At 56.1% G+C, this 57,671-nt stretch carries 50 protein-coding genes and 1 riboswitch (2 of these 51 only partly in view); of the genes, 18 read left to right on the top strand and 32 right to left on the bottom strand.

The window, feature by feature from the left end:
- On the top strand, positions 1-1,942 hold the 3' portion of the coding sequence (locus G438_RS0109065; protein WP_026461039.1) for a type I restriction endonuclease subunit R. The gene continues 1,148 nt to the left of window position 1, outside the view; the window shows 1,942 of its 3,090 coding nt (coding positions 1,149-3,090); the start codon falls outside the window, past its left edge; its stop codon occupies positions 1,940-1,942.
- 258 nt (positions 1,943-2,200) lie between these two features.
- Here G438_RS0109065 and G438_RS0109070 read toward each other — a convergent pair whose 3' ends face one another.
- Together G438_RS0109070 and G438_RS0109075 are read right to left on the bottom strand one after the other, a co-directional pair.
- On the bottom strand, positions 2,201-3,850 hold the full coding sequence (locus G438_RS0109070; protein ID WP_026461040.1) for a variant leucine-rich repeat-containing protein: 1,650 nt from the start codon (positions 3,848-3,850) through the stop codon (positions 2,201-2,203).
- 237 nt (positions 3,851-4,087) lie between these two features.
- Positions 4,088-5,812, bottom strand: coding sequence for a variant leucine-rich repeat-containing protein (locus G438_RS0109075; RefSeq protein WP_026461041.1), 1,725 nt, complete (start codon positions 5,810-5,812; stop codon positions 4,088-4,090).
- Between the two features lie 335 nt (positions 5,813-6,147).
- On the opposite strand from G438_RS0109075, the gene G438_RS0109080 reads away from it, so the two are divergent.
- The 4 genes from G438_RS0109080 to G438_RS0109095 are packed head-to-tail and all read left to right on the top strand — an operon-like array spanning position 6,148 to position 10,511.
- Positions 6,148-7,719 (top strand): anchored repeat ABC transporter, substrate-binding protein, encoded by a 1,572-nt coding sequence (locus G438_RS0109080; protein WP_026461042.1) that lies wholly within the window; start codon positions 6,148-6,150, stop codon positions 7,717-7,719.
- Positions 7,720-7,730: 11 nt separating this feature from the next.
- A complete protein-coding gene (locus tag G438_RS12105) occupies positions 7,731-8,921 on the top strand; it encodes a choice-of-anchor M domain-containing protein (RefSeq protein WP_051259456.1) in 1,191 nt (396 codons plus the stop codon).
- Positions 8,914-9,654, top strand: a complete 741-nt coding sequence (locus tag G438_RS0109090) for an anchored repeat-type ABC transporter ATP-binding subunit (RefSeq protein ID WP_034285761.1) — start codon at positions 8,914-8,916, stop codon at positions 9,652-9,654. Before G438_RS12105 ends, G438_RS0109090 begins: the two co-directional genes overlap by 8 nt.
- Positions 9,654-10,511: an anchored repeat-type ABC transporter permease subunit gene (locus G438_RS0109095; RefSeq protein WP_026461044.1), complete on the top strand. Its 858-nt coding sequence runs from the start codon at positions 9,654-9,656 to the stop codon at positions 10,509-10,511. Before G438_RS0109090 ends, G438_RS0109095 begins: the two co-directional genes overlap by 1 nt.
- A 59-nt stretch (positions 10,512-10,570) precedes the next feature.
- Here the strand turns inward: G438_RS0109095 and G438_RS11630 are convergent, their stop codons facing one another.
- From G438_RS11630 to G438_RS0109125, 6 genes are all read right to left on the bottom strand, one after another.
- Complete coding sequence (locus tag G438_RS11630) at positions 10,571-12,298, bottom strand: ABC transporter ATP-binding protein (RefSeq protein ID WP_051259457.1); 1,728 nt, start codon at positions 12,296-12,298, stop codon at positions 10,571-10,573.
- Complete coding sequence (locus G438_RS0109105; protein WP_026461045.1) at positions 12,295-14,028, bottom strand: ABC transporter ATP-binding protein; 1,734 nt, start codon at positions 14,026-14,028, stop codon at positions 12,295-12,297. Before G438_RS0109105 ends, G438_RS11630 begins: the two co-directional genes overlap by 4 nt.
- Positions 14,025-14,786, bottom strand: coding sequence for an energy-coupling factor transporter transmembrane component T (locus tag G438_RS0109110; protein ID WP_165569248.1), 762 nt, complete (start codon positions 14,784-14,786; stop codon positions 14,025-14,027). Before G438_RS0109110 ends, G438_RS0109105 begins: the two co-directional genes overlap by 4 nt.
- 38 nt (positions 14,787-14,824) lie before the next feature.
- Positions 14,825-16,618 (bottom strand): ABC transporter ATP-binding protein, encoded by a 1,794-nt coding sequence (locus G438_RS11635; protein WP_084403223.1) that lies wholly within the window; start codon positions 16,616-16,618, stop codon positions 14,825-14,827.
- Positions 16,564-17,145: an ECF transporter S component gene (locus tag G438_RS0109120; RefSeq protein ID WP_026461047.1), complete on the bottom strand. Its 582-nt coding sequence runs from the start codon at positions 17,143-17,145 to the stop codon at positions 16,564-16,566. Before G438_RS0109120 ends, G438_RS11635 begins: the two co-directional genes overlap by 55 nt.
- A gap of 99 nt (positions 17,146-17,244) precedes the next feature.
- A complete protein-coding gene (locus G438_RS0109125; protein WP_026461048.1) occupies positions 17,245-17,535 on the bottom strand; it encodes a putative quinol monooxygenase in 291 nt (96 codons plus the stop codon).
- A 125-nt stretch (positions 17,536-17,660) separates the two neighbouring features.
- On the opposite strand from G438_RS0109125, the gene G438_RS0109130 reads away from it, so the two are divergent.
- From G438_RS0109130 to G438_RS12110, 3 genes are read left to right on the top strand one after another with little or no spacing between them, the layout of a single operon-like run.
- Positions 17,661-19,049, top strand: coding sequence for a ferredoxin reductase family protein (locus G438_RS0109130; RefSeq protein WP_051259459.1), 1,389 nt, complete (start codon positions 17,661-17,663; stop codon positions 19,047-19,049).
- 9 nt (positions 19,050-19,058) lie between these two features.
- Positions 19,059-19,610 carry an FMN-binding protein gene (locus G438_RS11640; RefSeq protein WP_051259460.1) on the top strand — a complete coding sequence of 184 codons (552 nt, stop codon included), beginning with the start codon at positions 19,059-19,061 and terminating at the stop codon, positions 19,608-19,610.
- Positions 19,607-20,449, top strand: a complete 843-nt coding sequence (locus tag G438_RS12110; protein WP_051259461.1) for an FAD:protein FMN transferase — start codon at positions 19,607-19,609, stop codon at positions 20,447-20,449. The genes G438_RS11640 and G438_RS12110 overlap by 4 nt, the downstream gene beginning before the upstream one ends.
- A gap of 246 nt (positions 20,450-20,695) precedes the next feature.
- Here G438_RS12110 and der read toward each other — a convergent pair whose 3' ends face one another.
- A complete protein-coding gene (der, locus tag G438_RS0109145) occupies positions 20,696-22,168 on the bottom strand; it encodes a ribosome biogenesis GTPase Der (protein ID WP_034286024.1) in 1,473 nt (490 codons plus the stop codon).
- Positions 22,169-22,397: 229 nt separating this feature from the next.
- Here der and G438_RS0109150 point away from each other — a divergent pair, with 229 nt between their 5' ends.
- Both G438_RS0109150 and G438_RS0109155 read left to right on the top strand, forming a co-directional pair.
- A complete protein-coding gene (locus G438_RS0109150) occupies positions 22,398-23,864 on the top strand; it encodes a glycoside hydrolase family 32 protein (protein ID WP_026461051.1) in 1,467 nt (488 codons plus the stop codon).
- A 137-nt stretch (positions 23,865-24,001) separates the two neighbouring features.
- On the top strand, positions 24,002-25,975 hold the full coding sequence (locus G438_RS0109155; protein WP_051259462.1) for a sucrose-specific PTS transporter subunit IIBC: 1,974 nt from the start codon (positions 24,002-24,004) through the stop codon (positions 25,973-25,975).
- Between the two features lie 92 nt (positions 25,976-26,067).
- Here the strand turns inward: G438_RS0109155 and G438_RS0109160 are convergent, their stop codons facing one another.
- Both G438_RS0109160 and G438_RS0109165 read right to left on the bottom strand, forming a co-directional pair.
- Complete coding sequence (locus G438_RS0109160) at positions 26,068-27,102, bottom strand: LacI family DNA-binding transcriptional regulator (protein ID WP_026461053.1); 1,035 nt, start codon at positions 27,100-27,102, stop codon at positions 26,068-26,070.
- On the bottom strand, positions 27,099-28,670 hold the full coding sequence (locus tag G438_RS0109165; RefSeq protein ID WP_026461054.1) for a UDP-N-acetylmuramoyl-L-alanyl-D-glutamate--2,6-diaminopimelate ligase: 1,572 nt from the start codon (positions 28,668-28,670) through the stop codon (positions 27,099-27,101). The genes G438_RS0109160 and G438_RS0109165 overlap by 4 nt, the downstream gene beginning before the upstream one ends.
- A 78-nt stretch (positions 28,671-28,748) precedes the next feature.
- Here G438_RS0109165 and pepN point away from each other — a divergent pair, with 78 nt between their 5' ends.
- The 7 genes from pepN (at position 28,749) to G438_RS0109200 (ending at position 35,184) form a co-directional block, all read left to right on the top strand.
- The gene (gene pepN / locus G438_RS0109170) at positions 28,749-31,322 is read left to right on the top strand and encodes an aminopeptidase N (protein ID WP_026461055.1); all 2,574 of its coding nucleotides are present in this window, start codon (positions 28,749-28,751) and stop codon (positions 31,320-31,322) included.
- Positions 31,319-32,161, top strand: coding sequence for a DUF881 domain-containing protein (locus G438_RS0109175; RefSeq protein WP_026461056.1), 843 nt, complete (start codon positions 31,319-31,321; stop codon positions 32,159-32,161). The genes pepN and G438_RS0109175 overlap by 4 nt, the downstream gene beginning before the upstream one ends.
- Before the next feature lies 1 nt (position 32,162).
- Positions 32,163-32,495: a small basic family protein gene (locus G438_RS0109180; protein ID WP_026461057.1), complete on the top strand. Its 333-nt coding sequence runs from the start codon at positions 32,163-32,165 to the stop codon at positions 32,493-32,495.
- Position 32,496: 1 nt separating this feature from the next.
- Positions 32,497-33,246: a DUF881 domain-containing protein gene (locus G438_RS0109185; RefSeq protein ID WP_026461058.1), complete on the top strand. Its 750-nt coding sequence runs from the start codon at positions 32,497-32,499 to the stop codon at positions 33,244-33,246.
- Between the two features lie 87 nt (positions 33,247-33,333).
- Entirely contained in the window at positions 33,334-33,765 is a 432-nt protein-coding gene (locus G438_RS0109190) for an FHA domain-containing protein (RefSeq protein WP_026461059.1), read from the top strand.
- Positions 33,762-34,511, top strand: a complete 750-nt coding sequence (ftsR, locus tag G438_RS0109195; RefSeq protein ID WP_026461060.1) for a transcriptional regulator FtsR — start codon at positions 33,762-33,764, stop codon at positions 34,509-34,511. Before G438_RS0109190 ends, ftsR begins: the two co-directional genes overlap by 4 nt.
- A gap of 115 nt (positions 34,512-34,626) precedes the next feature.
- The gene (locus G438_RS0109200; RefSeq protein WP_276201444.1) at positions 34,627-35,184 is read left to right on the top strand and encodes a MerR family transcriptional regulator; all 558 of its coding nucleotides are present in this window, start codon (positions 34,627-34,629) and stop codon (positions 35,182-35,184) included.
- Here the strand turns inward: G438_RS0109200 and G438_RS0109205 are convergent.
- Together G438_RS0109205 and G438_RS0109210 are read right to left on the bottom strand one after the other, a co-directional pair.
- A complete protein-coding gene (locus tag G438_RS0109205) occupies positions 35,181-36,698 on the bottom strand; it encodes an Hsp70 family protein (RefSeq protein WP_026461062.1) in 1,518 nt (505 codons plus the stop codon). The two genes, G438_RS0109200 and G438_RS0109205, sit on opposite strands and share 4 nt — an antisense overlap.
- A gap of 137 nt (positions 36,699-36,835) precedes the next feature.
- Entirely contained in the window at positions 36,836-37,633 is a 798-nt protein-coding gene (locus G438_RS0109210; RefSeq protein WP_051259463.1) for a phosphatase PAP2 family protein, read from the bottom strand.
- A 111-nt stretch (positions 37,634-37,744) separates the two neighbouring features.
- Here G438_RS0109210 and G438_RS0109215 point away from each other — a divergent pair, with 111 nt between their 5' ends.
- Positions 37,745-38,110, top strand: a complete 366-nt coding sequence (locus G438_RS0109215) for an RNA polymerase-binding protein RbpA (protein WP_026461064.1) — start codon at positions 37,745-37,747, stop codon at positions 38,108-38,110.
- On the opposite strand, the gene lnt is transcribed toward G438_RS0109215, so the two are convergent.
- From lnt to pyrF, 19 genes are all read right to left on the bottom strand, one after another.
- Positions 38,043-39,656, bottom strand: a complete 1,614-nt coding sequence (lnt, locus tag G438_RS11650; protein ID WP_051259464.1) for an apolipoprotein N-acyltransferase — start codon at positions 39,654-39,656, stop codon at positions 38,043-38,045. The genes G438_RS0109215 and lnt overlap by 68 nt on opposite strands.
- Entirely contained in the window at positions 39,641-42,406 is a 2,766-nt protein-coding gene (locus G438_RS0109225; protein ID WP_026461065.1) for a DEAD/DEAH box helicase, read from the bottom strand. Before G438_RS0109225 ends, lnt begins: the two co-directional genes overlap by 16 nt.
- A complete protein-coding gene (locus G438_RS12115) occupies positions 42,403-43,341 on the bottom strand; it encodes a helix-turn-helix transcriptional regulator (protein WP_051259465.1) in 939 nt (312 codons plus the stop codon). The genes G438_RS0109225 and G438_RS12115 overlap by 4 nt, the downstream gene beginning before the upstream one ends.
- On the bottom strand, positions 43,334-44,254 hold the full coding sequence (locus tag G438_RS0109235; RefSeq protein ID WP_026461066.1) for a helix-turn-helix transcriptional regulator: 921 nt from the start codon (positions 44,252-44,254) through the stop codon (positions 43,334-43,336). The genes G438_RS12115 and G438_RS0109235 overlap by 8 nt, the downstream gene beginning before the upstream one ends.
- Before the next feature lie 95 nt (positions 44,255-44,349).
- A complete protein-coding gene (gene hisG / locus G438_RS0109240) occupies positions 44,350-45,195 on the bottom strand; it encodes an ATP phosphoribosyltransferase (protein WP_026461067.1) in 846 nt (281 codons plus the stop codon).
- A 22-nt stretch (positions 45,196-45,217) separates the two neighbouring features.
- The gene (locus G438_RS0109245) at positions 45,218-45,481 is read right to left on the bottom strand and encodes a phosphoribosyl-ATP diphosphatase (protein ID WP_026461068.1); all 264 of its coding nucleotides are present in this window, start codon (positions 45,479-45,481) and stop codon (positions 45,218-45,220) included.
- A gap of 213 nt (positions 45,482-45,694) precedes the next feature.
- Complete coding sequence (locus tag G438_RS0109250; RefSeq protein WP_026461069.1) at positions 45,695-46,714, bottom strand: ABC transporter substrate-binding protein; 1,020 nt, start codon at positions 46,712-46,714, stop codon at positions 45,695-45,697.
- Complete coding sequence (locus tag G438_RS0109255) at positions 46,711-47,502, bottom strand: ABC transporter permease (RefSeq protein ID WP_026461070.1); 792 nt, start codon at positions 47,500-47,502, stop codon at positions 46,711-46,713. The genes G438_RS0109250 and G438_RS0109255 overlap by 4 nt, the downstream gene beginning before the upstream one ends.
- A gap of 69 nt (positions 47,503-47,571) precedes the next feature.
- Positions 47,572-47,694, bottom strand: a riboswitch (FMN riboswitch).
- Between the two features lie 114 nt (positions 47,695-47,808).
- Positions 47,809-48,471 carry a ribulose-phosphate 3-epimerase gene (gene rpe, locus G438_RS0109260; RefSeq protein ID WP_026461071.1) on the bottom strand — a complete coding sequence of 221 codons (663 nt, stop codon included), beginning with the start codon at positions 48,469-48,471 and terminating at the stop codon, positions 47,809-47,811.
- 55 nt (positions 48,472-48,526) lie between these two features.
- On the bottom strand, positions 48,527-49,963 hold the full coding sequence (locus G438_RS0109265) for a transcription antitermination factor NusB (RefSeq protein WP_026461072.1): 1,437 nt from the start codon (positions 49,961-49,963) through the stop codon (positions 48,527-48,529).
- Positions 49,963-50,901 carry a methionyl-tRNA formyltransferase gene (gene fmt, locus G438_RS0109270; protein WP_026461073.1) on the bottom strand — a complete coding sequence of 313 codons (939 nt, stop codon included), beginning with the start codon at positions 50,899-50,901 and terminating at the stop codon, positions 49,963-49,965. Before fmt ends, G438_RS0109265 begins: the two co-directional genes overlap by 1 nt.
- 24 nt (positions 50,902-50,925) lie before the next feature.
- Positions 50,926-52,875: a primosomal protein N' family DNA-binding protein gene (locus tag G438_RS0109275; protein WP_026461074.1), complete on the bottom strand. Its 1,950-nt coding sequence runs from the start codon at positions 52,873-52,875 to the stop codon at positions 50,926-50,928.
- Positions 52,876-52,920: 45 nt separating this feature from the next.
- Positions 52,921-53,466 (bottom strand): vitamin K epoxide reductase family protein, encoded by a 546-nt coding sequence (locus G438_RS0109280; protein ID WP_084403251.1) that lies wholly within the window; start codon positions 53,464-53,466, stop codon positions 52,921-52,923.
- Between the two features lie 59 nt (positions 53,467-53,525).
- Positions 53,526-54,716, bottom strand: coding sequence for a methionine adenosyltransferase (metK, locus tag G438_RS0109285; RefSeq protein ID WP_026461076.1), 1,191 nt, complete (start codon positions 54,714-54,716; stop codon positions 53,526-53,528).
- Complete coding sequence (gene coaBC / locus G438_RS0109290) at positions 54,713-55,990, bottom strand: bifunctional phosphopantothenoylcysteine decarboxylase/phosphopantothenate--cysteine ligase CoaBC (protein ID WP_026461077.1); 1,278 nt, start codon at positions 55,988-55,990, stop codon at positions 54,713-54,715. Before coaBC ends, metK begins: the two co-directional genes overlap by 4 nt.
- A gap of 16 nt (positions 55,991-56,006) precedes the next feature.
- Positions 56,007-56,273 carry a DNA-directed RNA polymerase subunit omega gene (gene rpoZ, locus G438_RS0109295; protein WP_026461078.1) on the bottom strand — a complete coding sequence of 89 codons (267 nt, stop codon included), beginning with the start codon at positions 56,271-56,273 and terminating at the stop codon, positions 56,007-56,009.
- Between the two features lie 59 nt (positions 56,274-56,332).
- A complete protein-coding gene (gene gmk / locus G438_RS0109300; RefSeq protein WP_026461079.1) occupies positions 56,333-56,890 on the bottom strand; it encodes a guanylate kinase in 558 nt (185 codons plus the stop codon).
- A 26-nt stretch (positions 56,891-56,916) separates the two neighbouring features.
- The gene (mihF, locus tag G438_RS0109305) at positions 56,917-57,228 is read right to left on the bottom strand and encodes an integration host factor, actinobacterial type (RefSeq protein WP_026461080.1); all 312 of its coding nucleotides are present in this window, start codon (positions 57,226-57,228) and stop codon (positions 56,917-56,919) included.
- Between the two features lie 96 nt (positions 57,229-57,324).
- Positions 57,325-57,671, bottom strand: the 3' portion of a protein-coding gene (pyrF, locus tag G438_RS0109310) for an orotidine-5'-phosphate decarboxylase (RefSeq protein WP_026461081.1). It continues 496 nt past the right edge of the window; only the last 347 of its 843 coding nucleotides appear in the window; its start codon lies off the right edge, out of view — the gene reads right to left on this strand; it ends in the stop codon at positions 57,325-57,327.

Genomic DNA, 57,671 nt, shown 5'->3' on the forward strand with positions numbered 1-57,671 from the left:
TGCCTCCACTGCGATTCTCAAGTCCCAACTTGAAGATCCAACTAAACGCATCATCATTACGACGATCCAAAAACTGTCGAATTTCGTTGCGGGCAACAAAAACCACCCCGTTTTCGGGCAGCATGTCGTCATCATCTTCGACGAATGCCACCGCAGCCAATTCGGTGACATGCATGCTGCCATCACTAAGAGCTTCAAGAAGTACCACATCTTCGGATTTACTGGCACTCCAATATTCGCCGATAACAGCGGTGGGGGACGGCCCGGTATGCGGACCACTGAACAGCTCTTTGGCGACAAACTCCACACATACACAATCGTTGACGCCATTACTGACCGGAACGTCTTGCCATTTCGTATCGACTACATCAACACCATGAAAACAGGCACCGTCGAAGACCAGCAAGTCCACGGCATTGACACGGAAACCGCCTTTCTTCACCCAGAACACATCCGGCAAGTAACGGCCTATATCCTTCAACACTTCGACCAGAAAACAAAACGTTCGTCCAGTTACGAACACAAGGTCGTCACCAATATTGAAGAAAATATACGCCCGAAGAAAGACACAAGAGAAAACACCGAACGACGGCGAGTGCGCGGATTCAACGCTATCTTCGCCACTGCCTCGATTGATGCCGCTAAACGTTACTACAACCAATTTGCCCTTCAACAACGCGACCTTCCCGAAGCCCAACGCCTCAAGGTAGCCCTTATTTACTCTTATGGAGCCAACGAAGACCTTGACGCTGCAGGGCTGCTTCCCGAAGAAAACTTCGATGCCTTGGCCTTAGAGCCAGACTCACGAAACTTCTTGGAAGATGCCATTAGTGACTACAATGCGCTATTTGGTACCTCCTACGACACCAGCGGCGACGGTTTTCACAATTACTACAAAGACCTGTCGATGCGATTGAAAAACCGCGAAGTTGACCTGGTGATCGTCGTCAATATGTTCCTCACCGGTTTTGACGCCACGACACTGAACACCCTATTCGTTGACAAAAACCTACGTGCACATGGCCTAATCCAGGCCTATTCACGTACCAACCGCATTCTGAACTCTGTGAAAACCTACGGCAATATCGTTTGTTTTAGAAATCTTGAGGATGCCACTAATCAAGCGTTAGAACTCTTCGGTAACAAGGATGCCCGTAGCGTCGTACTGTTAAAGCCGTACAGCGAATACTACGCCGAATACCTTGACCTGGTTGATCAACTTCGGGCAACAGTGACACCGGGGGAGAGGATCGTCGGAGAGAGCGCTGAACGTGACTTCATCGTGCTGTTTGGCAAAATCCTTCGCCTGAATAATATCCTCACATCCTTCGACGAATTCGCGTATGCGGCCAAACTTGGCCCCGGCGAATTTGAAGACTATAAGGGCATCTACAACGATCTGCGTGAGGAATATACAGTTCGCACCAACGCCGACAAAGCCTCGATAGCCGAAAATCTTGTCTTCGAAATCGAATTGATTAAGCAGGTTGAAGTTAACGTCGACTTCATTCTGATGCTGGTCGAAAACTACCGGAAGACCCATGGAAATGGGGAAGATAAGGAAATTCGCGCCCAGATCAGTCGGGCACTCCGTGCAAGCCCAACATTGCGTGACAAACGTGACCTAGTGGAGGAATTCGTTGACTCAGTATCAATCACAGGTGACCTCCACGACCAGTGGCAGGCGTTCATCGCGCACCGTCAAGAGGCTGAGCTTAGCGCCATCGTCACTGAAGAAAACTTGAATGTGGAAGAGATCGGTGCGTTTATCGCACGCGCTTTCCGTGAAGGTGAGATACCTTCGACAGGAACAATGATCAATAAAGTGCTGCCTCCGATGAACTACTTCACGCCTGATGCTGCGCGCGCACAAATGAAACAACGTGTTGTCGAACGCCTCAGTGCCTTCCTCAACCGCTTCATGGGGCTAGGCTCTCATTAACGCCCACTCACCAGGTTGAACACGCGAAGCTGACCGACAACAACTCAGCTGACAACGCTAGGGAGTGTGCGCCTCGTGTTGCCTTATGCACCTTGCCTTCACCTGTGCTCAGATTGCAGACGCTGGGGGAGTACGCATAATGCCGCTACCTTTGTCGCTTGTGCAATTTCTTTACATTGCCGATGCTAGGGGTACGCATGATGCCACCCGACGTGCGCCGCCCTGGTCGCAATACGCGCAGGGCGGCACGGGCCGTTGTCATCCTTTCGCGACGTACACTAGTGGATCTACGCTAGTAGGATGAACGACCAACACCTTTGGTGCTTTGATTTCGACGTGGTGAGCGTCGGTAAATTTCTGTATCTGCTCGCCGTTACTCAAGTCAAAGATACCTTCGGCCGTAATAATCGCGCTTTCATCGGCAGTGAGTTCGCCCGCATACGATGCGCACCCATAACTGGAGTCAAATGACAGTCTTTCTTGGCCCTTCAGTTCCACACCCTTGACTTCCAAAATCTCGCAGTCGGAACCCTTTGCTTCTTGAATCGCGCCAGCCCACGAGGCGTCACCATCCTGTAGCCACTTGCGGTACTGATCAATGGTGAACATATTGCCAACATTAAGGGGCAAGACTGCCTGTGACTTTGCAAGGTCAAGGTTAGTCATGCGTTCGACCTCAACACCGTCTTTGTTGATCCACGCGACGTTGGCGGCGCCATTTTCGCTGCCTTCGAGGAAGATTCCCCAGCCATCTTTGGCACCCATCCATGCGGCTTCGGTCAGTTGATCAGGCAATGACACCTTCGCCATCGTCCCAGTGGCAAGATTAAGGACGCCGTGGACTGAACGGTCAGAATCGGTGACGAGCACATACGACACACCGTCAATCTGCATTGGTCCTTCCAGGCGGTACTCTTGCGCATCAATGTCGAGCGTCCACTGCGGTTCGGTATCGTCAGGGGATGCCCATCCTTGGAAGCCGTTCTCAAAGGTTGTTACCACGGCCATATCTGCAGCAACGAAAACAGAAATAGCATCGCGATACGGCCACGGCGCCAGAACTTCGTCACCTGTTTTGACGTCAAATAAGAATTCCGGTGCGGTGACGAAACCATGCCAAATGCCAAGGCTGGCGTAATACATGTCTTCTGTCGCACGGCTCCAATTCTGAACGGGTTCGCCATCAACGACACTGTAGGACTCCACCCACCGCTCATCGTTCTTGTGTCCGAGGAGAACGAAATCATCCCCCTGAGCCGCAATCTGCAGGATATCAATGTCAGTATCGACCAGCGTCGCACCGTTTTTCCATTGCGGACTGGGTTCAATGACAAAGGGGTCTGCCTGCGCCTTACTGCCACCAAATTTCATCCACACGCCAACAATGGCAGCAACCACCACCAAAGCGACAACAACGACGGTGGCGATAATTGCGATAAGCGCGCCGTTCCGTTTACGCTGTGGGGCTGCAAGAGGTACGTGCGATGTCCCAAAGCTGCCAGGGGCAGAAACACCTTGGCCAGTTCCGTACGGCGCACCACCTGGGGGCGCAGAGGTTCCATAAGGCGATCCCGCTGGCACACCGGTCACCTGAGGCGCAGGCCCATTGGAAGCGGGCACCGCCTGTGCTGTGGGCGCTGGCCCATAAGGGGCAGGCACAGCTTGAGATGCGGGCGCAGCTTGCTGGTGTTCGCCCATTGACGAGGCGCGTGCCGCCAAAGCAGATTGAGTGGCAGGATGCGGGCTGCCAGATAGCCAATTGAGCAACGCCGGTGATGCTAAAGGATGCGCTGCAATCAGCGGGTGAAGGTCGGTTCGACGAAAAGCAATCGCTTCAAGAACCTGTGGTGGTGTTGTAGGGTTCGCGGCCTGTTGGACGTCAGCGTCAAAGGGCGGGTTCTGTGCCATGCGCCTAGCATAGACGACACCGAAGAGGCAGCCCAGCCTCGTCAAGGTACGAGAACACCACTGCGAGACAGAATCCGCGCACAATAAGGCACAAAAGGGGCCAGCGGGCGTCCTTTGAACATCCTGCTGGCCCCTTCGTGTCGTTTGCGTCGCGGCTAGCACAACGTTTCGTTGCGCTAGCCGCGACCGGTGTGATGTGCGTGCCCCGTAGGCGGTACACCATCACGCCATCGTGCACTATTTCGCTGGCACGTACACCTTGTACATTCCGTCTTCAACCTCAACGACCAGAGCCTTACTTGACTTCATGTCGGCATAGTACGCTTCTGCTCCATAGTCGTCGATGCGGGCACCGGTCTTGGCGTCGAAAATACCGTAGGAGCCAATGAGCGTCGCGTGGTCCTCAGTCAGATAGAAAAATGGTGAGTCGCACGACACGTCAAATTCGTCGATGTCGAGTTTGACGCCATCAACTGTGATCTCATCGCAGGACTCACTCACAGTTGAGGTCGCATCAGCAAAGGACGTGTCGCCATTTTCAATCCATGCTTTGGCCTCAGTAAAGTTCACGAAGCCGTGCGTCAACAGTGGCATCGACGTGAATATTGCCTCCGTGTCAACGTTTTCTGAACGATCGAACTCTTTACCTGACTGGTCAACCCACACGATCGTGGTGCCGGAGCTGTCATCTTCCAAAGCAATGCCAAAAGCGTCGGTGACGGCAAAATTGAAATCCAGCACCGTTGGTTCGTCAATGTCGATCTGCGAAGCCTCCCCGTTGGACAGGTTAACAATCATCTCCTGGGTGCTATTTTCACTACTGATCAACGTCGCATGGGTGACGCCATCGAAGTTGGCGACCATACCCACATACAAATCATCGTTGTTATCGTCGACGCTCCATGCTGCAGTGGAAGCGTCGACACTGTTCCACCCTTGGATGCCTTCCTCGTAGGTGTTGACAACGACAACGCCTCCGTAAATATAAAGGTCTTCAGCATCCGTCTGTGCCCACGGCGCTGGTGCACCGTCACCTGTTTGTAGATCGAAGAGGGTAGAGTTCACCACCAGGCGGTCCTGCCAAAAACCGGCTCCATAGCCGTTGTAATCATCCAGTTCAGCAGTCCACCGTACATTTGCACCGCCATCAGCTATTTCGTACAGAGTCACGGTCGCTGGTGTCGGTTCATAATCAATCAGTGCCACCAGATTATCCGAGGCCGCCACAAGGGAAGATGTGTTGACAGAACCGATTTCGGTGCCGCCAGCACTCCACTCATTGACAGGTGTCACTGCTGTGAACGAAGCGTCAGAACCACCGACAGAAAAGCTGCCCCGCAACAGCATCCACAGACCTGTGGCGATAAGAGCAACAACCAGGAACGCCGCAACACTAAGCGTCACAATAACTGGAGTCGAGATGCTACGTTTGCTACCCGGTGTGCCCGCGCTTGCGTCCCCATAGGTGCTGACAGGCGTGGTCGGCTGACCAGATGCCGCAGAAGTAAACGAAGCTGGGAAGCCTGCGGCTGGGTTCTGCCCAGGTGCGAACGGCGCTGGTTGGGCGGGTGAGTTCTGCCCAGGTACGAAAGGCGCCGGTTGGGCACTTGACGAGGCGGCCTCGGCAATGTGCGTTGGTATTGCATCAGCCGGGGCTGGGGCGGCGGTGGGCGGCTCAGGTACGGGCACGTCGCCAGGCTGAGCAGCGGAAGGGAGGGACGCCTCGGCAGGCACGCCGGAAGGTATTGCGGTAGGCGCAGTGCGGGCGGCAAGGGCGGCTTGTACGTGCGGGTCCCGGCTTTGAGATAGCCACTGAAGAAGCTGAACGGGCGCCGCGGGATGGGCCGCAATCACTGCATGAAGATCCGGGCGAGCAAATGCGATCTGCTCCAATTCAGCGGGCGGTGTCGTGGGATTGTGAACAGCCGCCACATGGGAATCAAAAGGTCCTTGTGTTGACATGCCTTAAGTCAAACACTCGCAACCACCCCAATGTTCATCGTTTCACATTGTGAAGAACAACGGTTGGTCACAAAGCCTCGATGCGCTTGCAGTGGAGAAAACACACTCTTCAAATACTGCATGTTGGTAACTAAAGGACCGGTGCCTCGCAGGCTCATATCGCTGGGAATAATCGCCCATCTGGTCGCATGCGAGGCACCGGATGGGCGATTTGCGCGGTAACCACGTCATAGTGTCTAATTGTTACTGCGAACGATTCCCATTAGCTAGAAGAGGCTTGTGTCTTGGCATCCCCCCACGCCACGCCGCGTCCAAGGCGCAGTGTCACGACATTACTGGCCGCAGTAGCAGCATTGTCACTTGCCGCCTGCACATACCCCACCGCGAATGCCCACAACACAACGGGCCACAGCAAACTCAACGTCATCACCACCACCGGTATTCTTGCTGATTTCGTGCGCCAGATTGCCCAAGACAGGGTGACGATCCGGCAACTCATCCCCAATGGCGCTGACCCCCACACCTATGAACCCAGCTTAAGGGCAGTGCGCGACATTGCGTACGCCGACCTGGCACTAAGCAACTACATGCTGCTCGAAGAGCACGCCACCATACGCACCCTGGACGCCAATCTTCCCGCAAACGTGCCGTCAATCTCGGTCGCTGAAGAGGCCGCCAAACACGGAGCCACCCTTATTCCGCTAGTGGAAGACCGCAGCCTCGACACTGTATGGCTAGGTATGCGCGTCCACGGTGACGGTGCCCAACACGGCGCCACCCGCGCCTCGACCATTGACCTGTACGCAACCAGCGTCGAAGGTCCCGGACACGCATCGTCCTACATCACCACATCCTTTGGACAGCCCGAAGTTGCCTTCGCCTCCCTCGACGGCTTCGATCCTCAAGGCGGATACGCAACCGATACGGCCATACTGCCAGCAGCGGCACACCAGCATATGAGTTGGGCCTTCACCGAACCCGGTATCTACCGCATTCACTTTGAGGCGCGCCTACGCCCAACAAGCGCAGCCCAACCAGTTGCCCTCTCAGGTGCCACAGCCGTCTTCGCCGTTGGAATCTCAGGTGAAGAAATTGCTGCGCAGGAAGGTCGCACGATACTGTCTGCCGGGCACGCCGATATCACAGCCAATCTGGATAACTCATCGGTGATGTTGGCCGTAGACGCGAAAAACACCACCCAAGGTACCCAAGGCGCCGCAGCGCACGCAGGCAGTGATTTTCTTGACCTTGACCGCGTCATCATTGAGGTTCCTACACGTACACTGACCGCCCTTCCTGGCGCATCAGGCTTCCGCTTTATCGGTCAACCAGGTAGTAACGTTTACCTGCTACCACAGGCCGTGCTCGGCAAACACGTCCACGGAGAAATCGACCCTCACCTGTGGCATAACGTCCGTAATGCAGCTGCCTACGTCAAAGTAATCACAGATGCGCTGATCAGTGTTGACCCCGAAGGTGAGGCACACTATCGAAGCAATGCGGCGGCCTACCTTGAAGAATTAGACAATCTGGACGCCGAAGTTGCTCAGATTATCAACACGATCCCCAGATCACGCAGACAGCTGGTCACCACCTCTGATGCTTACGGCTACCTCGCCGCAGCCTACGACCTCAGCGTCGCCGGTTTTGTCGCACCCAACCCTGCGGTTGAACCTTCCGTAGCCGACCGCATCACCCTTAACGCCACCATCGCCAATCTCAATATCCCCGCCGTTTTTCTTGAACCGGCAGCGATGCGGCAACGTTCCGTCCTAAAAACCATTGCCGAAGACCTTGGCGTTGCCACCTGTGAACTGCGCGGCGAAAGCCTTGACGCACAAGCACCCACCTATGTCGACATGATGCGAGCCAATGCTCATTCCCTAGCCACCTGTTTAAACCCATGAAAGACCAGTTAATGTCCACCCGCCCACGCCTTTACACTCGTAGCCGCACCCTCCTCCTTGTCATGGCCTTGATCGCAAGCCTAAATATCTGCTTTGTGTTGTCGGCAATGGCTCAGGATGACCTCACACAAACAGTCACCTCCGATGAAGCCAGCGACGATGCCTCCACCGTCATTAGCCGTGGCCACGTTGACCTTGGGCCACGTATCGTCGATGGGCAGTGGATGGTGCGGGCACGCGACGACTCTGGCCAAAAGCCCGTATGGCGCGCACCAGCAAATACTGTGCTTCACGTCACCGATGCTGCGCTGATGGATGCTCCAACCGACGACATGTACAACTTTATGGGCGCAAGCGCAGGCCAACGCTGGTACGTCGTTCCCCAAACAGAAAATCCTCAGGCAGTGTGGCTCGGGTGGAATACCCAAGATCCAGCGGTCACCCAGACCGTTGACCGCGGTGTCACCATGCGTATCGGTCCCATCATGGGACCAGGAAAATCTTGGCTATTCCTACAAAACGGTACCTTTGGAGAACCGCTACTCCTGGTTGACGGACAAGTTCCCCAACCTCAAGATGTCTGGGTAGATGTCAACACCCACGTCCATGCCAACTGGGTCTTTACCGAACCCGGTATCTACCTGGCACGCGTGGAATTTAGCGCCACAACACGCGATGGTGCAACACTCAGCGACCACACGGTACTGCGTTTCGCGGTGGGGGATAGCACCAGTACAGACGAGGCCCTCGTCGCCGACACGTCACCGCTGCTGACTGCCGAGGCTGGAAACGCCTCGTCAATAGATGGCGCATCCAGCGATAGCAGCGCAACCGACGCAACAAATCCCGCAGCCCAAGCCTCACCGGCGCTTGGCGAGCCGAAGAACAGCCTCCCCACCACGGCCCTGTGGATCGCCATCGGCGTCGCCATCATTGCTGGTGTCGCCCTGGTCTTTGTATGGCAACGCAACAAGCGTATTAGCGCTGAACGCGAATATGCACAGCAGGAGGCCAAAGCATGGGCCACCGAGTCACGCACCGCAATTGCGACAAAGAGAGATTCGGTAAGTGCACGCAAGGAAATATCAGACACGCAAGACCCAAACGCGCGCAAGTCAAGCGCAACGGCTGCTGCGGGCGAGTGTGAACCGGGAACGGCAGACGCAAACACGCGCCAATCGGAGACCGCAACCGATGAGTGAAATGCCGTTATCGTTAAGCAATATTTGTGTGAGCCTCGGCGGACGCCAAGTACTGACCGATGTCACCCTATCGGTGGATAGTGGTGAACTGGTCGGACTGATCGGCCCCAACGGCGCCGGTAAAACCACGGTGTTGCGCACCATTTTACGCATCCTGACACCACGAAGTGGCACAGTGACCACATCACAACCCCCACGCAATATCGGATACGTGCCGCAACGCCACGAATTCTCGTGGGACTGGCCCCTTTCCGTACGAGACGCTGTCATGGCAGCACTCACGAGCCGCATGGGTTTACTGCGCCGACCCCGCCTAGATGCTCAACGCGCAGTAGAAAAGGCACTATTTCGCACCGACATGACCCACCTGGCCAACCGTGTTGTCGCAGAACTATCAGGCGGCCAAAAACAACGGGTCCTGGTCGCGCGCGCACTCGCGCTCAACCCGGATCTACTCCTCCTGGACGAGCCTTTCACCGGACTCGATATGCCGACACAAGAACTCCTCCAAGACCTTTTCAATGGCCTGGCACACGATGGTTGCGCCGTGTTGATGACAACACATGACCTGGTAGCCGCTAGGGCACACTGTGACAGGTTACTTCTGCTCAACGGAACCATCATTGCTGATGGCTCACCACAATCACCTGCACTCAATACGCCTGACGTATGGGTAAGGACATTCAATATTCGGCCCGATAATCCGCTGCTTGATGCACTCGGAGTTGCCTAATGCTCACGCCGTACGACTTCATCCTTGACCTATTTAATCCCGTCCTTGCATTCCTTCCGCGGGCACTACTGATGGCCTGCCTGGCGGCCCTCGTCTGCGGCGTAGTCGGTGTCCATATTGTCCTCCGTGGAATGGCATTTATCGGTGATGCCGTCGCGCACTCGGTATTTCCAGGCCTCGCCATTGCGTTCATACTCAATACGTCACTGGTACTTGGAGGCGCCATCGCTGGTGTCGTCACCGCAATACTGGTTGCCGTCTTGGCACACCGCGGTCGCGTCAAAGAGGACTCCATCATTGGGGTGCTATTTGCGGGCGCTTTTGCCCTTGGCGTCGTCATCATTGCCCATGCTCCTGGCTATGCCGGATCCCTCCAGGATTTCCTATTCGGCTCCATCACGGGCGTGCCTGCCTCAGATATTCCTGTGGCATTTGTCGGCACCGCCGTCATTATGGGCATGATGATACTTTTCCACCGGCCTATTACCGCAGTCGGCTTGGACCGCGAAACTGCGCGTGCAGCGGGCATTCCCATACTGGCAAGCGACATCGTTCTTCATGTGGCCGTGGCACTGGCAGTGGTGCTTTCAGTACAAACCATTGGCAATATTCTTGTCTTAGCGCTACTGGTCACGCCCGCAGCAACGGCGCGACTGCTCACTGACCGTTTGGGGACGATGTTCGTTCTGGCCCCTGCCATCGGTGTCGTATGCGCTGTCCTGGGCTTATATCTTTCGTGGTCAATTGATGTGCCAACCGGTGGCACCATTGTCTTGGTCCTGACCGTAGTCTTTGCCCTGTCCTGGCTTGCGGCGCCACGCCACGGCGTACTGCGTCGGCGCTGTCAGGGTAGCTAGCAGTTCAATGTCGCTGGAGCACGGCTGTCGCACGAAGAAATGCTGCCGTATGCGTGCCACTATGTGAGGTGCCAACGTTCCACATCTGACTGATCATCCCAAAACTGGCGGTAGGTACCGTCACGCTCGTACAGTGCCTGATGTGTGCCGCTATCCTCAATGCGGCCATCGTTAAGGACAACTATCTGGTCGGCCCTACGGATAGTGGATAAACGGTGTGCGATGACAAGGACAGTACGATCCTCGGCCAGCTTTTCGATTGCCTGAGCTACCGTGCCTTCATTGACACCATCCAATGAACTCGTCACCTCATCAAGCAGGACAACGTCACTGTCTTTCAGGATTGCGCGCGCCAAAGCGACACGTTGGCGCTGCCCGCCGGACAGTGTATTACCCCCTTCACCGACACGCGTATCCCATCGTGCAGGCAACCGTTCAATCACCTCTGATAACCCTGCCAAGCGGGCTGCCTCTTGGATCTCGTCGCTGGTGGCATCTGGCCGACCAATCCGTATATTTTCTTCAATGCTCGTATCGAATAGGTACACGTGTTGAAAGACCACTGATATGCGAGACATAAGTGCAGCGGTGGTGAAGTCGCGCAGATCAGCGTCGCCGAGTTTAATAGTGCCCCTATTGGGATCCCAAAAACGGGCAACGAGGCGCAGCAGGGTACTTTTTCCAGAACCAGACGGGCCAACCAGTGCCGTCACTTGTCCACGGGGAATCACAAGATCAACGTCGTGCAGGACCTGTGTGTCGTCACGATACCCGAAGGTGACATCATTCAAGGTGATACCACCTGTAGTGCCGCCGGTGTCTTCGTCTACCTCACGTGGCTCGGGCAATACTTCAGCGTGCATCACTGAGGTGATGCCTTTAAGGGCGACGCTGCATTCGTGGAGGGCGTCAACATAGAAGGCAACCATGCCGATAGGTTCAGCAAAACGAACCGCAAGCAGCGTCAAAACAATACACACTGCAAAAGAAAGACGACCCGTGGCGGCATGTGCCAGGCCAATACTGATCGCACACAATACCGCAAGGAGCACACCCAAATGGAACAGTGACGCTGCTGGCCCTTTTGCGCCACCAGCACGATCAGTGGCACGGTGTTCCTGGACCAAGGTCGTTGTCAGCAAATTCCATCGTCCGATATTGGGATCACTGGCCCGCAGCACAGCTTGCATGCGTGAAAACTCAAGGACACGACCGGAAAGTTCTTCAATCGCTACAGCATGAGCATTGTGGTGCACAATGACAGCTCGACGTAACAAATACAACGCCCAAATACCAACCGGTACCGACAACAGCAGTGCCAAACCCATGTGCCAATCCCACACGACAACACCAATAAGGATCGTCACCGCAGTACCAATATTTTGTGCAACATAGGGCAGCACGATCGACGGAAGATGCGCCAAAGTATTCACGCCCGTTGACGTGGCCGCCGTAATACGACCTGTTGTAGTGGCGTCAAAATATCCTAATGGTAGATGTTGGACACGCTCGGCAATCTTTCGAATAAGGGTGCCACAAATGTCGAAAGAACCGATCCGAAAACCGGTAAGAGAGCCATAAATATTACATGCGAAGGCGCATAGTGCACACAGCACAGGTGCGACAAGGCTAAGGGCGAGTCCGTCGCCACCACTAGTGGCCGCTTGCACCACCGGGATCAACATCAATAGTGCGACACCTTGAAATACACCTGACAGCACATGCGCAACAATATGCGCATAAAGGCCCACGGGGCGGTCAATCAGCTCCGCGAATTGTCTCATCATTGTTGTGCCTCCCACATCTTCCAGTACAGGCCGCCTGCTGCACACAGCGCATCGTGGCGCCCTTCCTCTTCGACTACGCCATCGTTGAGGACAATAATGTGATCAGCATCGACAATGGTGCGCAGCCTGTGTGCAATGACGACAACCGTTCGGTTGGCCACGAGGTTACCCAAAGCCCGCTGCACGTCACGTTCAGAATGCGGATCTGCATGTGCCGTGGCCTCGTCAAGAAGCAGTATCGGCGGATCGGCAAGGAATGCGCGAGCAATTGCAAGACGCTGCAATTCCCCACCGGAAAGGTGCGCACCCTGCATTCCTAAAACCGTGTCATAACCGTGAGGTAGTTGCTCAATACGCTCGTGTATGCACGCACGTTTGGCCGCGCGAATCACGTCATCGCGCGTTGCCGCAGGGCATCCAAGCGCAATATTGTCAGCCACTGTGGCACTAATACAGCCGTCATCTTGCAGGACGATACCCATCGCATTGAGGAGCTCGTAGCTACTGACTTGCCGAATATCAACCCCACCAATACGAACACTGCCCGCATCAACGTCCCAGAAACGGGCAATCAAACGAATGAGTGTCGATTTGCCCGACCCTGACGGTCCAACGATCGCAGTAACGGCACCTGGTTGAAGGTGAAGGGAAATGTCGCGAAGTACCGGCGGCGCATCTTCCACATACCCGAAGGTCACATGATCGAATTCGATGCCAAGCGGTGCCGATGTTGGCAAGCGAAGGGGGTGCTCCGCCTCGGGCAGCTGTGGCGTATCGAGCAGGGTCCCAATACTGTCTGCTGCGTCATTACCCATCGCAATGAGATGCGATAGGCGCGTCACCTCAATGAGACCAACTGGCAGCATCACGCCGACAAGGAGGAAGGGGATAAGCAGCGTTGGGCTTAAGGCCGCACATGCGTGAAGGAACCATGCGCCACCAAGGATGGGCACCAGCATTCCGGCTGGTGACAAGGCGGCACTGATAATGGCGATGGGTGTACCAGGGCCTTTCATCCACCGATAAGCGGCGTTGGTATAGCGTCGAAGCGCGTCATCGAAACGTCCAAAAAGCATGCCCGACAATCCGAATATCTTAATCGTTGCGATACCGTCAACAAGCTCAACAGTGGACGTGGCCAGATCTTTCTCAGCATCCATGAAATCTCGGTTGACGCCTTCTTGACTACCTGCCATCAATATCGTCAGCACAATAAGGAAAATAAGGATCCAGGCAAGTAAAACCAGCGCGTAACGCCACGATAGCGAGAAAAGAAAGATAAAGCCCACAATTGGTGTGCCAAGCCCGAGGCCAAGATCAGCGCCGAAGTGGGCGATCAGTGTGTGAATACGCGAGACGTCTTCGACAATGATACTCCGGAGTCTGCCTGAGGTCTCTTGTGTGTGCCAGCCCAAGGGCAGTCGCGCAACGTGCGCCAAAATCCGTTCACGTAATTGCCGACGGTAACGGGACTCAACAAGGTGCGCATATCCGGTGACTATTTTGTGCAGAAAATGGCTGCCTAAGAAACCTGCGGCAATGATGGCAACATATATCCACACGTGTGACAGGATGAATGTGCCATTCTCATAAGCTCCAGCTGCCTGTAACAGCGCAAAAGCGGGCCACAGGCCAAAAAATGCGGCAAGAAATCCGCCCGCAACCGACAGCGCCATTGAGCCTCGTACAGGTTTGAGCAGCGAAAACAGCGTAGTGCGTTCCTGGGTCATTGTGCAGCCCCCATGTAATGAGAAGGTCCGATGCCAAATCCGGCATCCCACGACAGTGATATGAGCGTGACCGCGAGTACCATGCCGATGATCACGATCAACGTGTCACGTAGGCGCCAACGGAATGGCACGTCAATGCTTCTTTTGGGATAGGCACCAAAACCTCGCGTATCCATTGAAATGGCGATGCGTTCAGCGTGACGGACGGCAGCTGCGAGCAGCACCGGCGCGGAACGTAGCCAATTCACGCAGGCTCTTGCTGCTGGTATGGTGCAGCCTCGTCCACGTAATTCGAGGGCCTCCAAAATGCTACGATGTTCGCGTCGAAGCACCCGCATCATTCCTAGCGAGGTGATACCTGCTTGGGCGATACGCCACGGCAGGTGGAGGTGGATGACGCAGGCGAGCAACATATTTTCAGGCGAGGACAGCAGGCCCGCGAGGATCACCATGCTTAAGATCGCGGCAAGACGCAGTCCAAGGGTGATGCCGGGACTGTCAATGAGCCAGCGTTGCTCCAGTGGGAGGCGCTCGAGCGGTATCGCAAGGGTGGTGCCGCATGCAACGAGCGACGATCCTGCAATGACGACAAGCGCCGCAAGGGTGCCTCGATAGGGTTGCACGCTCACCAGCGCCACTAACAACACTGCGACCAAAGCAGGCAGTATCGGGATGTGCTGGGCAAAGGCAACGACGGCAAGTGGCACAACGACTGCAAGGAAAGGGGAGAGGGGGTCAAATTTTAGTTTTCCGGCCAACCCAGGTAGGGGAGGATACGCTGGCGCGTGGCAGGGATTCACGAGGCGCACACCCCCTGATGCGCATTGCGTAACGCCGCGTAGAGGGCAGTTATCTGGTTACCGTTGTAGTGGGCGTGCCAAGCCAATTCCAAGGTGACGCTAGGATCAATGTTGGCCAGGGCAAAGATGTGAGGATCGGCCACAATGGCAGGTGTTGGACCATATGCGACAATACGGCCCTGGGCGATCACGGCAATTTTGTCGGCGTAGTGTGCCGCCATATCGATGTCGTGGGTGGCAAATAGTGCGCTTCCACCGTGAAGGGTGAAATTGCGCATGTGCATCATGAGCGTGTGGGCATTTTTGTGGTCTTGCCCGAAGGTCGGTTCATCCAAACATAAGAAGGTGCCTTTGGTGCTCAAAGCGGCAGCAACGCTGAGGCGCCGCTTTTGCCCACCAGACAAGGTAAAAGGGTTAGCGTGCCGCAGTTCCTTAAGGTCGAAGGATCGCAGCAGCGTGTCGACTGTTGTCGCGATGTCGTCGTCGTGTCTGCGTTGTATACGCATGGTGTGAGCCAATTCGTCTTGGACACTATTGGTGACAAATTGGTGCTCAGGATTTTGTGTCACCAATGTGGCTGCGATATTCGCGTTACCGCCTTGCCTCGTGTACCTGATTGTTCCCGAGGTGACTCGTTCAAGGCCGACAAGGGTGCGCAGCAGTGTCGTTTTGCCGCTACCGTTGGTGCCAATGATGGCGACGAGTTCTCCTTCAGCGACGTCGAAAGAAACGTCTGTGATGATGTCGTATTGAGCGCGTGTGACGCGGAGCTTGTCAACCACAAGTGCACGAGGAGCATCAACCTGCGGCACTACGGTGGCCTCTGTGCGCGGACACCACCTCGCGTTCACATCGGCTACCACCGGATCGATCACGGTGGCCTCAGTGTGCGGACGCCACTGTTCCAGACATGTCAATGCATTGTCCTTGGTAAGGTCCACGTGCGCTGCCTGCAAAGATTTGCTTACCTTCACGGTGGTGGGTATCGCTATCCCGTGCCGTTGCAGCAGGTCGCAGGTTTCAACAAAGACATGGTGTGGTGTACCTTGACACAGGATATGTCCTGTAGTGTCGAAGGCTACGACGTGGTCCACTTGGTCGATGAAATAGTCGATGGTGTGTTCGACGGCCAGTACGGTCGTTCCAGCGGCGCGAATACTGGCCAGTAGGCGGTAAAACTCCCGGGCGCCTCGTGTATCGACATTGGCGGTGGGTTCGTCGAGGATGAGCACTTGCGGACGTTGTGCCAGTGCCGAGGCGAGCAGTACGCGTTGGCGTTGCCCGCCGGACAGTGTCCACGGATCTGCCTGAGCGTAATCGTCGATGCCCATTGCCTGCAGGGCGTACCACACGCGTGCGCAGATTTCCTCGCGTGGAAGGCAAAGGTTTTCGAGGGCGAAGGCGACCTCGTCCCATACACGTGTGGTGACGATTTGTGTGTCTGGATCTTGTAGGACGACCGCGATTTTTGTTGCGAGATCAACGACGGTGGCCTGCGCTACTTCTTCGTCGAATACCTGTGCGTCACCCATGTATACCGACGCGATACTATGTGGCACGACTCCTGATATGAGGTGTGTGAGCGTCGACTTGCCGCATCCACTTGGCCCAAGAAGAACCGTAAAGCTTCCGCGCGGGACAGACAGGGTGACTGGAGAGGAAGGCACCCAGGTCGCACTGTGACCGTACCGGATCTGAGTGTCGGTAAGTGTGGCGATGCATGGTGATGGTGTGTTCACCGGTGTATGCCTACTCCGGTCCGGGTCAACGTCTTTTTCAGGGCGCAACATATCGCGGTGCCTGCCCAGCAGGACAGGACGCTACTGAGGATGCAGATGGTTGTTTCTGTAGAGGTGAGCGCAATATTGTAGGCGCCACCAAACATGGCGGCGTTAATGGCGCCGAAGACGGTGGCGCTGATCCCGTATGACCACCATGTCCATTTTTTATAAAGCAACAATGCTAAAGGTGTTTCGGTGAATAGGCCGCCGATCAGGCTTCCGATTATGGCTGTGAAGCCTAGTGGCGTCGTGAAGGCCATGACGATCCCCATGACAAGGCTCGCGATAATAATGGCGCCTGGACGTGGGACGATCACGGCTGGCAGCAAGTATGGGATCAGCCATGCGCCCATCACCACGCACAGGATGATGATGCCTCGGGGTGAGACTGCCAGGAGTGGTGACACATACTGCAATGGCACCGTCAGCAGAGAACCGACGATACCCAGGGCGCAGATTGTCATCAGGTGACGTGTGCCAAGCGCTGACTCTCTGAGTCCTTGCCGTGACGAGGTTCGAATAGGCGTGTCGTTCACAGTTCCTCCGTTGGGACATCGACGTTGTGTGCGTATCCACAGAGAAACTCTAGTCACCCTCATCTAAATTAGGTAGACCTAATAATGAAATGTGATGCCTTAGACCTCGGGGTGAAGGAAGGTAAGCTGCGAATGCGCCTCAATAATGATCTGTTCCAGGCGGTCATTAAACGGTTTCCCATACGGCATAGCAAGATGTGCTTCAAATGCTGCCTGGTCTTTATAGACTTCAAAGACGAAAAATGACGCAGGATTATCTGCCCGGCGATACACATCAAAAACAACGTTGCCAGGCTCGGTACGCACTTTTTGTGCAAGGTCAGCAATCATTTGCGCAACCTCATCCTCATAGCCGGCACGTGCAGTGAATGTGGCATATAGCGTCGTCATCGCATTCGCTCCTCAGGTGTAGATCGAGGCAGTGAGATATAGCTAATACTATGCTGGGCACTTACACAGCGTCTTCATAGACTTCTCAGTGTTTGCGCACAACTGCGTCAATTTCACTGATCGCTATGACAGTTCTTCATTCTGAGCTCGCTTTTCCTGGACTTGGCACCCGTGCGATACGCGCAAAACACCGCACACTCCGGGCATCGCGTCCCCTCGGAACTATCGCCGACCCCATGGTCACAGCCATATTTGCACTGGGTTTAGGCATCTCCCTTGGTCTGACCGCGATGTCGCTGATGCCATTTGAAGCACATACGACAAGCGTGATCTACGCCGTTCAAGCAGTGGCAGCGGTGACAGGCACCTATCTCACCTTGGTTCTTCTCCTTCTGATCGCCCGCATCCCTATCCTTGACCGCACCCTTGGTCATGATGGCGTCGTTCGCGCACATAAGACACTTGGGCCGTGGGCCGTGTGGCTCATCGCGCTTCATGTGCTGCTGGTTGTGCCACTACCTGTGGTTGGCGCCCAGTGGCCCGCACAGATGTGGCAGCTTGTGACCTCCGATATTTGGGTCGCTTTGGCAGCTCTAGGCACCCTACTATTGCTCGCCGTTGGTATCAGCTCATGGAGGCGTCTGCGCAGCCGCATCGCACGCAGCACATGGTGGAGTATCCATCTCTACGCCTACGTTGCAATCGCCCTCGCCTTCGGGCACCAAATCCTCAGCGGCGGACCGTTTACCTCCGGCTGGGCTCGCCTGTGGTGGATGAGCCTCTACGTCATCGTCTTCACCAGCATCCTTACCTGGCGTGTAATCGTGCCAGCGGTACGCAACCACCAGATGCAGCTCCGCGTCCACGCTGTTGTGCAAGAAAGTACTGACACGTCATCGGTGTGGATCAGCGGACATGGGATCAACCGCCTCGGCGCGCAGGCAGGACAGTTCATCACTGTTCGTTTTTGGGAAAAAGGCCTGTTCTGGGAAGGTCATCCTTACTCACTATCAGCTCCTCCGCGCCCAGACATGCTGCGCATCACCGTGAAAGCGCTGGGCGATGCCTCCAGTGCCACCCAAAGTATCCAGCCTGGTACGCGTGTCTTTATTGAAGGTCCACACGGCATTATGACCGCGCGCGCACAACGCCACTCACATGCACTCCTCATCGCAGGCGGCGTCGGCATCGCCCCTATGCGTGCCCTTGCCGAATCGCTTGCGGCGAATCACTACGTTGACCTCGTTGTGCGTTCGCGAACCTGGGACGACCTGGCACTGAGAGAGGAACTACGTCAACTCAGCGAATCACCCACTGTCACCGTTCACTTCCTCATTGGAAGTCGCCAACAGCACCCTATGAATGCAGAACTCATCAACCCGCTCGTGTCGCATTTTGACGGTTCAGATATCTACGCCTGTGGGCCCCGTTCCATGATGGATGACGTCATTGACGCCACAAGGCGCCTGAAAATACCCCGCGAACGCGTTCACATTGACTCATTCGATATGTAAGGAAAACTAATGACTACACCACGCCCTACTGTACGCGCCATCGCCGCAACCACCGCTGTTCTTGGTGGTATCGGAGCAGTCATTGCGCTGAGTCCAATTGGCCAAAATATTGCCGCCGCTGAGCAACAAACATCATCGACACAAACAACGTCCACCACCGATGCTGAGACGACAACATCGACACAGACAACGACCAGCAGCGCCGACGACACGACGACCGCCAGCACTGCTACAACGGACACGTCAACAACAACTCAAAGCGCAACTGAAGCAACGGCCTCGTCAAGCGACGGCACGTGGGAAGGTTCTGTCTATCAGACCCCTTACGGACCCATGCAGGTGTCCGCCACCATCAGCGGCGGCACGATCACCGCTATCGATTGGCTACAGCTTCCTTCTGACAACCATTCGCAACGCATTAATAACACGGCTGCACCTCGCCTAGTGGAGAGCGCACTTGCCGCTCAAAGCGCCGATGTCGACAGCGTTTCAGGCGCCTCGTATACCTCTGCCGCCTTTAAATCTTCACTACAGGCGGCCCTGGCACAGGCTGGCCTATGAGTAGAGCACCATTGATTCGCCGCGAAATTGAGGCATGGGGAACAATTATTACTATCGACGTACCTGCCAACGGAGACGTTTGCGAACGTGAAAAACTTCTTGACGAGGCGCTTCCAGCCTTAGTTGCGCAAACGGAGGATATCGACCGGGCACTATCGCCTTATCGGGCTGAGTCTCCAGTATCAGCTCTACGGAGGGGCGCCATCACGGAACGGGATTTAGAGCCTTTCGGTGACGATGGGGATATGCTGGCAGATGTCATTGAACAGTGTCGGCAGTTGCGACACTTGACCGATGGAGCTTTTGACCCGTGGACAGCTCCGGGCGGTTTTGACCCGTGTGGCTACGTCAAAGGCTGGGGCGCACAACAGCTCGCTGATCTTGCGTGGTCACGAGGATTATCTGATGTATGCGTCAATGCTGCAGGCGATATTGCGACACGAGGCAGACCAGCATCGGGTCGCGTATGGTGCGCAGGCATCGCTCACCCTGAGCAGCCACAGGAGCTGTGTGCAGTCGTTGACACGACACCTGTTGAAGATATTGACATCTTGCGTGGGGCAGTGGCCACATCAGGGTTTTCTCAGCAGACGGGACACGTCTCCACCGATTCACGAGGCGGTGCAGCGCCTCGTGCCACACAAGCCACCGTGGTGGGCCCCGACGCAGGTATTGCCGATGCGATGGCCACCGCACTGCTGATTGACGGCACCGAGGGCGCGAGGTGGTTCAATGCCTTTGCTGACAGCGACCTTACTATTGGGCGTAGTCGCAGCCGGTGGGGTGCGATCGTCATAGAAAACGGCAAGTTGTGGCGTATGGGTGGCCTCGCACACTAATCCATCGCATCACCGATAGCATCGGCACAATAGCAGTCGTCGCCTGCGCTCGGTCCTAAGTAGCGTGAACCTCTTCGCGCTGCGGTGCAGCGTTCACCCATTCGCAGTGCTACACAAGGTCCATCGGTTCGCCGCGCTGCACGGCTGTGGCGGGTTAACACACGCTGTGCGCCTTTATGCTCTTGGCAAGCCGTTGCAGCGTGAACCCGTTCGTTGTGCCACGCATCATTCGTGGCGATGGCGTTGTTAGCGGCGACGACGTTCCCGGACGCGAACCGAGATCTGAATAGGGGAGCCGATAAACCCAAAGTCTTCACGCAAACGACGCTCAATAAAACGACGGTAGGCCGGATCGAGGAATCCAGTCGTGAACAGGACGAAGCGTGGGGGTTTAGACGATACCTGTGTACCAAATAGGATGCGCGGCTGTTTTCCTCCGCGAAGAGGGTGCGGATGTGCGGCAACAAGCTGGCCAAGGAAAGCGTTCAGACGCCCTGTGGCGATGCGTGTCTGCCACCCTTGAAGCGCGGCATCAAGGGCGCGGGTAATACGGTTCGTATGCCACGAGGTTTTCGCCGAAAGATTGATGCGCGGTGCCCACTGGACCTGGACGAGTTCACGTTCAAGTTCGGCTTTGAGTGCACGTTGGCGGTCTTCATCAACAAGATCCCATTTGTTGTTGACAATAACTAGTGCACGACCTGCATCGACGACCTGCTGCACAACACGCACATCCTGTTCGGTCAGCGGCACTGAACCGTCGAAGAGGACCAGGGCGACCTCGGCTTTTTCCAGTGCCGCCTGGGTGCGAATCGATGCGTAATAGTCCGCGCCGGTAGTGCGGTGCATTTTCCGCCGAATGCCAGCGGTATCAACGAACCACCAGTCACGCCCATCCAAGTGAATGAATTCATCGACCGGGTCACGTGTCGTTCCAGCAAGTTCGTTGACCACGACGCGCTCTGAACCTGCCAGTGCATTGAGAAGTGACGACTTACCAACATTGGGGCGACCGATGAGCGCCACACGACGCGGCCCACCTTCCGGAACTGCCTGTGCAACCGCTGATTCAGTTGGCAATACGTCCATCACTGCCTCAAGCAGGTCACCGGTTCCGCGCCCGTGAAGTGCTGAGATGGGGTATGGCTCACCCATGCCGAGGGACCAAAGATAGGCCGCATCGGCCTCTTGCATGGCCGAGTCAACTTTATTGGCTGCCAAGATCACAGGTTTGCCTTTGCGTCGGAGCATCTGCACGACCCGCTCGTCAGTATCAGTGACACCTACGGTGACATCCAAAACCAGAATCACCGCATCAGCGAGGTCGACAGCCACCTCAGCCTGCTGCGCAACAGAGCGGTCGAGCCCTTCAACATCAACTTCCCAACCTCCGGTATCCACAACCGTGAAGTCACGACCGGCCCATTCGGCGGGGTAGGACACGCGGTCACGGGTAACGCCTGGCGTGTCTTGGACGACGGCTTCTCGTCTGCCGAGGATACGGTTCACCAACGTGGATTTGCCGACGTTAGGGCGACCCACGATGGCCAAGACTGGCAGGCCTGCTGTGATATCAGAATCGACCTGAGAAGCGAAGTCGCCATCGAGCAGCGCCAGGTCTTCTTCGTCGAGTTCGAATTGTTCGAGGCTGGCACGCATCGCGCGTGCGCGCGTTTCAATATCCGCCTCACTCAATTCCGGCATCGCTTCGAATGGCATATTTTCGTCAAATTCAGTCACTTGACGATTCTACGCTGCTTGACAGCGCGCTGCGCCCTGCACAATATGACCCACCGTCCATTGCCTATAGTGACTATTTTTACCAGAGGCGCTGTCTGCGCCATGCGGCTTGTCGTCACACTCCAGGCTATTGCTCAATATTGATGTGGCGAACCTATGTCAATCGAATGGCATTCCTGCTAGCGTGGGGGTCGTGGATATTGATCTCATGAAAGCTGCCGCCGACGCTGTTGCAGCTTCCCGCGCAACCGATGATGCTGACTACCCGCTATTCCACGTCGCCCCACCTGTAGGCCGACTTAATGACCCCAACGGTCTCATCACAGATGGCGACACCTATCACGCCTTCTTCCAATACACGCCCAACCATCCCCAGCGCCTCGTCTATTGGGGGCATGCTCGTTCACGCGACCTCACACGTTGGGAATATCTCGATCCCGCTATCGTCCCCGATAGTCGCTACGACCGTAACGGCGCCTATTCCGGTACTGCCTTTGCTGGTGAGGACGGCTACGAGCTGTGGTACACGGGCAACTATAAGGACCCAGAAACGGGCGAGAGGGAAGCGACCCAGTGCCTTGTGACCAGTCCTGACCTTGTCACCTTCACTAAAGATGCGGCCAACCCCATTGTTGAACGCCAACCAGATGGCTACACTGCTCATTTCCGTGACCCACAGGTGTGGCGTGACACGACAGATAATCCTCACCACCCTGATGGTGCGTACCGGATGCTGCTGGGGGTACAACGTGAGGACGAAACAGGTGCCGCCCTTTTGTACCGTTCCCATGATCGCCGCACGTGGACCGTGGAAGGTGAGGTCACATTCCCAGACACCGACGTTTTCACCACATTTGGGTACATGTGGGAATGCCCTAACCTTTTGCGCCTGCGCGATGAGGTCACAGGTGATGACCGTGACGTGCTAATCTTCTGCCCGCAAGGCATTCACCCCAACAGGGAAGGTTTTGAAAATATCTTCCCGTGTATCTATGTGGTCGGCGAACTGCGCGGCACTCAATTCGTTGGCACCAAAGGTCACTACGAGGAGGTTGACCGCGGTTTCGAGTTCTACGCGCCTCAAATCTTCGCACGTGGACACGGCGATGAACGAGGCGAACAACCGCTACTCATGGGGTGGGCTGGTAACGCCGGTGAAGATGACCAACCGTCAATCGCAACGGGGAACTGGGTCCATTGCCTCACAGTGGCACGCGAATTATCGCTGCGTGACGGGCGGCTCTATCAGCGTCCTCGTCTTGACGGACTACCTACTACGGTTGCCGTCGAACAGGGAATGACGACCACCTCGTGCGCATTGAGTGCATTAGAGAATTCGCGGTCGTGGCGCCTCATACTTGAACTTTCGGATACTGCAGCATGGGAAATTGTTGTGGGCCGTCAGCTGCGGATTACCTATGACAGGGGTGTCCTTACCGTCGACCGGTCCACCAGTCGATACCCTCACGGTGAGACTCGACACATTACGCTGCCTCAAGGCTCTCATCAACAGGTGGAGATCCTGCATGACCGCTCCATCACCGAGATGTATTTCGGTGGGGGAGTACTGGCATTTACCTGCAGGTCCTTCCTGGATGCTGATAGCACTGGGGTGACATTGACAGCTCCTGAACCACTCACCCTTAAGACTGTTGAGATCGCCCGCGCTGACTAACACCCAGCATGGGAGCAAGGCCCCTTGTAACAAACGTACGTCACAGCCTAGTATGTCAATCGATTGGCACATGGTGGTGACATAGTGCCCTACCGATAACCCAATCACCCCCTCATACAGTGGAAGGACCCCTGTTTATGGAGCACAAGAGCGTCGCCTCCGACGTAGTTGCTGCCGTGGGCGGAACCGACAATATTTCCGCCGCTGCACACTGCGCAACCCGCCTCCGCCTCGTCATTGCTGACCAGAGCAAAATCGACCAGGCCGCCCTCGACAACCATCCCGACATCAAAGGCACATTTGCCGCTGGCGGCATGTACCAAATCATTGTCGGCCCCGGTGACGTCGATATCGTCTACCGCCACATGGTCGCCGACCACGGTGTGCGCGAAGTAAGCAAAGACGAAGCCAAAGCTGAAGCTGATAAGAGCGGCAATCTGTTCAGCCGCTTTATCAAGATGATCGCCGATATCTTCGTGCCCATCCTGCCAGCACTGGTCGCAGGTGGCCTCATGATGGCCATCAACAACGTGCTTACCGCCGAAGGTCTGTTTGGCGAACAGAGCGTTGTGGGCATGTACCCGGCTGTCAGCGACTACGCCAGCCTCATCAATATGATCTCGGCGGCAGCATTCGCCGCCCTACCAGTCCTGGTTGGTTTCTCTGCCGCCAAGCGTTTCGGTGGCAATGTCTACCTTGGTGCAGCCCTTGGTGCAGCAATGATTTCGTCGGACCTGCTCAACGCATGGAATACCGGCGCAGCATTGGCTGGTACCGAAGATGTCACCGTCGAATACTGGCACCTCTTTGGTATGCAGGTCGCCAAGATCGGCTACCAAGCACAGGTAATCCCCACACTGGCCGTGACCTGGGTGATGTGCCTCATTGAGAAGCAACTGCACAAACGCCTCTCCGGCACCGCAGACTTCCTGTTGACGCCGCTGATTACCCTCCTTGTTACCGGCTTCCTTGCCTTCATCCTCATCGGCCCTATCACACGTACACTGGCTGAATACCTCACCTACGGCATTTCATGGGGTTACGACAACCTTGGTGTCATCGGCGGTCTGCTCTTCGGTCTGGTATACAGCCCGATCGTTGTTACCGGCCTGCACCAGTCCTTCCCTGCAATTGAAATTCCGCTCATTGCTAATATCGCTGAAACCGGTGGTGACTTCATCTTCCCGATCGCCTCGATGGCAAACGTCGCTCAGGGCGCGGCAGCACTTGCGATCTTCTTCAAGGCGCGTGACGCCAAACTCAAGGGTATCGCTGGTGCTGGTGGCGCCTCGGCAGTCTTCGGTATTACCGAACCTGCCATCTTCGGTGTCAACCTGCGTCTGCGTTGGCCATTCTTTATCGCTATGGGCGCCTCCGCCATCGGTTCTGCCCTGGTTGCCCTTTTCGACGTCCGTGGTCAAGCACTGGGCGCTGCAGGTTTCGTCGGTTTCGTCTCCATCGTTCCTGAAGACATTCCGATCTACCTCGCACTTGAAGCCCTGGTCTTCGTCCTCGCATTTGGTACCACCTTGGCCTACGCCATGACCAAGGGCCGTGACTCCATCGCTGATAAGAGCATCCCAGCTGCCGACACACCCGAAACGGCTCCTGTTGCTGAAGCACCTGTTGTGGTCTCCGATGACTTCACCGTGACCGCACCGTTGGCAGGCACCGTTGTGTCACTGGACCAGGTCAAAGATCAGACTTTCGCCTCAGGGATGCTTGGCCCTGGCCTTGCAATTGAACCCGCAAATGGCACCGTTCGTGCGCCTTTCGATGGTGTCATCAAGGTGGCTTTCCCCACCGGTCACGCTTTCGGTGTGCTCTCCGATTCCGGTGTTGAGGTCCTCATCCACGTTGGTATGGACACTGTGAGCCTTGAGGGTCGCGGTTTCACTCCAAAGGTGGAAAAGGGACAGCGTGTTCGCCGTGGCGACGTGCTGGCTGAAGTTGACCTTGATGCTATTCGCGCGGCTGGATTGCCCACCGTCACCCCGGTAGTGGTCTCCAACCGTAAGAAGCTCGGCGGGCTTGATGTTCTGGTTGCTGACGGCACCGTGAACCATGGCGACACCCTGATGGTCGCTCAACCCAAGACTGTCAATGCGTAGTTGACATTTCGCCAATAGGTGGGTCCCGCAGCTCAAAGCTGCGGGACCCACCTTTATTGTTGTTCTAGGTTGATTGATGTTCTAGTGTCTCGTTACGTGGTAGCGCCAACGATAAGATCGGGAGCAAATTCAATCGGAGCGACGCGACGCGTCTGGGCACTGTGGTCAGCAGGGATGCCATTGCCCGTGCGGATCATATGCACTAGTGTTTCTACCGCTTCGAAGGCAATACGTTCAACCGGTTGACGCACAGTGGTCAGCGTCGGCAAGGCACGCCGCAGTGTCGTCGTTCCGTCAAAACCCACGACCTTGATATGCCGAGGGACATCAACATTACGTAGCCGCGCCCACTCAATCACTTCAGCCGCAGCAAGATCATCCGTACAAAAAACTGCATCAACATGGCTGGCAACCGCATCCATCCGTGAGTTCACCAGATCCTGACGTTCACCAGGAGGCGTATGAAAATCCACCGTAAGCACGACCGGCCGGATCCCGTGTTCTTGCAACACTTTCCGATAGCCTTTTTCACGAAGATTGAGCGGACCGCTGCGGCTTGTCAGAAGAGCCGGTGCCTGCGCACCTCGATCCAGCAAATGCTGTGTGGCAAGCTGGCCACCGAGCTCGTTATCACAGCGCACATTGGGTATCCACGGCGCAATTTCGCGGTCAACGGTCACCAATGGCATGTGGATGCGGTGATATTCCAACATCTCCTCGTTATGTGCACCCGAAATAATGCCGTCAACACGGTGTCCGACAAGCAGATCTAAATACTCACGTTCACGATCAGCACGTCCCATCGAATTGCATACCAAAATACGGTACCCGTGATTGGCCAACGCATCTTCGATATGTACCGCCACTTCGCCGAAGAACGGCAGGGCCACGCTGGGCACAATCAACCCCACTGTCTGCGTTGCGCCACCGTGAAGGGCGCGTGCCACTTGATTTGGGCGGTACCCCAATTTTTCGATGGCTGCTGCGACACGATCTTTCAACGATTGGGACAGGTAACCCCTTTCGTTAAGGACACGCGATACCGTTGTGGGCGAACACCCGGCCTCGCGCGCTACGTCAGCCAGCGTTGGCTGACGCGTGCCGTTTGCACTGTCATCCTGCGTCATTTGCCCGTCCTCGGGTCCTGTGCGAGTACTTCAAGGGCAACGGGCACATCGTTATAGACGTGTTTAATGCCATCAATATCTTGATACCATTCAGCACCCTTTCCAGTAATTAAAACAACGTCACCCACCTGCGCGTGCAGAATTGCTTTGCGGACTGCGTCACGACGACACGTGGTGATCTCAACGACGTCACTCATATCGGGTCGAACCGAGGCAATGCCGCGCAGCAGGTAATCGCGGATCGACTGTGGATTCTCTGTCCGAGGATTCTCGTCGGTCACCCACAAATAATCAGCCTTCCGGGCAGCTAGAGCAGCAAGTTCTTCTCGTTTACTTGCATCGCGGTCACCGTCGGTACCAAATACCAGCACCAGTTTTCCTGTGACAAATTCACGCACTGTTTCGATTGTCCATGCCAATGCTTCGGTTGTATGGGCAAAATCAACGATCACAAGTGGCTGAGTGGTTGACCCAGGGTTCAGCATCTCCATGCGACCGGGAACCTGATCCGCGTGGGCGAGGGCAGCTATCACCTCGTCAATATCGAAGCCTGTCACTACAGCGGAAAGTATGGCAACGGCGGCGTTTTGGACATTCACTTGACCTGCGATGGGCAGCGACACCGTATGCTGACGGGCATCTGGGCCGGTCAGCGTAAATAGCGTCGCTTGTGTCACGGTGTCGACACGAATACCGCTCACTCTCCAGTTGGCAGGTGCGTCGCTGAGCGCAGACACAGTCGTCACCGGAATCTCCGCTTCATTGGCGAGGCGTTGGCCCCATTCGTCGTCAACGCAGACAACACCTTGTTTCGCGTGGGCAGGCGTAAAAAGCAGACGTTTTGCCTCAAAGTAGGCGCCCATATCGCCATGGTAATCAAGGTGGTCGTGTTGAAGGTTAGTAAAACCTGCAACATCAAAGACGATGCCGTCAACGCGATCAAGTGACAAGGCATGTGACGACGTTTCAACGATCGCCGCACCACAGTTCTCTTGCCGTGCAAGACTCAGGAAACGGTAAATGACGGGGGATTCTGCAGTGGTGTTATCAGAGGAGAACTCCACCGGTCCCACATGTGTTTGGACGGTTCCACACAAGGCCGCCTGAGGATACTTCGTACGAATAATCGAGCGCATCAGGTACGAGGTAGTGGTTTTTCCGTTCGTACCAGTGATTGCCATAGTGAAAAGTTCAGCGGCAGGGTTGCGGTAGACGGCATGTGCGATACGTGCTGCAGCCAGGCGAGGATCGTCAACGACGACCACAGGAATATCGGCCTCGGCCAGGTAGCGATGCGCACGATCAGCTCCGGCCTGGTCAGTGACGATCGCTACTGCACCGCGGGTGAGCGCACCGCGAGCGTATTCGATCCCGTGCTGCTTCATGCCGGGGATTGCAACGAAGATCCACCCGTTGTCGATATCGCGGCTATTGACACTTACCCCTGTGACGTGGGTATTCCAGTGTTCCTCGGAGGGATTGACCAGCTGCGCCTTGGGCATTTCAGCAAGTGCGTCGCGTAGGAGCACTGGTGAAACTGACGGGCGAATATCCAAAACTGAAGTCATAGGACGATCTTAGTGTGCCCAAGACCCAACCGGTGGGTCACATAGCAGGTGCTGGACGAGGCTACTACGATGCAACCTATGAAGCCCCTTAGCCGTATCGAAGCCCAGGAACGTCGTCGTCATATTGAACTGGTTGCGATGGACGTTGCGGTGGATCTTCGAGGCGGCGCCGATAAACAGCACAGTCACTATCCGGTTACTTCAACACTGACGCTTGTCACATCTGCCCCCACAGTAGTGATTGATTGTGATGGAGTAGTGGAAAATGTCACGATTAATGATCAGGTGTGGCAGTGGCATCACGCCGATGAACGTCTCACCCTTTCACACCTGCCCCTTGACTGCACCCTCACCATCACAGTGAGCGCCCAATGCGCCTATTCACGTAGCGGTGAGGGACTCCACCGATACTTCGACCCCGAAGATCATCGCGTTTACCTGTACACACAATTCGAACCTGCTGACGCCCACCGCGCTTGGCCTTGTTTTGATCAACCCGATTTCAAGTGCCCGTGGACATTCCACGTGAGTGCACCCGCCGATTGGGTCGTGACCTCAAATGGCATTTGTCAAGACACGCAACGTCTTGACCAAGACTCGTTGTGCCACCATTTCGCACCGACGCCACCTTTATCGAGCTATATCACCGCAGTAGTTGCTGGCAACTATGCCATTGTCGATGGCGGCGTGTGGAACGGATGTGGAAGCGATGGCGTTCAGGTGTCAGTACCGTTGCGTCTGATGTGTCGCCAAGCATTGGCCCCTCATATGGACAGTGATGACATTTTCACTGTCACCAGGCAAGGCCTCGATTTTTTCCACCGTCACTACGGCACAACCTACCCGTGGGGCAGTTATGACCAGGTATTTGTCCCCGAATATAACCTTGGCGCGATGGAGAATCCTGGGTGCGTCACCTTCACCGAGACCTATTTATCGCGCGACACGCTCACTTACATTCAAAGGCAACGGCGTGCAAATACGATTCTTCACGAGATGTGCCATATGTGGTTTGGCGACTTAGTAACCCCCGCATGGTGGGACGACTTGTGGTTGAAAGAGTCCTTTGCTGATCACCAGGGAACCTACAGCGCTGCCGCTGTCACACAGTACACGGGGGAATGGGCATCATTCGCCATTAGTCGCAAAGCATGGGCCTACCAACAGGATCTACTGCCCACAACGCACCCCATCATCGCCGATATTCCCGACGTTGCAGCCGCGAAGAATGCCTTCGACGGCATTACTTACGCCAAAGGTGCTTCTGTGCTCAAGCAGCTTGTCGCATGGGTAGGGCACGAAGCGTTCTTCGCTGGGGCACGCCAATATTTTCAACGTTATGCCTATAGCGCCACTACAATGGACGATTTGCTCAACTGTTTGGAAGAAGCCTCGGGCCACGACCTTACTGAGTGGACGACACTGTGGTTACGTTCGACAAGCCCGTCGTTATTGCGTGCAGACATTGACGTGCAGCCCGATGGGGCAGTGTCGTCCTTCGTATTGCGACAAGAGGCTACCCCTGGTACCGCCCTCACAGTGCGGCCCCACTACCTTGTGGTGTCAACATGGGCACTACGTGACGGCGTTTTGCAGCGCACACATCGTATAGATACCCGACTGGACGGCACCTCGGTCGACCTTGATCCGCAGGGGATTTTCGCAACCGCCGGTGCCGCCGAAGACGCTGCTCTGATTGTTGTCAATGACGAAGATTTGACCTATGCCATCACGCGCCTTGATCAGGCGTCAATGCGTGTCGCATTGAGCCATATCAGTACCTGCCCGTCGGCTATCACTCGTGCCGTAGTGTGGTCCTCATTGTTTAACAGTGTGCGCGATGGAGAATTGGCGCCCCAAGAGTATATTCGCGCTGTCATGCGTCACTGCCCAACCGAAGACGACGAGGCGATTGCGAGTCGTCTCCTTGATACTGCCGCGCTTGCGCTACGACGCTATATTCCACGTCGGGATCAAAATGATCTTGCCGCTCAATGTCTTGATACTGCCGCTGAGCTTTGCACCCGCTTATCAGCTGCACGCAGCGACGTCTGGCGAGAGTGGCTGCATTTCTACATTAAAGCCGCGCAGTGCTTGACGGCATCAGTCTTTTCTGAGGATCACAATATCGTTGACCTCTCTAGCGGGCACTGGCGCGGCGTCGAGGTACCTCAAGCCGTCGCATGGGGGGCACGGGCAGCACGAGCCGCCTACGGACTCGTTGGCAGCGATGCCCTGACAAAGTGGCTCGACAGTGATTTCTCAGCTGAAAACAAGCGTTTTTATCGCACTGCCCTGTGCGCATTGCCAAGTGAGTCACGCAGTGAACACTGGAGGACCGCATTGGGACATACGCTGTCAAATGATGATCTTTCAGCGTCGTTGCGCGGGTATTTTTCTTCAACAGCCTCGGGTAGGCAAGATGTGATTGCTTTCTTTGATGCTGTCACCACCTACTGGGACACCCATTCTATTGGGATGGGTATTCGCTTCGTGAATGGCGCATTCCCCACCGACCCAGAGTTGTATGCGCCCGAGGAAGTACAAGCATGGCTTGATGCGCACCAGGAACTTGCTGCGCCACTGCAACGGCTACTTGTTGAACACCACGATGAATTGCAGCGCACAGCACGTATTAGGCAAGTGTCATGAACGACCGGTCAGTACCCTCAACAGCCGCAACAACGCCTGGAGACAACGATCCTGCTGCGTCAATGTCCCTTATCACGCAGATCCTGTTTAATCCGCTTGACGCTGGGTACCAGGAAGGTGCACCGCCACCGCCCTCAGTTGCTGCGCGCGTAGCGTATAAAATCCTTGTGGCCGTGCTCGCCGTCATCCTTGGTGTTGGCTCGATGGCTGCCATCACTGCGCTGAAAGAGCCCCAGCGCACCGATGTTGCTGATGATCTTCGGCAACGTGCCCTTGAAGAACAGCAGCTCGTCACGGATCTTGAAACCGAGGTGCAAGACCTTGGGCAGCAGGTCGCTTCGTATGCGCAATCTGCCAGCACGTCGGTCGCCGCCGATCCCGCATTGTCGCTGCTCACCGCTTCAAGTGCCGTCAGGGGGCCCGGGATCGTTGTCACGATTGCCGATGCGTCGCAGGCAAAAACGGGTCTGCCAGGTTCTGGTGCGGTACGTGACCAAGATTTACGTATGGTGGTCAATGCGCTGTGGTCAGCTGGCGCTGAAGCCATTAGTGTCAATGGGCACCGCATCGCACCAGGGACCTTTATTCGAACAGCAGGCAACTCGATCCTGGTCAATATCACGCCAATCGCTTCGCCGTATGAGGTCACTGCGATAGGTGATGCCAATGCCATGCAAACGGCGTTGTTGCGTGGCTCCACCGGTGACTATTTGTCGAGTGCCCAGTCGCTTATCGGCATTTCGCTGACAACTTCGAAACGTTCTGAGGTAAGAATGGATGCAATGGATCTGCGCGTCATCCGTTACGCGCAGCCTGTCACCACAGGCGAAGGGAAATGAGATGATCGCCGTACTTGGCTTAATATGTGGCCTGATCCTCGGTTATTTCATTGACCCTACTGTGCCAGTATGGATGCAGCCCTTCCTTCCTGTTGCGGTTGTAGCCGGACTCGATGCCCTCTTTGGTGCTGCTCGTGCGTGGCTTGAAGGTAAATTTCAAGACCGCGTCTTCGTGACGTCATTTTTTTGGAATGTTGTCGTTGCTTGCCTTTTGGTTCTATTGGGTACACAGCTTGGGGTCGGCTCAGCGATGACGACCGCCGTCGTCGTCGTCCTTGGGATCCGTATCTTCTCCAATACTGCATCCATTCGACGCTTACTGCTCAAGGCGTGAGATGAACGAAAAAACATCCGATATGCAGGCTCAGGTACCTGAGGCACCATCGTGGCGTAAATTAAGGGACGCAATCTTAGCGACGCCTCGTGCTCTACATGTCCTTTTGCTTGTTATCTGCTTTTCTTTGGGCGTGGCACTTGTTACCCAAGTGAAAGCGCAGCGCCTCGATCCACTTGAAACCCTCGATCAAGAAGACCTTGTGGTCTTGCTTAACGAATTGGATGCTCGTGAACAGGTTTTGCGACAAGAACGCAATGACCTGCAAGGTCAATTGACCGCTTTACAAAATGCGGCATCCGAACAGGAAGCAGCAGCCGAAGCAGCTCGGGCCGCTACGGAAGTGGCTCAGATCTTGTCGGGTGCGGTGCCTGTCCACGGCGAAGGTGTGTTACTGATCGCCACCGATCCCACACGATCGTTGACCGCAACGCAATTTGTGATGACTCTTGGTGAATTGCGTAATGCTGGTGCTGAAGCCATCGAACTCAACGGATTACGCGTCACGATGCGTTCGTCCTTCGTGTCGAATGATTCAGGGATTTACCTCGATGGGACGCTGATCAGTTCCCCATACCGGTGGAATATTATTGGACCTGCGCAAACTATTGCTACCGCTTTAGAAATACAAGCCGGGTCGGCGGCACAGATGCGCGCAAAGAACGCAACCGTTGATGTCATCATCAAAGATGACATTCACATCACCTCGGTGGCCCCTGAGTTTCAGCATCAGTGGGCAACGATTGAATAATTGACGACATATTGATGTGTCCGTGCCTCAGCGGCGCAGCCGTTGACGCACTACAATGGCACAGTCAGACATGCTCGGGAGGAACAGATGGAACACACTCAGGAATTCGACCCCACCTTGACCTCTGTCTTCGGTGCACCTTTAGTTGATGACTTTGTTGGTGACCTTCCTCCTTTGTCGCCGCGTGATCGCGACGCAGTTGCAGCCCTCCCCGCCGGGTCAGCGCTCCTCATTGTGTTAAGAGGGCCCAATACTGGCGCGCGTTTCCTGCTGGATACACAGACAACTAATGCGGGCCGTTCCCCGAAGTCTGACATTTTCCTTGATGACGTCACTGTTTCACGCAAGCACTGCCAGTTCCTTCCTCATGAGGGACGCCATATGGTGCGTGATTCGGGTTCCCTCAACGGCACCTATGTCAACCGCGAACGTGTTGACAGCTACGTGTTGAGCGCTGGTGACGAAGTCCAGATTGGCAAATACCGCCTCACATATCATCCTTCTCCCGCACAGGCATGAGCGCATCACCCGTTCATCATCTTGCAACAGCCGATATTCAACCGTGGCCGCGAGGCGTCTCGCGTGATCCGGCCCTGACTATCGGTCAGGTTGTTGACACTTTAAAAAAGGAATTCCCGGCAATTAGTCTGTCGAAAATTCGCTATCTAGAGGACCAACAACTGGTGTCGCCGCATCGTTCGGGTGCTGGCTACCGCAAGTATTCCGCTGCCGACGTTGAACGATTGCGGTACATCTTGTCGCGTCAACGTGACTCTTTCACTCCGCTAAGGGTCATTGGCGACGAATTGCGTGCGCTGGATGCAGGGCACACGGTGGAGCCTCGTCCGACTGCACGCATTGTCGCCTCGGAAGGCCATGTTGTCTCCACCGGTAATAGACCGGCGATACCGGCAACTGATCTGGCGGATTTAACTGGCGCTGATATCGAGGACCTCAGGCGCTACACGCGCTTAGGCTTGATCACACCTGATTTAAGTGGCTATTTTCCTGCACGGTGCGTCCAGGTGGTGCAGATCCTTATTTCCTTAGAGGGGCAGGGGATCGACCCACGTATTTTACGTTCGGTACGTAACGGTGCTGAGCGCAGCGCTGACCTTATTGATCAAACACTGTCATCGCAACGGTCGCGGTCACGGGCGGCCGATAAGGAACGTGCCGCCGCTCGTTGCGTTGAACTTGGCGAGGCTTTGGCTGATTTACATCGGGAAATGCTTCGGGTTTCGCTGTCTCAACTCAATAGCTAAACCTTGAAGTTCAACTTGAGGTTGAGGCGCGCCGCGCCGGTGGTTGACGTTGGCCCGTTAACGGCATAGCGTACTAAGCGTATTGCTTATCCCGTTTTGCACTAGAGGAGACGCTGTGAACAGCACATCAGGGTCTGGTCTGGCTCACGCGCGCCAAGGACTCCTTTTTGGCGACACCTTAGCAGACCAAGATGACGACCTTGGGTATCGCGGTCCTGTCGCCTGTGCTGCTGCTGGCATCACATATCGTCAGTTGGATTACTGGGCACGAACGGGTTTGTTGCAGCCCTCTGTGCGCGCGGCCCGCGGTTCAGGCTCACAACGTCTGTACTCGTTCAAAGATATCCTTGTGCTAAAAATTGTGAAGAAACTGCTGGATACGGGTGTTTCACTTCAGCAGGTTCGCACTGCAGTCAGTCAACTTCAAGATAGGGGAGTGGAGGACCTAGCCTCAATCACCCTCATGAGTGATGGTGCATCGGTATATGAATGCACATCCACCGATGAAGTCATTGACCTTCTCCAAGGCGGACAAGGTGTCTTCGGTATCGCAGTGGGTCGCGTGTGGCGCGAAGTTGAAGGCTCACTTGCCGATATTCCCGTAGAGCAAGCCGAGGCACCTATTATTGATGACCTTGCTCAACGGCGACGCCTCAAGCGTTCAATTTCTTAATGCGGGTGTCCCAGACCTTGTCGTACCGAGTAGCCCGTGTCAAGGTCCACGATTTCAACATCAATTATCCCGTTAGTATCCACCCTATACCGCTCTTGTACCCGCGGCCCGTCGAAGGTTCGTTCAACAGCGATCACCGATAGGTCGATCGTGCCGTGCTGCAGGTGAGGATCAAAGGGCATCCGCAATTCGCCGTAGGGGAGTACGTCGCCAGATGGAACCCCCGCCTCGTCTGTGCGCGAATATTCGACGAAACGGAACCAGCCAACATTGTGCGCTGCTTTGTAGGTGCGCGTAAAGGTCATTGTGCCATCCAGATTCAGGCGCATATCGGGTGTCAATAGCCTGTCGAAGGTTACCTGAGCGCCCGCTTCACCTTCGCGGAATACGCCAACGCCTCGGGCAAGCGTGTCGCGCAAGGTGAATGCGGCGTCTGGATCTGCCGCAATTGCCAGACCGATGGCGGTGGACGTCGAGCCATGCGGTGAACGATGGACACGCCGACCAAAACGCGTCCGCAGGAGGCGTGAGACCAACGGAAGTTCCGCGCCTCCGCCAACGACATAGAGCCCTGCAATATCAGCGCCGAGCTGAGCGTCACCATCAGCGTCGGTATGAAGCAGCGGAAGCATTGTCGTGAAGGTTTCCTCCACCAAGCAGGTGGCTGCGTCGTAGAACTGGGCAACGGGCACACTAATGGCTTTACCTTGCACTTCCAAGGTGAGAAACCGTGTCTGCGCATTCAGGGATTCTTTGGCGATGCGACATTGTTCCACGAGCTCTGCCCAACCCGCGTCACCAAGTTGTGCAGCGGCGATACCTGCGACTTGCAAGGTGACATGGGCAAGGACGAGGTCGAAGTCGTCGCCTCCAAGCATATTGTGGCCACGAGAGGCCTGTACCTCGTGGGAGGTGCCGCGCGCATGTACGAGCGAGGCGTCGAACGTGCCACCACCTAGGTCATATACCAGCACCGAGGTCCGCTTCGAGTTGAGTGTGCCGCCATGTCGGTGCGTGTATTCGAAACCTGCAGCGGATGGTTCGTTGATCATCGAATGAACGTGCCATCCTGCATTGCGGAAAGCTTCAAGGGTGAGGAAACGCTGCCCGGAATGCGCGTGTGCGGGGATACCGATAACGGCTTCCAGGGGGCCCTTACCTAACTCGCTTGTCGCTGACGAGGCGTAGCGCAAGGTATCGGCAACATGCGCGAGATAACGGGTCACCAAGTCCAGCAGCCCAATATCGCGCCGAGCGAGACGTATTGTCGTCTGTTCGGTGACCTGCGGATCAGAAAGAAGGCGTTTAAAAGAGCGAAGGGCTGGCGCGCCCTGCGCTGCCAAGGCTTGTGCTTGGAAGCCAAAAACCAAATGGTCGCCATCGAGGGCAGCAATCGAGGGGATGTAGTCATGGATATCCCCTTGATGGTCTTCGAATGAAACCACCGGATAATTGCCGCGATCGCATGATGCAATGGTCGTGCGAGATGTCCCGAAGTCAACGCCAAATCTCATGTGACCAGCCTAGCGGCACGTGATGCGTTTTGGTCAGGATCGGACGTTGTAGTCAAAATTGTGTGTGACGCGCTATGGATGAAGCCCAGCCGCGGTGTGCGGCAATGCGTAGGCAGCCACAGCAGGCATGGATGGACTCAATGTGATGTCTGGCGAAGGCTGCGGCGACGGGGGAGAGGCCTGACATAACGCGCAATAAGGATGGCGACACCAAAGCCAATCAGGCAGTAAAGTGCACCGAATATGGCGTCGAGGATGTAGTGGTTGGCCGTTGCCATAATCGCCAAAACGGTAAAGATTGGGTAAAGACTCAAGATAATGCGCTGCCACCAGCGGCGATAAACAAATGCTCCCAAACTTAATGCCACCCATAGTGACCAACCGGTATGCATAGAAGGCATAGCGCCATAGGCATTTGCAAAATCTGACATAAAACTGGCATATACCGTTCCACCTGAATTTGCGTGCGCCACAGTGTCAACAAATGGTGAACCGTCCAACAGGCGAGGCGGCGCCACAGGGAACGCCCAATAGGTAATGGCGGCACCACCGGTCATCACAAACAAGGCATTGCGACTGAGAGCATAATGATTGGCGTTTCGGTGCCATAACACCACGAGAGCGGCAACCGTGCCAACAAAGAAAGAGATTGTGTAGAACAGCGTCACAATATCGGCAAGCATTTCAGATTGACGCATCAGCCAACGGTTGAGGTCAATTTCGTAGGTCCACCCATATGCGCGCTGAAGGTGATAGATGGCCCAGCCATTTGCCTTAGCTAAGGCGGGGCGAACAGGAGCCATTGCACACAAGACGAGGTAGGTAATACATGCCATTGCAACGAGTGCAATCTCGTAGGTGCCGCGCCAGCGCAGTGCGATAGAGGAGTATCGCTGCATTGATGACGCACTGCCCATAACAACCCTTTCTGACATAATATTCATTATCGGCATTTAAGGTTCAGGTATTGCACAAACAGGAGACTATGTGCACAATACGCTAGAATATACAGGTTCATGCCTGAAGGACAGCACTAGGAGGAAACCGTGGCAGATCGCGCACTTCGAGGGATGCAAATCGGCGCTAAATCGATGGAATCCGAAGATGGCGTTGTCTTCGCTGACCGCTATATCGTGCGCTACGCCTGCGCCAACGGTCACGAATTCGAAGTCACCCTGTCCACCGAAGCCACCGCGCCAGCAACATGGGAATGTCGCTGCGGAATCACCGCTGAGCTCCTTGGCGATACTGTTGAAGATGACGAACCCAAGGTCATTAAGCCGGTACGTACCCACTGGGATATGCTGCGCGAACGCCGCAGCCTAGAAGAACTCGACGAAGTGCTTAACGAGCAGCTCGCTTTGCTGCGCGAGGGCCGCCTGCGCCCCGAAGGCGCTTACCGTAAAGGCTAAAAACCAGACCGCTTACCGCATATATGCCACCTACAACCAGGGCACCTAAATGCCAGTAGGTGGCATATTTCGTCACCGGTGTCATGCTGGTACGTAAAGGCAAAATGCCCTGAAGGTGCGCAGCAGTCATCCTGCCACTGACTGACTGAATAGATCCGTCAGGGCGAATAAGCATCGACTCACCAGTCGTTGAGGCTTGTATTGCTGCCCGAGAAAATGCCGCCGCACGGAAACGCAGCATCTGGGCTTGTTGTGCGGGCTCAGCAGTGCGCGCGAAATGGTAGTTATTTGTTGGAATAACGAGGATTTGGCCACCTTGACGCACACCTTCAGCCAGAAGCGTCTCGTAGGCCACTTCAAAACAAATACCGACAGACATCGGCACTACACGACCATCATTAAGTCGGGCCTCCAGGTACGCAGGATTGTCAACAGCTACCAGGTCAACACTGATTTGAGCAGCCTCGGTCGCAAGGGCCGACACCAGGCCACGCCAAGGAATGTATTCACCGAAGGGCACAGGTATCTGCTTCCCATAAAGCACATCCGACAAGCCTGTATGCGGATACCACATACCAATCCAATTCCACCGCTGGTCGTCACGATACTCAGGTAGACCCACCAACGTCGGCACGCCTACTGCATCGACAGTGGCGCTGACCTGCTCACGCACAACCGCGTTGACCCGAGGGTCACGATCCAAGGAATTTTCGCCCCAGATTATCAGATCAAGACCACTCCCCTGCTCACCAAACTGACGATGTTCAGATACATGATTTGCTGTTACTTTACCTTCGATGCTGTAGGTCGCTGCACCAGGTAATTCAATATTTCCTTGGACGACGCCAACACCGAGCGTTCCGCTTTCTGGCAGTTTCGGCAGGGACATCGTCGATGCCACAACGAATACTGTCACAACCGCACCACATGCCCACAGGCGCACCAAAACACCATGATACTGTGGCGCCAACGCGAAGCCTCGGCGCAACAATACTGCCACTGCCACCACTGTGAAAGACACCAACACTTCCCCACCCAGCGGAGCAAATGTCACCAGCGGGCTGTCCACCTGCGGATATGCAAGGTTGCCCCACGGAAACCCAGACCAGGGCCAAGAAGAACGCAGCTGCTCAACACCGACCCACACGCTGGCCACACCGAGCACTTGGCCTAACAAAGTCTTTCCAAAAGGCAGGAAACGGATACGTGACGCAAAAAATGCCCACAGCGCATACGCAATGATTTGCGTTGTTGCTAAAGCCACCCACGGGAGCCATCCGCCTGTGGCAGGTAAGACCCACGTAATATGCGGAAGCCAAAAAGCTGCGCCAAAAAAGGTTCCAATAAGTAACGCGCGCCCACTGGTGGCATTCTCCAGACGCGAAAACACCAAAGCAAGTGCCACAAAAGACAAGAACCACAGTCCAACATCAGGAAATGATGCCCACAGCAATGCGCCCGATATGGAAGCCACAGCACTATCGCCCAGCCAACGCCGCTTCTTGCCACCTGCACGACGAGCTTTGTCTTTCACAGTGCTGACCATGACACCACCCCATGAGCTAATGCGTCGCGCGCCTCACGCGCACGCTGAGCCAACGCCTCGTCTCCCACATGTCGTAACTGGTCAAGAAGATCCATGACTTGACGCATCCATCGCACAAAATCGCCGCCCGCCAGATCACATTCACTCAGCGCAGTCGTCAACGATGCTCCACGAGCCCACGCGGCGGTCGCGGCCATAATGCCACCATCCACGCAGGGAGTCATATGTGCGACCCCTACCTCAGCCTCAACCTTCGCGATACGCTCATGGGCTCCGCAGGCCTCACGCCATGCCTGACGCAGCGGTCCTTCAATCCTTGAAGGAACCTGTGCGGACTCCCCCGCTTCGCCTCGTGACTCATATACGAAACACGAAACCGCGCCCGCTAGCTGAGCCGCATCAAGGCCACGCAGAGCACCGCCGCGCAGTGCCTCGACGATCACAAGGTCTCTTTCGCCAAAGACGTGGGTCAAAGCACGCCCAGCATCAGTGACCTGATCGCCACTGAGAAAAGCCAAACGGTCCAGAACGTCACAGACCTTATCGAATTCTTTAGCCACCGAATTCGTACGCCCGTCAATGGCGGCAAGCAACCTATCCGCCTCCCGTTTCGCACGCGCCCACCCATGCCCAGCACGTGCGTGGCTTTCGCGTTCTGGACAGCGATGGACTGGATGAGCACGCAAACGTTGTTCAAGTTCTTCCGTGGCGCTAGACGGCAATATCGTGTCACCACTGCCCTGCACCTCAAGACTCCCCGTACGCACAAGGTGTGACAATTCGTTTCCAATTGCGGCGCGAACCGAGGCTCGGCGAAGGTTTTGCGGCGTCGGCACCGTCATGCGTCCCACTACGCCAATCCACTGCATGGCGTTATGTGCGCCAATATGGTGCCATTTTCCGTCAGTGCCCAGGGCGCGCACACCCACAGCGTTATGCCCTGCTCCCGTCGCGGTCTCACAGACCACGGCATGAAGGACTCGTCTGCCTTTGCGGTAACGCACAATATCGCCGCGTCGGCACCGATGAAGGTCCTTCACGGCGCGGTCTCGGTCGATCTGCGTACGCGCTTTGGCCTGTTCCTTTTGAAGGCGCGCAATTTCTTCCCGCAAAGCGAAGTATTCCTGCGCATCTCCAGCATCGCAATGCAGTTCCTGCGCGAGCAGATCCACCTGCTGTTGTGCTCGACGTGCCTGTCGCGCCAATGTGACAACAGCACCATCGGCCTGAAACTGTGCGAAAGACGTTTCCAAAACTTCACGCGTTGCTGCCCGTGTGGCGTGGGTCAGCAGATTTGCCACCATATTGTAGGTGGGCCTAAAAGCACTGATCAGCGGGTAGGTGCGTTTTGAAGCCAAGGCCGCAAGTTCTTCGGGGGCAACCTGGCCGCGATGGAGCACCACTGCATGTCCTTCGGTGTCAATACCTCGTCGACCTGCACGGCCAGAAAGCTGAGTGTACTCCCCCGCTGACAGCATCACATGCTGCGCACCATTCCACTTGAAAAGAGACTCAATGACCACAGTGCGTGCTGGCATATTAATACCTAACGCAAGGGTTTCCGTTGCAAAAACGACCTTTACGAGGCCACGGGTGAAGAGCCGCTCAACGGTTTCCTTAATCAGCGGCAACAGCCCCGCATGGTGCGCTGCCACACCGGCTTCAAGGGCACGCGCCCACGCTCCAAGTCCAAGCGCCGCATGATCTCTTACGTCGATACTGGCCATCACCTCGTCAATGGCAATGCGGATCTGCGCCGCCTCGCGCCTATCAGTGAGTACTAAGCCACCTGCCATCACCTGCCTCACCGCGTCCTCACATCCTTGACGGGAGAAGATAAAGACGATCGCAGGCAGTAGGTCGCGCCCTCTTAACGCTGCAAGGACACCTAAACGCGTCTCCCGCACACCGCCAGCTTTTGTTCCACGGGGCCGACCAACAGGTGAAGTCGCCGACAGCAGTTGCGGGTTGATACGAGCTGAGGGACCGTGACCTTTTCGGCTCGGCGCGTATACGTCAAGGAGACGATCGCCCACCATCATGTGTTGGAATAACGGCACGGGCCGGTCTTCTGAGAGGATCACCGAGCAGGAACCCCGCACCTCATTAAGCCAGGCACCAAATTCTTCAGCATTGGAAACCGTCGCCGACAGCGCCACAATGTTGACATGGTCGGGAGCGTGGATAATCACTTCTTCCCACACAGGTCCCCGCATCCGGTCCGCCAGGTAGTGGACTTCGTCAAGGATGACGTGGCTCAGGTCGCTGAGATCTGCATTGGCGTAGATCATATTGCGCAATACTTCAGTGGTCATCACCACGATGGGAGCGCCAGGATTGACCGACACATCCCCCGTCAACAGGCCCACGGTATGTTCACCAAATATTTTTTGCAGATCAAAGTACTTTTGATTCGATAGTGCCTTAATCGGCGTCGTATAGAAAGCACGTTTACCTGCCTGTAGCGCCAGGTAGGTAGCAAATTCACCGACAACAGTTTTTCCAGCACCAGTTGGAGCCGCAACAAGTACGGTGTTGCCGGACTCTAAGGCATCCATTGCCTCCACTTGGAAGGTATCTGGCTGATATGGCAGACGCGCCGTCCACTGGTGACGTAGGGATGCCTCTTCGGCTTGCGCGGATTTGAAGGCAGCAAAACGTTGGGAGGGACTTAACAACTCCATGTCCTGGGTGCGCGGTGGTTCCGCGCTCGATGCGGTGGCTCTGCGGCGACGCCGGGCAGGGCTCATGGGTACTCGTGTCCTCCAATACTGGTCCATACGTCAAGCGCCTGATCCGCTTTTTCGCGGATTCGGTCGCGGACGTCAGGCGGAATATCAATGATATGCGCACTAATATCAATGAGCAGCGCATCCACCCATTCTTGGTCCCACACGGGGATCGACACCGTCATCGTCTGTGCCGTTTCGCTGTGCACCTCAAGTCGATAATCATCCACGATCCACTGCGCACCTTTTTTGAGTGTCACTAGTAGCTGACGCGTATCGTCCTGCTGCGCGACTTCACCGTGCGCCTGGACAGTATGGTCGATTGCTTCGGGCAGCAACTCTACGCTATCGATGCGGTCGACAGCGAAAGAACGTTGCGCGTTGGCTGTGTGGCACCAACCCGTGAGGTACCACATTCGACCGCGCGGTGACAGTGTCCACGGGTCAATATGCCGGTGACTGTGGCGTCCCTTCACGTCGCGATAGGTCATCGCAATACGGTGTGCTCCTTCGATAGCCTCCCGCAGTGTCGGTAGATGCCGCACCCCCGCATGTGACGACACGGTCAGCGTTTGTGCTGTGTCGTGCGGGTAGATGGCCAAGGCGATCCGGATAATGCGGTCGCGCAACGTAGGATCAAGGGCCTCGGAAATCGCTGTCAGGCCCACAATTATGGCGAGAGCCTGATCGGATGTGAACTGTGGGGGAAGCTCTAATCCCATGGTGCTGCGGATATACAGCGCGTCATCTGCGTAGTAGCGCTCCCAATCGATTTCGAAGGAAGCACCAGGTAAAGAGTCACCAACGCTGGCCAAATACTCGATATCACGGCGAATTTGTCGTTGTGTGCGTCCAAATTGCTGAGCCAGCGCGTCAACACGTGCCCCCTGATGCGCGCCCAGCCATGTCACCATCGACAATAGACGCACCACTGCACTGCCCACATATTCAGGCATGGGGCACCTCCGTTGCCGAGCGTAAACGGTCAAGGATTTGCGCACGCAACAACGCGGGTTCGATGACGACAACGCTGCTGGCCTTACGCAGTATCCGCGTCATCCACGTGCCGTACTCACCGGCGTGTCCTTGATAGTAATGCCACCCATCAGGTGCTTCACGAGGCGCCGCCACGCGTTGCGTATAGGCGGCAAGGTAGGCGGCCGCATCGTGTCGAATAAGAAGTAGCGGAGCAACCGTCAACGCGTCGAAAGGATCGGGCAGCCCCTCCGGCATTGGTGCTGCATCGGCGCTGTCGCCAAGATATTCAACTGCCGAGGTCACCCGCGAAAGCCGGAAAAGACGCTGGTCGTAGCGGTCCAGATCGAAACCCCACAGATAGAGCCGACCAAAGCGAATGATGAGGCGCCACGGTTCAACAGCGCGCTCTGCACTGCCTGAAAGGCTGCTATAGGTGAAGGCGACAACGCGGCGTTGCATAATTGCCTGGGCGAGGTCGGCAACGACGTCGGCCCCTTCCAGGTCAAGATTAAAGGGCATCGTGTGGCGTGTAAGTGGTGAGGAGGTGGTGGCCGCAAGCTTGGGCGTAATGAGGCTGAGGTCATTACCTTGCCAGGCGTGAGCCGCCATGTTGATCAGTGCTTTATCTGTATCGTCGAGGCTGTCCATTCCATGCGGGAATGAAGCCTCAGCAATCCGGTAGCGGTGCGATGCGCCAATCACCTCTAAGGTGGCACCAATGGTACGCAAGGTATCTTTGTCGCGTTCAAATTGTGCCTCAAAATTATGTTCGTCAAGGTCACGATAACCTGGCAGGGCCGCCAATTCGGACTTCGTTTTGCCGCGCCTAGTGCCAAGGAGCGCGAAAAACAGGTCAAGGACCCGCTGATTACTTGAAACGGCAGCACTCACACAGACATCCTAGGGCTGACTGCAACAAAAAGGCGCGGTGTATGACAACACGTCGGGTTTTTTCAGGCGGCTTATGGGATGGCCGTGCCGCTGCCTTAGAGACGGGATGCGGCAAGCTGGGTGACAATAATGCCCCTTGCACCCATGTCGTGAAGCTCATCCATCACTTGATTCACGCCCTTGGCTGGTACCATCGCACGCACCGCAATCCATTGTGTATTTACTAATGGGCTGATTGTTGGCGAGCCAAATCCAGGCGTGATGGCGATCGTCGCTTCTAAATCGACCTCACGAACGTTGTAGTCAACCAGCACATATGCCCGGGCTACCTGAACGCCTTCCAGACGCCGATCGAGGATGGCAATACGCGGGTCGTCACGCAATTCTTCACGGGTAATCAAGACGGCCTCTGACGACAGGATCGGTTCACCGAATACGTCAAGGCCGGCGGCCTTCAACGTTGACCCTGTTTCGACGACATCTGCGATGAGATCAGCAACGCCTAGACGCACAGATGATTCCACGGCACCGTCGAGGTGCACAACCTCGGCTTCAATATCACGCTGAGCAAGGTAGTTGCGGACAAGGTTGTCGTAGGATGCAGCAACGCGTTTACCTTCGATCTGCCTGATGTCGCTCATCGTGCCGCTGGGAGCAGCAAAACGGAATGTGGAACGCCCGAAACCAAGGCTGCGGTGTTCAACGGCATGTGTTTCAGAGTCGAGGAGCAGATCACGCCCCGTAATGCCCACATGTATAGACCCACGGCCCACATACACTGCAATATCGCGCGGACGCAAGAAGAAGAGTTCGACGCTATTAGCAGCGTCAGTGAGTACAAGTTCGCGTCCGCGACGCCGCGTTTTATAACCGGCTTCGGCAAGCAGGGCAATCGCAGGTTCCGATAGTGAACCTTTATTGGGTACTGCGATACGCAGCATGTCAGTATTCATTCGTGTTCTTTCAGAGCTTTGAGTAGACGTCATCAAGGGTGAGGCCACGGGCAATCATCATCACTTGCGCGTGGTACAGGAGCTGTGAGATCTCCAATGCCAGGTCGTCATCCGATTCATAGCGGGCAGCGATCCACACTTCCCCGGCTTCTTCCGCGATTTTTTTACCAATGTAATGGATACCCCGGTCAAGTTCGTCAACCGTGCTGGACCCGGCTGGGCGGGTGCGGGCTTTATCTGATAGTTCGGCAAAAAGTTCCTCAAATCTACTCACCTACCCAGCCTAACCCTCTTTGCCTTGTGACAGTGAAAGCCAACCAGTAGGCGGAATCACGCCCTTGCATTAGCGTGATCCTGTCGGCGATCAGCGTGCATGTCACTGCGCGCCACACGCAGTCGTGCTGTCTCTCAAGCGATATCCCACGGAGTCTGCCAACGGTGCATGTGCAATCGCGTGGCGACCGTCCCAAAGCCGCCTGTACCTCGATTAGCTGACGTAGTCATTCGACATCGCGGCACCAAGGTCAGCGGGTGTCGAAAGCACGTTGGGTACCGTGAGGAAAAATGCCGCCATCTGCGCCCATTTGCGTTCATCTTGCCGCATAGATACCGTGCCGTCACTGTTCTGCCACAAGGTAATGGTGGCGTTAAGTACTGCACGCGCCGTGTCAACTGCCTCACCGCTGAGGGTCGGATCAAGCGTTTGCGTGGCAGTGATAGCCACTTCAGGATCGGCAATAACGGCATTGATACCGTCCGTCGTCCCTTTTATCACGCTGCGCAGCGTATCTGGGTGTTCCTGTGCGAAAGTGCGTGTTGTCACCAGTGAAGCTGATACCAGTGGCAGTTGTTCAGGGTCGGGGTTGAGTGCACGAACCTCCTGTCCTGAGGCTTGGATCTGTACGAGGTCATTATTGGAAAAACCGACGACAACATCGACTTGGCCACCTGCTAATGCAGCCTGTTGGGTGTATCCAATTGATACCACCTCAACGTCGTCGCGGGTAAGTCCCTCATTGGCCAGGACCGCTAATAGCGCGTACCAGTTAGAGCCGTATTCGCCGGGCACACCTATGCGACGACCTTTAAGGTCGGAAAGGCTCGCAATGTCAGACTCCGTCGGCACAATGAAGGTCACCGGGTGGCTCGCATAATAGGTTGCGACCGATACCAGGTCCATTCCAGCCTCGCGTGCCTGGAGGACCTCGTCGCCTGATGCCAAAACAATATCTTCTTCGCCCGACACTAACGCCGTAAACAGGCCTTCATCTGAGCCGTGGTGGCGCACAGTGACCTCGGTACCAGCAGCTGCGTACAGCCCCTGCTCATTGGCAACATAGACTGGAGAAAACTGGACATTAGGGATATAGGTCAACCCAAGGGTGACACCGTCAGTGGCGTTACCTGTTGTCGTACCCGTCTCTTGTGACGAGGCGGTGCAGGCGGTGAGGCCGAAGAGTGCTGCGACTCCAAGGGCTGTGAAACGGCGTATACGTGACGTTATCATCGGCTTTTCCTTTGCTGTGGTGAAATGTCGCGGCGCTGGCGACGTTCAATGCGATACACAGCGACGTAGGCCAACGTCGCCATGGTGGCGAGGATGAAGATTGTCACGAATAGGGAGGAGGTATCGACGTTATTGCGTGCCTGAACCAACACCTGGCCAAGGCCCGAACCGCCCATTACCATTTCGCCCACCACCGCACCTGTGACCGAAAGCGTAAAGCCGTTGCGTAGACCCGCAAGGATTGAGGGGGCGGCAAGTGGCATCTCTATGCGTCTAATCATGGTCCACCCCGAGGCGCCGTCCAGTTCGGCCGCCTCGCGCACCTCTGGATCAAGGTGACGCAACCCCACTACGGTGGAGACAAGGATGGGGAAAAAGACCATCAATGCGCATAGCATTGCAATCGCCCACGTTCCATATCCAATCCAAAGGACAAGGAGCGGCGCGATAGCGATCGCAGGTAATGCCTGCGTGGCACCAAGAAAAGGTTCCACGGCGGCAGACAGTACAGCATTGCGGTAGATGAGCCAGCTCAGCGGCAATGCAAGGCTCGCACCGATGGCGCTTCCTAGGAGCGCTTCAAGGGCCGTGATGCCGATACGTTGCCACATCCACGTGTGGCTGAGCATGTCGATTGCTTGCGCTGCGACCTGCCCAGGTCCGGGCAGTCGCCATTCTTCGATGCCGGAAAAAGCGGTGATTACCCACCACAGGCCGATGAGGCATGCAAGAAAAACCACAGGCGCTACATAGGTCACCTGAGGCTTGAGTGGTGTCTTGCGCGCCACGACGGTTGTCCTCTCCGGCATCCGGGGCGCTAAACAACGGTAGACCTGCCCATAGACACAGGTCACCCGTTATTGCTCCTCCCATCCGGACTTTCACCGTCGGTGCCGGAATTTCACCGGCTCAACCGCTTGTTTGAGCGGGTCGCGGACTTTCACCGCCGGTTCGGACTTACACCGACCCCGGAGCACTCCCCCATTGTGCCACGGCGGCGAGAAGGAGGAAAGTTGAATACCACGGAGGTGATATGCGTGCGTCGTGACTACGCCGGTATCTACCGATAGTTGTCAGCGACAAATCTGCGTGCGTTAATGGCAGTGATGCGCTGCAAGTTCCCGCAATAATTCAACTTCGTCCCAGGCATTATCGGCGGTGAAGACCGCTGAGCCAGCCACGAAGTTATCTGCACCAGCCTCAGCTGCCATTTCGATCGTGGCACGCGAAATGCCGCCGTCAACCTGAATGGTCACTGGCAGGTTCGCGCTGCGGATCGCTTCGCGTGTACGGCGCACTTTCGGCATCATTGAGTCGATAAATGACTGCCCGCCAAAGCCTGGTTCCACTGTCATAATGAGGATCATGTCGAATTCGTGGAGGATATCCACAAAAGGAGCAATATCCGTAGCGGGACGCAACGCTAAACCCGCACGTGCGCCAAGACGGTGAAGTTCACGCGCTAAACGCAGCGGCGCCGTCACAGCTTCAGCGTGGAAGGTCACGGATTCACACCCCGCCTCTGCGTATTGTGGTGCCCACCGGTCAGGATCTTCAATCATCAGGTGTGCGTCAACTGGGAGGATCCCGGATTTGACGACCGCTTCTACAACCGGGAGTCCCCACGATAGGTTGGGAACGAAGTGGTTATCCATCACGTCCACGTGGGCGATATCGGCGTTGCCGATCCGTTCCAATTCACCGCGGAGGTTACCAATATCGCAGTTGAGAATTGACGGTGAAATAATTGCGCTCATAGGTCAAGGTTACCGGTTTACTGTGTACCAATGCGGGTCGTTCGCCCCGTGGCACTTAGCGTTTACGCATCGCAGCGATATACATCAGGTCACTGCCATGACGATGCTGCCACAGTTGTATGCCGATCCCGCTTTCACCGATACCCTCTAAAGGCTCAGGTGCGACGCGACAGGCCACAGCAGCCGTATCCAGTAATTCGACGGCGCCACCATCAAGGAGTATGCGCACTTGATCGATAGTTTCCGCGACGTGTGGTGAGCAGGTGACATAGGTGAGGCAGCCACCTGGTCGTAGAAGCTGCACGGCACGGGCTAATAGTTCTTTCTGCAATATCAGCAATGCTTCAAGGTCCGCTTCGCTGCGTCGCCAGCGCGATTCTGGGCGTCGACGCATAGACCCCATGCCACTGCAGGGGGCGTCAACAAGGATACGGTCAAATGATTCCAACGGCCATTTGGTACCAACACCCCCAAGGGTGCGCCCATCGCCACAGATAACATCGACATTGTCCAGTACGCGGCAGCTACGTTCGACGAGGCGGGCGCGATGTGGGTGCACCTCGTTGGCTAGGATGGTGGCGCCTCGTATCGCACCAATCGCGCCGAGTAACGCTGTTTTTCCGCCTGGTCCTGCGCAAAGATCCAGCCACGCGTTGTCTTTACCGTCCACTGGTGCCTCAGCTGCGATAATGGCGGCCAGTTGACTCCCTTCATCCTGCGCACCTGCATACCCGCTGCGTATCGACGGCAGGCGCGCGGGGTCGCCAGATTCAATGAGCACCGCGTAGTCGCTTAACGCGCCAGGTGCCACGCGCGTACCAAGGTAGTCTTCAGCTTCGTCGGCAAGTTCTTCAGGTGTCATCAGGCCAGGACGTGCCACCAGGGTCACCAGCGGCGCCTCATTGTCGGCGGCCAACAGCTCCTCAATTTCGTCGCCCGCCTTGGAGTGTGCGCGAAGAGCCTGGTCAAATGCGGCCACCATCCACTGTGGGTGGGAATATTGGATGGCGAGGCGTTCTTCAGGAACTTCAATCGCTGCAATAGCTTCGTCTCTGACCTGTGGATCTTCGCGGGTGATCGAGCGAAGGACAGCATTGCAAAATTTTGCTGGGCCGTCGGTGGTCACTTCGCGTGCAAGGTCAACAGTGGTCGCTACCGCAGCGTGCTGAGGTACGCGCATAAAAAGTAGCTGGTAGCTGCCCATCCGCAGCAAGGTGGCCACACGTGGATCCACGTCGGCTAGTTGCCGCGCCATATGCCGACCAAGCACCCAGTCAAGGTAGCCGCTCCAGCGCAGCGTACCGTATACCAGTTCCGAGGCGAAGGCGGCGTCACGCTGATCCAGCCGTGCCTCTCGTAGGGCCTGAGGTAAGGCAATATTGGCAAATGCGCCGTCAACATTGACCTGATGAAGGACCTCGTAGGCGAGCTGGCGTGCAGGGTCAACATTTTGGCGGCGCCGATACCCGTCGGCGTATCGTTTGGTCGACATTAGGCCTCCTTTGCGCGCCCAAGGGCGAAATCAGCGGTGGGACGTGCGCCTCGAGCCCAGGCTGCGCCGTCCATCCACCCTTTACCAGCCGGCGCGACCGTATCCAAACGTAGGCAGGTGTCGCTGCACCCAACCTCCACGCTATTTTTCGTCACCACGAGACGACCTGGGCCCAGCGAAGTGGAACTGGTAGGCGTCACCTGCGCGATCTTCATGCGGCGGCCATCAGGCAGCAGTGTCCACGCACCAGGATTGGGCGTGACCGATCGGATAATGCGTTCTGTTGTTGCAGCATCGGCAGCAAAATCGACGAAACCATCAGCGTGAGTGAGCATTCGGGCAACGGTCACGCCCTGTGATGTTTGTGGCACAGCGATTGCCGTCCCGTTTTCGATGGTATTGACTACCTCAAGGAGCTGCTCTGCCCCACTGTTAGCCATAGATTCCAACAATTCGCCCGCGTTTTGGTCGGCGATATCCACCGTGACGCGTGAATACACGTCTCCGGTATCAAGGGTTTCTTCGAGTTGGAAGACACAGCTCGCAGTTGTCGTATCGCCAGCACGAATTGCCCACTGAACTGGCGCGGCCCCACGCCACCTGGGCAAATCAGAAAAATGCAGGTTAATCCACCCGTGGCGCGGCATGTCAAGAACTGCGGCAGGTACGAGGCCGCCGTAGGCAACGACAACACCGAGATCAGCGTGGAGCGCGTGCACATACTGTGCGACATCATCGCCTTTCAGGGAGGCCGCTTCCATTACATTCAGCCCCAATTCGGTGGCGCATTGAGCTACCGGAGACGGGTGCATTCCTCTGCCTCTGCCGCTGCGTGCAGGAGGACGAGTGATCACAGCACAGACGTCATGCGGTGAATTGACGAGGCGCTGCAACGTGGGAACAGCAGCATGGGGGGTTCCAGCAAAGATAATACGCACGATCTTAAGTCTATCGGTGTGTAGCTAGAAGAGTTCCGGTGGATTCACCGTGATTTTCACCAGCGTGAGTTTACGGGCGGCGCGGCGCTGCTGAATAGCTTTTAGTCGAGCGAGTCCTGCAGCAGCCTCATCTTTAGAAAAACGGATGAGGCTACGCACACCGGTGTCGTCACGGTTAACGGTACCCAGTAATTCGCCGTGCGCTTCAGTGACGACGGCGAGGACATCAGCATTCGCACCGTCGATGGCGACGATCGTTGCAGCAGGAAAATACTGCAGGCTTTCGCGTTCGTCCAACGCCCGCTGCGCAAAACCGGTATAGTCACCGCGGATCAGCGTTTGCGCAAGGACTGAATCGACGCCCCCAGCAATGAGGGCTGGCGCTTGCGGGCGGGCGAGGGACAGGGCGTGTGCCCAGCGGCGGACGGCCTCTTCAGGTGCCCATAACTCGCTTCGACCTGCAATAGCTGGCGCATCCAAAATTACTACTGCCGCATAACCGTCCGTCGCTTGCGGTTCGGCGCCAGGCGTCGCCACGACCAGACGTGGACGTGCGTCAATGGTTCGTGTGATCTCATGGCTGGCGGAGGAGACCGAAAGCGGAACACCGGGGAATGCTTTGCCCAGCTCTTCACCTGTGCGTTGTGAACCCACACGAATGTGGACCCACTGGCTGGAGTGACATTGAGGGCAACGCCATGCGTCGGCACTGCGGGCACACCACGTGCATACCGCGCATGATGCGCTGGTGAGCGTCAGTGGCCCTGTGCAATGCGGGCAGCGTACGCCTTGGCGACACCGTTGGCACACAAGCGCCCCAACGTATCCGGCAAAAGGTACGTGTACCAGTACCGGCCCGTGAGCGAGGCCAGCTTTGATGGTGCGTGTCACCAGCGGCGACAGACGTAGGTGTGCAGCAGGACCTTCCCGTTCAATATCGGCATAGTCCTGAACACGCACGCGGGCATTGAGGGCGCGGCGTGTCGCAAGATCAGATTCGACCTGGTGTGCCCAGCCTGAACGGATGAGTGCCTGTGCACGGGTTGAACGGCTCCACGCCCCTACAACGAGGGCACATCCTTGTGTGTGTGAGCGTGTCACGGCCACCTCAAGTGCATCCGTGCAAGGATGACGTCGCTCACGCAAGTGATCGTCAGCGTCATCCCACACGATGATGAGTCCCAGTTGCGGGACTTGACACCACACGCTTGAACGCGTCCCCACGAGTACATGGAAGTCTCCGCGCTTTGCCCGCAGATAGGTGGCGTAACGTTCAGCCGGTGAGAGTTGGCCAGTGTACAGCGCAACGGCACTGAAGTGGTCTGCGATCACTGCATGTAGTGCTTCAGCATCGCGCTGCGTGGGGGTAACAACGATGGCGCGCCGCCCAGAGGCAATAGTGGCACCAATCAAGGCCACCAACTGTGCATCACGTCGTGGCCGCAGTGCAGTCCACACCGCACGGGGGTTACCTGCATTGTGTAGATGCGCCGCCAAGGCATCGCCCCCAGGAAAACCGTGCCAGACATCCGCATTAAATGGTTGCGGCTCAGGTAGGGCCGTTGCGTGCTGGGCATACACGTCCTTTTCTGCAGCGACATGTATGGCGGGCACGGCAATACTCAGTGTTTGTGACAGCGTTGCCACATGTTTGTCTGCAATAATGCGGGCCACGCGAAGTAACGCATCAGTAAGCACCGGTATACGTGTGGTCACTCTGAGCAGTGGCTGTAGTCGCGACACCGATGGCACCTGGCGCGCGCGTTCAACGATCCACCCATTACTTCGGCGCCCGCCCACTGTGACGGTGACTCCCGCTCCAACGACCGCCTGGTCAAGGAGATCATCGGGTACGTAGTAATCAAGCGGATGGTCAAGATGAGGCAGATCTGTTAACACGATGACGCGCGCAACCTCAACCTCAGCAGCACCCGGAGGTGTCATGCCAGGAAGCGTGTCTTGCGCATTCGTCATAGCTCTATTGGAACACGCATCACCAATATCTGCGTCACGTGAGGCTTAGCCAAAGAGGTCCATACCATAGCGGGCGACAACCATCGCTGCAATGCCGAAGATCACCAGGCCGGTAATTGCCCAGTCCGCGCCACTACGCACCACGCTGCGCACCGCCTCGGGAGCGGGAATAACGCCGGATCGAATATTGATACGCGTCAGTCCCGCCCACACCAAGGTTGTCGTGATTGTGACGAGGAGACACCACGGACACAGGACATGCAGTACAAAATACGACTGGCTAAAAAGCCATAGGGCAAAAGCCAGACCAATCGTGTAAAGCGCTTGGACACACAGCATGTACCATCGAGGGAAGCGAACAGAGCCGATAAGGGCAAATGACACGGCCAGCACCACGGTTTCGAAGAGGATACCAAGGAAGGCATTGGGGAAACCGAGCAGTGTTGCCTGCCACGACCGTGCCACCGCTGAGCATGACAGCACTGAGGATACGTCGCAGTTAAATGAGGCATTCGCGTCCCCAGCAAGTATCCACGCCTCTATCGACAGGACGAATGAGGCGTATAGGCCAATCAGACCAGAGATGGCCATTTCGATGGCAGTACGCCGCTGCCACCTGCGATAGGACTGATCGTCGATTTGCTCAGTGCTCACAATGCACCCTTCAATTCCTCCACGCGGTTGGTTGCCTCCCACGTAAATTCGCTGCGCCCGAAATGCCCGTATGCGGCCGTAGCCCGGTAGGTGGGGCGCAATAAATCCAACGCCTGGATCATCGCGGCTGGACGTAGGTCAAATACAGCGCGCACCGCGCGACTGATATCGGCATCATCTACGAGCCCTGTACCGAAGGTATCGACATAGAGCCCGACAGGCTGTGCACGCCCAATCGCGTAGGCAACTTGTATTTCGCAGCGGCGCGCAAGGCCCGCAGCAACGATATTCTTCGCTACCCACCGTGCCGCATAGGCAGCCGAGCGGTCAACCTTTGACGGGTCTTTCCCTGAAAACGCGCCTCCACCATGCCGTGCCATACCGCCATAGGTGTCAACGATGATTTTGCGACCGGTCAGGCCGGCATCGCCAGCGGGGCCACCGATGACGAAACGACCTGAGGGATTGATCAGTACGGTGGTATCGCGTCGATCGAGGTCAAGCCCACATTCGGCAAATACCGGGTCGATGACGTGGCGGCGTATCGCATCATCAAGGGCGGCCTGCGTCACCGATTCATCGTGTTGTGTTGATACGACCAGCGTATCGACACTCACCGGCCCACTGTGATCGTAGCCAAGGGTCACCTGGGTTTTTCCGTCGGGCCTCAATCCCTCGACCTCACCGCTACGGCGTACCTCAGCTAGGCGCCGTGCAAGTCTGTGGGACAGCCATATCGGTGCTGGCATCAGGTCAGGTGTTTCGTCACAGGCATAGCCGAACATCAGCCCTTGGTCGCCTGCCCCTTGCAGGTCTCGTGGATCCACACTATGGTCTTCACGTGCTTCAAGTGCCCGATCGACGCCGCCTGCAATATCTGGACTTTGCTGTCCGATAGATACCGACACCCCGCAGGAGTGACCATCAAAGCCAATATCTGAGGACGTATACCCGATACCTGTGACTGTTTCGCGCACAATTTGGGGGATTTCCACATAGGCGTCCGTTGTGACTTCGCCTGCCACATGAACTAAACCTGTTGTTGCCATTGTTTCCACTGCTACACGTGCGTGTGGATCGCTGCGAAGCAGTGCGTCAAGTATCGCGTCAGAAATCTGATCACAGACCTTATCGGGGTGTCCTTCGGTGACCGATTCTGAGGTAAAGAGTTTAAGTCGTTCCTTCACCTTGCTATGGTACCCAGCAATGTAGCGACGTGTTCAAGGAGCGCGCGGGCCACGAGTTCTTTCTCACCTTCAATGTGGTCGACGTATTCTCCTTGCGCGTTTAGCAAATCCACCGAATTAGGCACGTCACCGAAGCCATGTCCGTCGCCGACACGATTGACCGCCAGTAGGTCAGCACCTTTGCGTCGGGCTTTGTCGGCGCCAAGCGCGCGGACCGTCTCCGCATCACCGGTTTCGGCTGCAAAACCAACAATTACCGGTGGTCGGTGCGGGTGGGTTGTCGCTGCAGCAAGGATGTCGGTGGTGCGTTCAAGGACGATGGTAGGCGCATCAAGGGTGGCGGGGTCTTTTTTGATTTTCGAGGCGGCCACGACGCTAGGCCGAAAATCGGCTACCGCTGCTGCCATGATGAGTACGTCATGGCCGTCTAAGCGAGACAGTGTTTCCCGTTCAACGTCGGCTGCCGTTACTGCTTCGATGATCGTCAGGCGCTCCTGCGGTACTGGTAGTAACGCAGGTGAAATATTTGCTGTGATCAATGTGACGGAGGCACCCATCTCAAGGCCAGCCTGCGCGATGGCACAACCTTGCCGTCCGCTGGATGTATTGCCAATGAAGCGCACAGGGTCGATGGCTTCACGAGTGCCACCGGCGGTAACAAGTAGACGTTGCCCGTCCAACGGTGCACCAAGACGTGGCGTTGATACATCAAACCCCTGTGACCCGTCGTTTGGCGAAACGTGGCTGCATTTGAGGATACTGGCAGCGGCCTCGGCGATGACGTGAGGTTCGACCATCCGGCCTTTGCCTACATCACCTGACCCTAATGCACCTACTTCAGGGTCAAGGATGTGGATGCCACGTTGACGAAGCTGTTTGATATTGTCCTGGGTCGCGGGGTTTGCCCACATCGCGGTGTGCATTGCTGGTGCGAGCAGGACAGGACAGGAGGAGGCTAGGACGGTTGTAGTGAGCAGATCATCTGCCGCGCCGATACGTAGGCGAGCGATCAGGTCTGCGGTGGCTGGGGAAATAACAATAAGATCAGCTCTGCGTGCGAGCTCTACATGGTCAGCGTCACCCGTGTCAAAAACACCTGTATGTACCGGGTGTTGACTTAATGCTTGCCAGGTTGCGGTACCAACGAAGGCAAGGGAGGCTGGCGTCGGAACAACATGAACGTCAAAACCGCGTTTGCTCAGGTCCCGCAGAAGATAAGCGGCCTTATATGCAGCAATGCCCGCACCGACTCCAAGAACGACGGTTGCGGGCATTGGCGGTCACTTACTTTCAGGCGCGCGCTTGGGTGTCAAGGGTGAGCAGACCCTCGTTGATTTCGCGCAATGCAATAGCCAGAGGCTTTTCACCCGGTTCACTGTCAACAACAGGACCAACGAATTGAATCATATTTTGTTCAAGCTGTTGGTTATATGAGTTGATCTGGCGGGCACGGCGGGCAGCGAAGATGACAAGGGCATATTTTGAGTCGACATGCTCAAGTAGGTCATCGATCGGCGGGGAGGTAATACCCACGGGCTGCGCGACGATTCCAGACATTTGGCTCCTCCTGATTTATCTATTATCCCTGTGGGGACAATAAGCCACGGCTATAGAGTCTAGCTTAGGCCCATCAACTCAGCCAGTTTCGACACTGCCTGGTCAAGGTCGTCATTGATCACAATGACGTCAAATTCGTCTTTTGCTGCCATTTCGGTCTTCGCTGTCTCCAGGCGCCGCTCCCGCTCCGCGGCATCTTCTGTACCACGTCCAATGAGGCGACGCTCAAGTTCTTCCCACGACGGTGGCGCAAGAAAGACGAAAAGGGCATCAGGGAAAGATTTGCGTACTTGCCGCGCACCTGCGAGGTCGATTTCTAAAAGAACGGGGCGCCCTTCGTTGAGGGCACGTTCCACAGGCTCGCGCGGTGTCCCGTATTTGTGCCGGCCGTGCACGAGCGCCCATTCCAACATGCCTCCTGTGGCGATAAGCTCGTCAAATGCCTGGGGGCTAAGAAAATGGTAGTGCGTTCCGTCGACTTCACCCGGGCGCGGGGCCCGGGTGGTAGCCGAGACGGACAGCACTACCTGTGGATGATGCTGAAGGAGTGCACGGACAACCGTGCCTTTACCAACAGCAGTGGGACCGGCGAGAACAACGAGGGTCGGTGAATCCATAACCTCATTTTCTCACCTTAGCACCCCTAGCCGAAACGCTTGGTGAGTTCCTGGCGTTGCACCTGGCCCAGGCCACGAACGCGACGTGAGGCGGCGATGCCCACTTCGTTCATGATTTGAGCGGCAGTGTTGACACCGACACGCGGCAGTGACTCGAGCAGTGCGACTACTTTCATCTTGGCAATTGCCTCTTCCTTTTCAGCAAGGGCAAGGACCTCAGAGAAGGTAATCTTACGGCTCTTCAGAGCGGTCTTTACCTCCGCCCTGCGACGCCGTGCGGCCGTAGCCTTCGCGAGCGCTTCTGCACGTTGTTCGGGGGTGAGGTCGGGCAGGGCCATTAGAGCCTCCTGAGTAGCAGTGATTCCTACAAGTTTCAGGATGCCACTATTTTCGGCATTTTGTGGCGAAATCACGCCGTTTTCTTCAAATATCTTTCATCGGACAATTTCGTCGACACATTGTCGGTATGCGCGCCGCAGCCCATCAATACTTGGGCCGGCTTGAAGGATCACACGTGAGCTTGATGCCAAAACTTTCGGCACACTTTCACGAAAAACCTTTGTGACCTCTGTATTTCCTGCGCCTTGTGCACCTACGCCTGGCGCAAGTATGGGGCCATTGAAAGTGTTGAAGCTAATCCCCAGTTGTTGTGGCGCATCGCCAATCGTGGCGCCGACAACGAGACCAAATGAACCCATGTGACGATAATCACATGCTTGGTTGGCGTCCTGCACAGCCTCAATCACACCTTGCGCCACCGACGTACCGTCTGCCATACGCG

Source organism: Schaalia suimastitidis DSM 15538, from assembly GCF_000429105.1.
In the GTDB taxonomy this organism is placed as follows: Bacteria; Actinomycetota; Actinomycetes; order Actinomycetales; family Actinomycetaceae; genus Pauljensenia; species Pauljensenia suimastitidis.

What these genes read in the sequence shown, in the direction of transcription:
- G438_RS0109070 (WP_026461040.1), bottom strand. Translation starts at nt 3,850, where the DNA reads ATGGCACAGAACCCGCCCTTTGACGCTGACGTCCAACAGGCCGCGAAC.
- G438_RS0109075 (WP_026461041.1), bottom strand. Translation starts at nt 5,812, where the DNA reads ATGTCAACACAAGGACCTTTTGATTCCCATGTGGCGGCTGTTCACAAT.
- G438_RS12105 (WP_051259456.1), top strand. Translation starts at nt 7,731, where the DNA reads ATGTCCACCCGCCCACGCCTTTACACTCGTAGCCGCACCCTCCTCCTT.
- G438_RS0109090 (WP_034285761.1), top strand. Translation starts at nt 8,914, where the DNA reads ATGAGTGAAATGCCGTTATCGTTAAGCAATATTTGTGTGAGCCTCGGC.
- G438_RS0109095 (WP_026461044.1), top strand. Translation starts at nt 9,654, where the DNA reads ATGCTCACGCCGTACGACTTCATCCTTGACCTATTTAATCCCGTCCTT.
- G438_RS11630 (WP_051259457.1), bottom strand. Translation starts at nt 12,298, where the DNA reads ATGATGAGACAATTCGCGGAGCTGATTGACCGCCCCGTGGGCCTTTAT.
- G438_RS0109105 (WP_026461045.1), bottom strand. Translation starts at nt 14,028, where the DNA reads ATGACCCAGGAACGCACTACGCTGTTTTCGCTGCTCAAACCTGTACGA.
- G438_RS11635 (WP_084403223.1), bottom strand. Translation starts at nt 16,618, where the DNA reads ATGTTGCGCCCTGAAAAAGACGTTGACCCGGACCGGAGTAGGCATACA.
- G438_RS0109125 (WP_026461048.1), bottom strand. Translation starts at nt 17,535, where the DNA reads ATGACGACGCTATATGCCACATTCACTGCACGTGCCGGCTATGAGGAT.
- G438_RS0109130 (WP_051259459.1), top strand. Translation starts at nt 17,661, where the DNA reads ATGACAGTTCTTCATTCTGAGCTCGCTTTTCCTGGACTTGGCACCCGT.
- G438_RS11640 (WP_051259460.1), top strand. Translation starts at nt 19,059, where the DNA reads ATGACTACACCACGCCCTACTGTACGCGCCATCGCCGCAACCACCGCT.
- G438_RS12110 (WP_051259461.1), top strand. Translation starts at nt 19,607, where the DNA reads ATGAGTAGAGCACCATTGATTCGCCGCGAAATTGAGGCATGGGGAACA.
- der (WP_034286024.1), bottom strand. Translation starts at nt 22,168, where the DNA reads ATGCCATTCGAAGCGATGCCGGAATTGAGTGAGGCGGATATTGAAACG.
- G438_RS0109150 (WP_026461051.1), top strand. Translation starts at nt 22,398, where the DNA reads ATGAAAGCTGCCGCCGACGCTGTTGCAGCTTCCCGCGCAACCGATGAT.
- G438_RS0109155 (WP_051259462.1), top strand. Translation starts at nt 24,002, where the DNA reads ATGGAGCACAAGAGCGTCGCCTCCGACGTAGTTGCTGCCGTGGGCGGA.
- G438_RS0109160 (WP_026461053.1), bottom strand. Translation starts at nt 27,102, where the DNA reads ATGACGCAGGATGACAGTGCAAACGGCACGCGTCAGCCAACGCTGGCT.
- G438_RS0109165 (WP_026461054.1), bottom strand. Translation starts at nt 28,670, where the DNA reads ATGACTTCAGTTTTGGATATTCGCCCGTCAGTTTCACCAGTGCTCCTA.
- pepN (WP_026461055.1), top strand. Translation starts at nt 28,749, where the DNA reads ATGAAGCCCCTTAGCCGTATCGAAGCCCAGGAACGTCGTCGTCATATT.
- G438_RS0109175 (WP_026461056.1), top strand. Translation starts at nt 31,319, where the DNA reads ATGAACGACCGGTCAGTACCCTCAACAGCCGCAACAACGCCTGGAGAC.
- G438_RS0109180 (WP_026461057.1), top strand. Translation starts at nt 32,163, where the DNA reads ATGATCGCCGTACTTGGCTTAATATGTGGCCTGATCCTCGGTTATTTC.
- G438_RS0109185 (WP_026461058.1), top strand. Translation starts at nt 32,497, where the DNA reads ATGAACGAAAAAACATCCGATATGCAGGCTCAGGTACCTGAGGCACCA.
- G438_RS0109190 (WP_026461059.1), top strand. Translation starts at nt 33,334, where the DNA reads ATGGAACACACTCAGGAATTCGACCCCACCTTGACCTCTGTCTTCGGT.
- ftsR (WP_026461060.1), top strand. Translation starts at nt 33,762, where the DNA reads ATGAGCGCATCACCCGTTCATCATCTTGCAACAGCCGATATTCAACCG.
- G438_RS0109205 (WP_026461062.1), bottom strand. Translation starts at nt 36,698, where the DNA reads ATGAGATTTGGCGTTGACTTCGGGACATCTCGCACGACCATTGCATCA.
- G438_RS0109210 (WP_051259463.1), bottom strand. Translation starts at nt 37,633, where the DNA reads ATGTCAGAAAGGGTTGTTATGGGCAGTGCGTCATCAATGCAGCGATAC.
- lnt (WP_051259464.1), bottom strand. Translation starts at nt 39,656, where the DNA reads ATGGTCAGCACTGTGAAAGACAAAGCTCGTCGTGCAGGTGGCAAGAAG.
- G438_RS0109225 (WP_026461065.1), bottom strand. Translation starts at nt 42,406, where the DNA reads ATGAGCCCTGCCCGGCGTCGCCGCAGAGCCACCGCATCGAGCGCGGAA.
- G438_RS12115 (WP_051259465.1), bottom strand. Translation starts at nt 43,341, where the DNA reads ATGCCTGAATATGTGGGCAGTGCAGTGGTGCGTCTATTGTCGATGGTG.
- hisG (WP_026461067.1), bottom strand. Translation starts at nt 45,195, where the DNA reads ATGCTGCGTATCGCAGTACCCAATAAAGGTTCACTATCGGAACCTGCG.
- G438_RS0109250 (WP_026461069.1), bottom strand. Translation starts at nt 46,714, where the DNA reads ATGATAACGTCACGTATACGCCGTTTCACAGCCCTTGGAGTCGCAGCA.
- rpe (WP_026461071.1), bottom strand. Translation starts at nt 48,471, where the DNA reads ATGAGCGCAATTATTTCACCGTCAATTCTCAACTGCGATATTGGTAAC.
- G438_RS0109265 (WP_026461072.1), bottom strand. Translation starts at nt 49,963, where the DNA reads ATGTCGACCAAACGATACGCCGACGGGTATCGGCGCCGCCAAAATGTT.
- G438_RS0109275 (WP_026461074.1), bottom strand. Translation starts at nt 52,875, where the DNA reads ATGACGAATGCGCAAGACACGCTTCCTGGCATGACACCTCCGGGTGCT.
- G438_RS0109280 (WP_084403251.1), bottom strand. Translation starts at nt 53,466, where the DNA reads ATGGCCATCTCTGGTCTGATTGGCCTATACGCCTCATTCGTCCTGTCG.
- coaBC (WP_026461077.1), bottom strand. Translation starts at nt 55,990, where the DNA reads ATGCCCGCAACCGTCGTTCTTGGAGTCGGTGCGGGCATTGCTGCATAT.
- rpoZ (WP_026461078.1), bottom strand. Translation starts at nt 56,273, where the DNA reads ATGTCTGGAATCGTCGCGCAGCCCGTGGGTATTACCTCCCCGCCGATC.
- gmk (WP_026461079.1), bottom strand. Translation starts at nt 56,890, where the DNA reads ATGGATTCACCGACCCTCGTTGTTCTCGCCGGTCCCACTGCTGTTGGT.
- mihF (WP_026461080.1), bottom strand. Translation starts at nt 57,228, where the DNA reads ATGGCCCTGCCCGACCTCACCCCCGAACAACGTGCAGAAGCGCTCGCG.